Genomic DNA, 57,671 nt, shown 5'->3' with positions numbered 1-57,671 from the left:
AAACTCAGCTGAGCCGTGGTCGTCTGATCAAGCTCTATAAAGAATTACGTGGCAGTCCGCCGCCAAAAGGCATGCTGCCGTTCTCCACGGACTGGTTTATGACGTGGGAGCAGAACATCCATGCTTCTATGTTTTGCAACGCCTGGAAATTTTTACTGAAAACCGGTTTGTGCAGCGGTGTCGATGCCGTAATTAAAGCCTACCGTTTATATCTCGAACAGTGTCCGCAATCGGACGAGGGCCCGCTGTTGGCGCTGACCCGCGCCTGGACCCTGGTCCGATTCGTTGAAAGTGGCATGCTGGAACTGGCGGATTGCAAATGCTGCAACGGCAGCTTTATTAATCATGCGCATCAGCCAGTTGGCAGCTTTACCTGCAGCCTGTGCCAGCCGCCATCACGTGCCGTAAAAAGACGTAAACTTTCTGCAGAACCTGCCGATATGTTTCCACAACTGCTGGATGAACAGGTTAAACACGCCGTTTAAGTTTGTTCGCACTGTGGAAGCCATCCAGCAGCGGTTAATACCGCTGCTTTTTTTTTGCTTGCGGTTCAGGAATAACCTCTGCGGCTCTCTGGCTTAACTTCCACCAACACGTTACGGACGTAAGGATTTTTTTGTGCTGATAATTATAGGTTACCTGATTGTTTTAGGCTCCGTGTTGGGCGGATATGCGCTGGTAGGTGGCCATCTGGGCGCACTTTATCAGCCAGCCGAATTATTAATGATCGGCGGTGCCGGTGCCGGTGCTTTTTTAGTCGGTAACAATGGCAAGTCGATTAAAAAAACGCTGAAAGCGCTGCCTAAGTTATTTCGCGGCTCCAAATACAACAAAGCGGTTTACATGGATTTGATGGCGCTGCTTTATCGCCTGATGGCGAAGTCGCGTCAGCAGGGGATGTTATCGCTGGAACGCGATATTGAAGATCCCAGCCAGAGTGAAATTTTTGCTAATTATCCCCGCATCCTTGCCGATAAACAGTTAGTAGATTTTATTACTGACTATTTGCGTCTGATGGTCAGCGGCAACATGAACGCCTTTGAAATCGAAGCGTTGATGGATGAAGAGATTGAGACCTACGAACACGAGTGTGACGTACCAGCGCAAAGTATTGCTGCGGTGGGTGATGGTCTTCCGGCATTTGGTATCGTGGCCGCGGTAATGGGCGTCGTCCATGCGCTGGCTTCGGCCGATCGTCCGGCCGCTGAACTGGGTGCGCTGGTCGCGCATGCGATGGTGGGAACTTTCCTGGGCATTCTGCTGGCGTACGGGTTTGTCTCTCCGCTGTCGTCAGTACTGCGTCAGAAATGTGCGGAAACCACCAAGATGATGCAGTGCATTAAAGTGACATTGCTCTCGAGCCTCAATGGTTACGCGCCGCAGATTGCGGTGGAGTTTGGTCGTAAGACGCTCTATTCCGCCGAGCGTCCGTCGTTCAGCGAACTGGAAGAGCATGTGCGTAACGCCAAGAACCCGGCTAAACAGACTTCTGACGAGGCTTCATGAAACACGGCAATCGCCCCATTGTGCTGATCAAAAAGCGCAAACATAAAGGCCATGAAGGCAGCCACGGATCGTGGAAGATTGCCTACGCCGACTTTATGACGGCGATGATGGCCTTTTTTATGGTGATGTGGCTGCTGTCGATCGCCAACCCGCAGGAGCTGGTGCAGATTGCAGACTACTTCAAAACGCCGCTGAAAGTTGCAATTACCGGCGGCGCACGCAGCAGTGACAGTGACAGCCCGATCCCAGGTGGCGGCGACGATCCGACCAAAAAGATTGGCGAAGTGAAAAAAGTCGTCGATATGGACGCCCAGAAACGCAAGCTGGATGAGATTCGCCTTAACCGGCTGCGTGAAAAGCTCGACCAGATGATTGAAGCGGATCCGCGTCTGAAAGCGCTGCGGCCGCATCTGATCATCAACATGGTGGAAGAGGGGCTGCGTATTCAGATCATCGACAGCCAGAATCGCCCGATGTTTAAGACCGGTCGGGCCGAGGTGGAGCCGTATATGCGCGATATTCTGCGTGCCATTGCGCCGATCCTTAACGACATTCCGAACCGCATCAGCCTGGCCGGACATACCGATGATTTTCAGTATGCCGGCGGTGACAAGGGATACAGCAACTGGGAACTCTCTACCGACCGCGCTAACGCTTCACGCCGGGAACTGGTGATGGGCGGCCTGGATAGCGGCAAAGTTTTACGGGTGTTAGGTATGGCCGACACCATGCGCCTGAAAAATCGTGGCGGTAACGACGCAGTTAACCGCCGCATCAGCCTGCTGGTGTTGAACCACGACACCGAAGCAGCAATAGAAAAAGAGAACGCAGAAAGTGATGCCGTCCAGATCAGCGATCCGGCGGCCATTGAACAGATTACCGCACCTGCAACACCAGGCAGCGCGGTGAATACAGCAGCCCCCTCACAGCCGAGGTGATTCCCGTGAGTATGGACATCAGCGATTTTTACCAGACGTTTTTTGATGAAGCCGATGAGCTGTTAGCGGATATGGAACAACACCTGTTGGGCCTTGACCCGCAGGAGCCAGATTCGGAACAGCTTAACGCCATCTTCCGTGCCGCTCACTCCATTAAGGGTGGGGCCGGAACCTTTGGTTTTACGGTATTACAGGAAACGACTCATATCCTGGAAAACATTCTGGATGGTGCTCGTCGCGGCGAGATGCAGCTCAGCACCGACATCATCAACCTGTTTTTGGAAACCAAAGATATTATGCAGGAACAGCTCGATGCTTATAAAACCGCGCAGGAGCCTAACGCGGAGAGCTTCAAATATATCTGTGAAGCGCTGCGCCAGCTGGCGCTCGAGGCCAAAGGTCTGCCGGTTGATGTTCCGGCTACGGTAACCACTGCCAGCGCGGAACCGGCCAGCACCAGCGGTCTGCGTGTACAGCTGATCGACCTCAAAGAGAAAGAAGTCGACCTGATGCTGGAAGAGATGAGCAATCTCGGCACCCTGACTAATGTGCAGAAGGGCAGCACCACGCTGGACGTCTGCATTGATGGCGTCGGTAAAGATGACATCGTGGCGGTGCTCTGCTTCGTGATCGACGAAGCTCAGATCCGCTTCCCGGCCGCTGACGAAGCCGTTGCCGCGCCGGTCGCTGCTGCTGTTGCAGCCGCACCAGTGGCGGAAGAGGTTCACACCGCCAGCGTAACCGAACTGCCCGTGGCAGCGGTGAAACGTGAAAGTAAGCGCGTCGCGGCACCGGCCAAGTCGAGCGAATCGACCAGCATCCGTGTTGCGGTCGAGAAGGTCGATCAGCTGATCAACCTGGTCGGTGAACTGGTGATTACCCAGTCGATGCTCGCCCAGCGTTCCGGTGAACTCGACCCGGTGGCGCACGGCGACCTGCTGAACAGCATGGGCCAGCTGGAGCGTAACGCCCGCGACCTGCAGGAATCGGTGATGTCGATTCGTATGATGCCAATGGAATATGTCTTCAGCCGCTTCCCGCGTCTGGTGCGTGACCTGGCAAGCAAACTCGGCAAAGAGGTCGAACTGACCCTGCTGGGCAGCTCAACCGAACTCGATAAGAGCCTGATCGAACGCATTATCGACCCGTTAACGCACCTGGTGCGTAACAGTCTTGACCACGGTATCGAAACGCCAGAGAAACGTCTGGTGGCCGGTAAAGTGGCAACCGGTAACCTGACGCTTTCTGCGGAACACCAGGGCGGCAACATCTGTATCGAAGTGTCAGATGATGGTGCTGGTCTGAACCGTGAACGTATTCTGGCTAAAGCCCTGTCATCGGGTCTGCCGGTTCACGAGAACATGAGCGATGAAGAGGTCGGCATGCTGATCTTCGCACCGGGCTTCTCTACCGCGGAGCAGGTGACGGATGTTTCAGGACGCGGCGTCGGAATGGACGTGGTGAAACGAAATATTCAGGAGATGGGCGGTCACGTTGAAATCGCCTCGAAGCAGGGCAAAGGCACCACCATCCGTATCCTGCTGCCGCTGACGCTGGCCATTCTTGATGGCATGTCCGTTCGCGTGGCTGATGAAGTCTTTATTCTGCCGCTGAATGCGGTAATGGAATCACTGCAACCGCGTGCCGAAGAGCTGAAACCGCTGGCGGGTGGCGAGTGCGTGCTGGAAGTGCGTGGTGAATATCTGCCACTGGTCGAGTTGTGGAACGTCTTTGATGTGCAGGGTGCCAAAACCGAGGCCACGCAGGGCATCGTAGTGATCCTGCAGAGCGCGGGCAAACGTTACGCGCTGCTGGTTGATCAGCTGATTGGTCAGCATCAGGTGGTGGTGAAGAACCTGGAAAGTAACTATCGCAAAGTGCCGGGCATCTCTGCCGCGACCATTCTTGGCGATGGTAGCGTAGCGCTGATTGTTGATGTATCAGCACTGCAGTCACTTAACCGTGAAAAACGTGTGGCCGGCGCTGCCGCCTGACAGATAACGAAAGGGTAAATAACATGAATGGAATGGCAACCGTGACAAAAATCGCTGGCGAAACTGTGGGTCAGGAGTTTCTGGTCTTCACGCTGGGCGACGAAGAGTACGGCATCGATATCCTCAAAGTTCAGGAAATTCGCGGTTACGATCAGGTAACGCGTATTGCGAATACCCCTGAATTCATCCGCGGCGTCACTAACCTGCGCGGCGTAATCGTGCCGATTATCGATCTGCGCGTTAAGTTTGCGCAGCCTGACGTTGAGTATAATGACAACACCGTGGTCATCGTACTGAATCTGGAAAATCGCGTGGTCGGTATCGTGGTCGATGGCGTTTCTGACGTGCTGTCACTGACCCAGGATCAGATCCGCCCTTCACCGGAGTTCGCGGTAACCATGTCTACCGAGTACCTGACCGGTCTGGGTGCGCTGGGCGATCGCATGCTGATTCTGGTCGACATTGAGAAGCTGCTGAGCAGCGACGAGATGGCGCTGGTGGATAACCTGCGTACCGCGTAATAGCCTCTTCACGGGCTGGCTCTGGCTGGCCCGTGATTGTTACATCATGTAATAATTTCCTTCTGATTCATATATTTAAAATCGCTGCTTCCCCTAATTTCCCGCTGTCACCTGCCGATAATCTCACTGTCACTTTTAAATCACCTACATTGTTCAGGGTTACTCATGTTAACGAAAATCCGTGTGGTCACCAGCCTGTTACTGGTGTTGCTGGTGTTCGGGCTGTTACAGGCCTTCTCCGGTTCAGTTTTTTACTCCGCATTAAGCCACGACAAGCAGAGCTTCGCCGTGTCGCAGCTGGCGATGCAAAACACACAGGCGCTTAATGACGCCTATATGAGTCTCAACCAGAGCCGTGTGCTGCTGACCCGCATTCAGCTACGTATCGCCACCAGTAAACTGGAGGGTAAAACGGCCGATATCGCCGGTCTGTTCGGAGAGAGCAAAGGATTTCAGCAGGCAGCAGATGGTTATTATAAAGAATTCAAGGCGATCCCTGACACACCGGGTCAGGACGCGACGCTGAACGATCAGCTTGATCAGCGCTTCAGCGCCTATGACGGGGCCCTTAATCAGTTGCAGACCGCCCTGGAAGCTAATGATCCGATTGCCGCCGCCAAAGCTCCCGTTGCACCGAGCCAGAGTGCGTTTCTGACGCTTTACCGCGAATGGCGCGCCGATCAGAGTCGCCTGACCACACTGGGCGTGGCTGAGAACAGTAGTGCCTATACCCGAATGATGTGGATCCTTTCTGCCATCATGGCTGCCGTGGTCGCGGTGATTGTGCTTTGCTGGTTTGGCCTGCGCAAAATCGTGATAACGCCGCTGAATGGTAGCATTAATCACATTCAGCATATCGCCCAGGGTGATTTAACCCAGCCGATCGCGGTGGAAGGGCGTAACGAGATGACGCAGCTCGCCGCCAGCCTGCACGAAATGCAGCAGTCGCTGGTCCGCACCGTGACCAATGTCCGTGAAGGATCGGATGCGATCTTCACCGGTGCCAGTGAAATCTCTGCGGGAAACAATGACCTGTCCGCCCGTACAGAGCAGCAGGCGGCGTCACTGGAGCAGACGGCGGCCAGTATGGAGCAGCTCACCGCCACCGTGAAACAGAACGCCGAGAACGCCCGCCAGGCGTCACAGCTGGCACTCAGCGCGTCTGAAACCGCAGAAAAAGGCGGCAGCGTCGTAGCTGGCGTGGTGAAAACCATGAGCGAAATCGCCGGCAGTTCGAAGAAGATTGCCGATATCACCAGCGTGATTGATGGCATCGCGTTCCAGACCAATATTCTGGCGCTTAACGCCGCCGTTGAAGCGGCGCGTGCCGGTGAACAGGGTCGCGGTTTTGCAGTGGTCGCGGGCGAAGTACGTAGTCTGGCGCAGCGCAGCGCCCAGGCCGCCAAAGAGATCAAAGGGCTGATTGATGATTCAGTCAACCGCGTCAGCGTGGGTTCGCAGCTGGTCGGCACCGCCGGGGAAACCATGAGCGATATCGTCAGTGCGGTCACGCGCGTCACCGACATCATGGGCGAAATCGCCTCCGCATCGGACGAGCAGAGTCGCGGTATCGACCAGGTCGGGCAGGCCGTCACCGAGATGGATCGCGTCACCCAGCAGAACGCCTCGCTGGTGGAAGAGTCCGCGGCAGCAGCCGCCTCGCTGGAAGATCAGGCCAGCCGGTTAAGCCAGTCAGTTTCGGTCTTTAAAATCAAACGTGAAGCCAGGCCGACGCTGACAAAGCATCTGCCGATTGCTTCTACCGTAACAAAGGCGCTGGCACCGCGCAAAGCCCTGACTGCCCCGGTGAATGATACAAACTGGGAAACCTTCTGATCTGACGCTGCGCATCCTGCGGGATGCGCAGCCCCTTCCACTATCCCGCCTCCTGGCGTCAGACCCCGCACTCTCTTTTGATAAAAATAATTACAAAAGCCCGCTATCGCCTGAAAGCGCCGAAAAGCATTAATTAATCGCCAGAACCCGCCGATATAGCCGCTGCACCTTAATCAACCTGCAGGGGAACGAGATGTTAAAAAAAATAAAAGTGGTCACCAGTTTAATCGCCGTACTGGTTATCTTTGGCGCGCTTCAGCTGATTTCTGGCAGCCTTTTCTGGTCGGCGCTGAATAATGATAAAGAGGCGTTTGCGCTGTCGCAGATTTCTAATCGCAACGTCACGTCGATGACAGATGCCTATATCGCCCTGAACAACAGCCGTACCACGCTGAACCGCGCCATGCTGCGCTTACAGACCAGCATGGCATCGCAGATGAATGGCGGTCAGCTCGACGATCTGATGAACAAAGCCAACGCCCAGCTGGTGGAGGCCGACCGTCACTTTAAAATCTATTACGATCTGCCCGCCACGCCGGGGCTTGAAGTGGCGCTGCGTGACAAACTCGAAGCGGATTACGCGCAATATGAAAAAGGGCTGAAAGGCATGGTCACCAGCCTGCAGGCCCGCGATCTGGAAGGGATGTTTAAACAGAATATTGAACAGAAACAGGTCGCGATGCAGGGCAGCTACGGTGAGTGGCGTGCACGTCAGACCGAGCTTTCCGATCAGGGTATGGCACAGAACCATAAAGCCTTTACTCAGATGATGTGGCTGCTGGGCACCATTGGCGTCGCGGTAATCGTGGTGATCCTGGCCTGCTGGTTTGGCCTGCGTCAGGTTCTGATTCAGCCGCTGCAACAGCTGCTGGCGCAGATTCGCGCTATCGCCTCCGGCGATTTGACCCAGCCGATTATGGTTGAGGGCCGTAATGAGATGAGCCAGCTGGCAGCCGGCATCCAGGAGATGCAGCAATCGCTGGTGATGACGGTCGGTAATGTGCGTGACGGCTCTGACGCCATCTTCACTGGTGCCAGCGAAATTGCCGCCGGTAATAACGACCTGTCAGCCCGCACCGAAGAGCAGGCCGCCTCGCTGGAGCAGACTGCGGCCAGCATGGAACAGCTCACCGCCACGGTGAAACAGAATGCTGACAACGCCCGTCAGGCCTCGCAGCTGGCGCTGACCGCCTCTGAAACCGCGCAGCAGGGCGGCAAAGTGGTGAATGGCGTGGTGACGACCATGAAAGAGATTGCGGGCAGCTCGAAGAAGATTGCAGACATCATCAGCGTGATCGACGGTATCGCCTTCCAGACCAACATCCTGGCGCTGAATGCCGCGGTTGAAGCGGCGCGTGCCGGTGAACAGGGTCGCGGTTTTGCGGTAGTGGCCGGTGAAGTGCGCAGCCTGGCACAGCGCAGTGCTCAGGCCGCCAAAGAGATCAAAGGCCTGATTGAGGACTCGGTGTCGCGCGTCAACAGCGGTTCACTGCAGGTTGAAAGCGCCGGCAGCACCATGAATGAGATTGTGGGTGCCGTGACCCGCGTGACCGACATCATGGGCGAGATCGCCTCTGCATCAGACGAGCAGAGCCGCGGTATTGAGCAGGTCGGTCTGGCCGTCACCGAAATGGATCGCGTGACCCAGCAGAACGCCTCGCTGGTGGAGGAGTCTGCCGCTGCCGCTGCCGCACTGGAGCAGCAGGCCAGCGTCCTCACTCAGGCCGTTTCGGTTTTCAAAATTTCCCGCGCCTGATTTCTGCCTTTCAGCGTGGCGGCGGTTTAAAGCCGTTGCCACGCATAAAGTTCCCCCCGACGCCGCCGATAAATAAACACGAATCGCCAACCAATGAGGTGTTTATGTTTAGTCGAGTACGCGTTGTTTCCGGCCTGCTGTGTGTGCTGGCGCTGTTTGCGCTGCTGCAGCTGTTTTCCGGCGGAATGTTTTTCAAAACTGTCAGTTCAGATAAAGAGAATTTTGCCTACAACCAGCGTCTGAATACGTTGCAACAGGCGATGGGCACCTCATGGGTTTCGCTGGTTCAGGCGCGTAACACCCTTAACCGCGCCGGTATCCGTTTTCTGCAGGATGCGCAGATGTCGGGATCGGGCGCCAGCGTAAAAGAGCTGGTTGCACTGGCGGGCGAGGAGCTGAAACAGGCTGAAATCAACTATCAGATTTTCAACGATAACCTGTCAGAACAGGGTAAAACGGCTGAAAACGTCGTGGCATTGCAGGCGAACTATAAGGCCTATCACGATGCGCTGGCAGAGCTGATGGTGTTCTTCACTACCGGCAACTTCAAAGGGTTTGTGGATCAGCCAACGCAGAGTTTCCAGGACAAGTTTCAGAAAGATTACAGCGCCTGGCTGGAGAACAACAAAGCCCTGTCACAGCAGGGCGTGGAAGCTAACCAGCAGGCTTATAGCCGCTCCATCACTATCGTCATCGCCACGCTGGCCGTGACGTTGCTGATGATTATCCTGGTGTGGAACGTGATGCGTTCAGTGCTGATCCGTCCTCTGCGTCAGAGCATTGAGCATATCCAGCACATCGCGCGTGGCGATCTGACCCAGCCGGTTGAAATTACCGTGCGCAACGAAATTGGTGAGTTACTGACGTCACTGCAGCATATGCAGCAGGAGCTGGCACGCACTGTCCGCACCGTGCGTGACGGCTCAGATGCCATCTATACCGGTGCCAGCGAAATCTCCATCGGTAACAACGATCTCTCCTCGCGTACCGAACAGCAGGCCGCCTCGCTGGAGCAGACCGCTGCCAGCATGGAGCAGCTCACCGCGACCGTGAAGCAGAATGCCGAAAATGCCCGTCAGGCGTCGAAGCTGGCGCTGACCGCCTCGGAAACCGCGCAGCAGGGCGGCAAAGTGGTGGATGGCGTGGTCACCACCATGAAAGAGATTGCGGGCAGCTCCAAGAAGATTGCCGATATTACCAGCGTGATTGACGGCATTGCCTTCCAGACCAACATCCTGGCACTGAACGCGGCGGTTGAAGCCGCTCGCGCCGGTGAGCAGGGGCGCGGCTTTGCCGTCGTGGCGGGTGAAGTACGCAGCCTTGCGCAGCGCAGCGCCCAGGCCGCCAAAGAGATCAAGGGTCTTATTGAGGATTCCGTAAGCCGCGTTAATACCGGCTCGGTGCTGGTAGAGAGCGCCGGTGACACCATGAGCAACATCGTCAGCGCCGTCACACGCGTCACCGACATCATGGGCGAGATCGCCTCTGCGTCAGACGAACAGAGCCGTGGCATTGACCAGGTGGGCCTTGCGGTCACCGAGATGGATCGCGTCACGCAGCAGAACGCCTCACTGGTTGAAGAGTCAGCGGCAGCGGCTGCAGCGCTCGAAGATCAGGCAAGTCACTTAAAACAAGCGGTATCAGTGTTCAATATTGGTAAAGAATTTGTCGCGCAGGCCGTTAACAAGACAACGGCGACAAAAACGCTCCAGTCAGATGCACCGTTAGCCGTTGGTCGTTCGTCTGCGGTACGCAGCGACGACAACTGGGAAACCTTTTAATCGCCCGTGGCCCGGCCGCCATTGAGCCGCCGGGCATCGCAGCAGACAGTTAATGTATTCAGTTCGGGCCAGGTGCAGAGATGAAAAAATCGACGATTTTAGATCAAAATGAGACGACAACGCTGCTGTCGCAGATGGTGCAGCGTTTACCGCTCTCCGATACGCATTTTCGCCGTATCAGCCAGCTGATCTATCAGCGTGCCGGTATCGTACTGGCCGATCACAAGCGTGAGATGGTTTATAACCGTCTGGTTCGTCGCCTGCGCACGCTGAATATCGATGATTTCGGTCGTTACCTGGCGCTGCTGGAGTCCGATCCGAACAGTGCCGAGTGGCAGGCGTTTATCAACGCCCTGACCACCAACCTGACCGCGTTCTTCCGCGAAGCGCATCACTTCCCGATTCTGGCGGAGCATGCACGTAAGCGCCAGGGCAACTTCAGCGTCTGGAGTACCGCGGCGTCAACCGGTGAGGAGCCTTATTCCATCGCCATGACGCTGGCCGAAACGCTGGGTACCGGGCCAGGTAAATTCCAGGTCCATGCCAGCGATATCGACACGCAGGTGCTGGAAAAAGCGGTATCAGGTGTTTATCGCCAGGAGGAGCTGCGCACGCTGTCACCGGCGCAAATGCAGCGTTTCTTCCTGCGCGGCACCGGTCCGCACGCCGGAATGGTGCGGGCGCGTCCCGAGCTGACCAACCTCGTCACCTATGCACAGCTTAACCTGCTGGCCAACGACTGGGCGCTGCCGGGTCAGTTCGACGCTATTTTCTGTCGCAATGTGATGATCTATTTCGATAAAGAGACGCAGGAGAAGATTCTGCGTCGGTTTGTCCCGCTGCTGAAGCCGGGCGGCATCCTGTTCGCCGGACACTCAGAAAACTTCAGTCAGATCAGTAAAGAGTTCTGGCTGCGCGGACAAACCGTCTATGGACTGACGAAGGAAAGATGATGAGCAAAATCACCGTGATGTGCGTAGATGACTCTGCGCTGATGCGGCAGTTGATGACCGAGATCATCAACAGCCATCCGGATATGGAGATGGTCGCTACGGCGCCCGATCCGCTGGTCGCCCGCGATTTGATCAAGCAGTTCAATCCGCAGGTGCTGACGCTGGATGTGGAAATGCCGCGCATGGATGGCCTCGATTTCCTGGAAAAACTGATGCGGTTACGGCCAATGCCTGTGGTGATGGTTTCATCACTGACCGGGAAAGGCTCCGAAATCACCCTGCGGGCGCTGGAACTGGGGGCGGTGGATTTCGTCACCAAACCCCAGCTCGGCATCCGCGAAGGTATGCTGGCCTACAGCCAGATGATTGGCGACAAAATCCGCGCGGCGGCCCGGGCCCGACTGCACAACCGTGCTGCGATGCCGGTGCCGGCGACGCTAAAAGCGGGGCCACTGCTGAGTAGTGAGAAGCTGATTGCGATTGGCTCCTCTACCGGCGGCACCGAGGCGATTCGCCACGTGCTGCAGCCTTTACCGGCGACCAGCCCGGCGTTGCTGATTACCCAGCATATGCCGCCAGGCTTTACCCGCTCTTTTGCCGAGCGTCTGAACAAGCTGTGTCAGATCACGGTGAAAGAGGCCGAAGACGGTGAGCGTATTCTGCCAGGGCACGCCTATATCGCGCCAGGCGCAATGCACATGGAGCTGGCCCGAAGCGGTGCCAACTATGTGGTGAAACTGAATGAAGGACCCCCGGTTAACCGGCACAAACCCTCTGTGGATGTGCTGTTTAAATCGGTGGCGATTAACGCCGGACGAAATGCGGTGGGGGTCATCCTCACAGGCATGGGCAACGACGGTGCCGCTGGGATGCTGGAAATGCATCGGGCAGGTGCCTGGACTATCGCCCAGAACGAAGCCAGCTGTGTGGTATTTGGCATGCCGCGTGAGGCTATTGCCACAGGCGGCGTGAGCGAAGTCGTGGATTTAAGCAACATCAGCCAGCATATGCTGGCGAAAATTAGCGCCGGACAGGCATTGCGTATTTAACAGGCCCGTCCCGCCGGGCGAGACAACTCAGGAGTAGATATGGCTGATAAAAACATGCGCTTTTTGGTAGTAGACGACTTCAATACGATGCGTCGTATTGTGCGTAACCTGCTGAAAGAGCTGGGCTTCAATAACGTAGAAGAAGCGGAAGATGGTGTGGATGCCCTCGGCAAACTGAAAGCGGGTGGCTTCGACTTTGTGATTTCCGACTGGAACATGCCAAACATGGATGGCCTGCAGCTGCTGCAGACTATTCGTGCCGACGCGGCGATGAGTTCGCTGCCGGTGCTGATGGTGACCGCGGAAGCCAAGAAAGAGAACATTATCGCCGCCGCCCAGGCGGGAGCCAGCGGATATGTCGTGAAGCCATTCACTGCGGCAACCCTGGAAGAGAAGCTGGGTAAAATTTTCGAAAAACTGGGCATGTAAGGGGATGTGATGAGCGACTTTCCGAAACCAACTGAGGATGCCGCGGCACACGACATCATTTCACGTATTGGCTCACTGACGCGCATGCTGCGCGACAGTCTGCGCGAGCTGGGGCTGGATAAAGCCATTGCCGATGCAGCTGAAGCCATTCCTGATGCCCGCGATCGTCTTGATTATGTGGTGCAGATGACGGCGCAGGCCGCCGACCGTGCGCTGAACTGTGTTGAAGCAGCACAACCCCATCAGGATAAGATGGAAGCCGGGGCAACCCAGCTGAAAGGGCGTTGGGATGCGTGGTTTGAGAACCCGATTGAACTGGGTGATGCGCGGGAGTTGGTGACGGATACGCGCGAATTCCTCACCGCCGTGCCTGAGCACACCGCCTTTACCAACAAGCAGCTGCTTGAAATCATGATGGCGCAGGATTTCCAGGACCTGACCGGTCAGGTGATCAAGCGCATGATGGATGTGATCCAGGAAATTGAGCGCCAGCTGTTAATGGTGCTGCTGGAGAACATGCCAGAAGTCAGCGCTGAGAAGCGTCAGGAAGGCACCAGCCTGCTGAATGGACCGCAGATCCACGCCGATGCACCGGGCGTGGTGGCGAACCAGGATCAGGTTGATGACCTGCTGGACAGCTTAGGGTTCTAAGCTTCGTCCGCCTGCGGGCGGACAAAACGACTCCCGGCGTCATAAAACAGGGTCACCTTCGGGTGGCCCCGTTCCGCATTGTCAGACCCATCCCCGAAAGAACGCCTGTTTTCCCCATCTTATCTCCGCTTTAACTTAAGCCAGATTTGGCATCCTATGCTCAGAATTCCTGCCAACCGAGGTTTGTCGTGGCTGAAGATAGCGACGAAGACAAAACAGAATCGCCCACGGCCCACCGACTTGAGAAAGCGCGTGAAGAGGGCCAGATTCCGCGTTCGCGCGAACTGACGTCACTGCTGATGCTGCTGGCCGGCATCATGATCCTGTGGATGGGCGGCAACATGATGGCGCACCGGCTGGCGGCCATGGTCGCCACCGGACTCCGTTTTGACCACGGGATGGTCAGGGATGACAAAATTATCGTCAGCCACATCGGCAGCCTGATTACCCAGGCACTGATGGCGCTGCTGCCGCTGATGGGCGGTCTGGTGCTGGTGGCGATTGCCGCACCCATGCTGCTGGGCGGACTTGTTTTCAGCGGTAAATCGATCAAGTTCGACCTGAAGAAGATGAGCCCGATGGCGGGGTTCAAACGGATGTTCGCCGCGCAGGCCTGGACCGAACTGTTTAAAGGCATCCTCAAAACCATTCTGGTGGGCGCAGTGGGCTGGTGGTACATCTGGAGCCACTGGCCGGAGATGCTGCGGCTGATCAGTGAGGCGCCCGTCACCGCGCTGATTCACGGCATGGAGATGATCGCGGTCTGCTGTTCACTGGTGATGCTCGGGCTGATCCCGATGGTGGGATATGACGTCTTCTGGCAGCTCTACAGCCACTTCAAAAAGCTGAAGATGTCGATGCAGGAGATCCGCGACGAGCATAAGCAGCAGGAAGGTGACCCGCACGTTAAAGGGCGTATCCGGCAGCAGATGCGCGCCGCCGCGCGACGCAGAATGATGGCCGATGTGCCAAAAGCCGATGTCATCGTCACCAACCCGACACACTACTCGGTGGCATTGCAGTACAACGAGAAGAAGATGAGCGCGCCGAAGGTTGTGGCCAAAGGCGCGGGCGAGATCGCCCTGAGAATTCGTGAACTGGCTGCCGAACACCGCATCCCGGTTCTGGAAGCACCGCCGCTGGCGCGTGCGCTATACCGGCATACCGAAATTGGTCAGCACATCCCAGGCGCGCTCTATGCTGCCGTGGCCGAAGTACTGGCGTGGGTCTGGCAGTCGCGTCGCTGGAAGCGCGAAGGCGGCCTGATCCCAACCAAACCAAAAAACCTGCCGGTTCCGGCAGAGATGGACTTTGCAGGAGAGAGCAAAAACGATGGCTAATAACCTGGCCGCAAAACTACGTTTACCGGGCAACTTTAAAGATATGCAGTGGCAGGTGCTGGCTGGTCCGGTGCTGATCCTGATGATCCTGTCGATGATGGTTCTGCCATTACCGCCGTTCATCCTTGATCTGCTGTTCACCTTTAACATTGCGCTGTCGATCATGATCCTGCTGGTGTCGATGTTCACCCAGCGGACCCTGGAGTTTGCGGCGTTCCCGACCATTCTGCTGTTCTCTACTTTGCTGCGTCTGGCACTGAACGTGGCTTCAACCCGTATCATCCTGATGGATGGGCACACCGGTGCCGCCGCGGCAGGACAGGTCGTTGAAGCCTTCGGTCACTTCCTGGTGGGCGGTAACTTCGCCATCGGTATCGTGGTGTTTATCATCCTGGTCATCATCAACTTCATGGTTATCACCAAGGGTGCAGGTCGTATCGCCGAAGTGGGCGCGCGCTTTGTACTGGACGGGATGCCCGGTAAGCAGATGGCGATCGATGCCGACCTCAACGCCGGTCTGATCGGTGAAGATGAAGCTAAACGCCGCCGTGCTGAAGTGACCCAGGAAGCGGACTTCTACGGTTCGATGGACGGTGCCAGTAAGTTCGTTCGTGGTGATGCCGTCGCCGGTATCATGATCATGGTGATCAACGTCATCGGCGGCCTGCTGGTGGGTGTGGTGCAGCACGGTATGGATGTCGGGCACGCCGCAGAGACCTATACGCTGCTGACCATCGGTGATGGTCTGGTTGCCCAGATCCCGGCGCTGGTTATCTCTACTGCAGCCGGTGTTATCGTGACGCGCGTCGCCACCGATCAGGATGTCGGCGAGCAGATGGTTACCCAGCTGTTTAAGGATCCCCGCGTGCTGATGCTCAGCGCCGGGGTGATTGGCCTGCTGGGTCTGGTGCCTGGCATGCCTAACTTCGTCTTCCTGCTGTTCACCGCCGCCTTGCTGGGTCTGGCCTGGTGGCTGCGCGGACGCGAAACGCAGCCGAAGAAGAAAGTGGACGTTGCTGGCAGCATCAGCAACAAAGCGGCGGCGGACACGCCAGCCGCCACCGAAGCCTCCTGGACCGATGTACAGCTGGAAGATACGCTGGGCATGGAAGTGGGCTATCGCCTGATTCCGATGGTCGATCATCAGCAAAACGGCGAGCTGCTGGGCCGTATCCGCAGTATTCGTAAGAAAGTTGCGCAGGATGTCGGTTTCCTGCCGCCGGTGGTGCATATCCGTGACAACATGGAGTTGCCACCTGCGCGCTATCGCATCCTGATGAAAGGGGTGGAGATTGGCAGCGGTGATGCCTATCCTGGCCGCTGGATGGCGATTAACCCGGGCACGGCTGCCGGCAGTCTGCCGGGTGAAGCGACTGTCGATCCGGCCTTTGGCCTGGCAGCAGTCTGGATCGACAGCGCGCTGAAAGAGCAGGCGCAGATTCAGGGCTTTACCGTGGTAGAAGCCAGTACTGTGGTGGCAACACACCTCAACCATCTGATTGGCCAGTTCGCCAGCGAACTGTTTGGCCGTCAGGAAGCGCAGCAGCTGCTGGATCGCGTGACGCAGGAGATGCCGAAGCTGACCGAAGATCTGGTGCCGGGGGTGATCTCACTGACCACGCTGCATAAAGTACTGCAGAATCTGCTGGTGGAGCGGGTCTCGATTCGCGATATGCGCACCATCATTGAAACGCTGGCGGAACATGCGCCGGTACAGAGCGATCCGCAGGAGCTGACCAGCGTGGTGCGTGTGGCGCTGGGCCGCGCGATTACGCAGCAGTGGTTCCCGGGCAATGATGAGGTACAGGTTATCGGGCTGGATTCTACGCTGGAGCGTCTGCTGTTACAGGCACTGCAGGGCGGCGGTGGCCTGGAGCCGGGACTGGCCGATCGGCTGTTAAGTCAGGCACAGGCGGCATTGCAGCGTCAGGAGATGCTGGGCGCGCCACCGGTGCTGCTGGTCAATCATCCGCTGCGTGCGCTGCTGGCGCGATTCCTGCGCCGCAATCTGCCTCAGCTGGTGGTGCTCTCGAATCTGGAGCTGAGCGACAATCGCCAGATCCGTATGACTGCTACCATCGGAGGCAAATAATGCGCGGGCTGCTGATGGTGCTTTTCATGCTGCCGACGCTGGCTCAGGCAGCCGGTGGTGCCTGGAGCGCCACGGCCAACGGCCCGCTCCTGGCGAATCGCGGCAGCTGGCAACGGGCGCAGCCGCTGACGCCACCCGCCGATGTCGGCGGGGAGGTCAGCATCATTAACTGGCGTTATGAGCTGAGCAGATCTGCGCCGTCGGGTCTGGAAGTGCGGCTGTGCGGCGAGCAGCGCTGCACCACGCTTGAGGGTGCCAGCGGCACTACGCGCGGGCTGGCACATCTCAACGCCGGCGAAACCCTGCATATGGTGTTTGGTTTTGCCGGCAGCGGGGCGCTGCCACCCGGATTGCGGGTGGTGAGCAGCGAAGTCATGGTCAATTACCAGTAAGCGTCTTGCTGCTGAGTTGACTGAAGGGGAGCCAGAATTGTGTTTCTGGCTCCTTTCCGCAGCATAGTGCGCAAGTGCCTAATATGTCTTCAGGCGTTAACGCCCTTCATTCCCTCCTCAGAGTAGCGGCCGCCTTTGACCTCAATCTGCTGATGAATCGTATTCAGCAACCGCACGTCGTCCTCTTCCAGCCTGATATCCGCGGCCTGCGCATTCTCAGTGAGATAAGCAATCTGTTTAGTGCCCGGTATCGGCACAGTTTTCTCATACTGGGCCAGCAACCACGCCAGCGCAATCTGCCCGGTGGTGGCGTGATATTTTTCCGCCAGCGGCGTTACCGCGTTAAGAAGTTGCAGATTGTGGTCGATATTGTCCTGCTGGAAACGGTCATTATTTTTGCGGAAATCGTCTTCGGCAAAATCACTGTTGTTGCGATATTTACCCGTCAGAAAACCTCTGCCCAGCGGTGAGTAGGGCACCAGTCCGATGCCAAGCTTTTTCACCATCGGCAGAATCTCCGCTTCACTGTCACGCGTCCAGAGTGAATATTCTGTCTGCAGCGCGGCCAGCGGATGGATCGCGTGCGCCCGACTCAGCGTTGTAGCAGAGGCTTCACACAGCCCAATCCGGGCGATCTTCCCCTCCTGCACCAGACGGCTGAGACACTGCATACTCTCCTCAATCGGTGTCGCCGGACTGATGCGATGCAGATAAAAGAGATCGATACGCTCAACGCCCAGCCGTTCCAGGGAGGCATGGCAGCTGCGGGTGATGTAGTCGGGCTGATTATTGATGGTGCGGGCATAGGCCTCGTCCGCCGGACGCTCAATGCCACATTTGGTGGCGACGGTAAATTTCAGCCGTTCAGCTTTGCTCAGCCCGGCAAGAAACTGGCCTATCAACTGCTCGTTGTGGCCGCGCCCGTAAAGGTCGGCGGTATCGATAAAGGTGATATCCAGGTCGCGCAACTGGCTGAGCAGTTGCAGGGAATGACGGTCATCGGTCTGACCATAAAATTCGCTGAGCCCCATTGCGCCATAACCGATAGCGCTGACCTCCAGACCCTGAGTTAACGTTCGCTTTTTCATTATCTCTCCTCGTAAGTGAGAGATGATTGTTTCACCGCACGCCAAAGCACGGAATTGCTCCTTCTGTCATGCAGAAAAGGTATCAGCGAGCTTCAGGCAATATGGGTACGGATAGCACAGCGACTTAGCCGCGCGGATGGGCGGGGGTTTCGGGTTCAGCAGGCTGCGAGAGTGCGATCAGCGCATTCACTACTGCCGCACTGGTTTCATCGGCGCGAATCGCCGCATAAACGTCAATTGCCAGCTGCTTAGCTGCATCTTCAGTCAGTGGCCGGTAACAGAGACCTGTCTGCTTGAAGGTGCATTTTGACTGCGGCATCAGCGCAAACCCTTTGCCTCTGGCGATGTGCGCCAGCATCAGCAGGGAATCTTCAGGCTCTCGCACCCGTTTCAGCGCGATGCTGAGCGTGGCGAAGTAGCGCTCGCATTTATCGTAAAACTGCGGATTGGCGCTGCGCGGAAACCAGAAAAGTGGAAGGTCAGCCAGCGCCTCCAGCACAACGTTTTCAGACAGGCTGGCGGGATGTGCTGACGGCATCGCAACCCACAGTGGCTCACGGTATACCCAGGCGTACCGGACAGCATTTTCCGCTTCCGCTCCTTTTTCCCCGGTCAGGATCAAATCCAGGCTATTTTTCGCCAGGCGCTGCAGCAGCTGAGCCGAAGTGAGGCTGGGCATCTCCATCTCGTCGCTGGCATAAAAACTGGCGAGCTGCTTATTAAGCGGCGCGATGAGTTCGAAATTCAGCGTGCGGGTCAGCCCGATACGCAGCTGTGCTGCAACAGGCTGCGCATCCTCTTTTAGGGCATTCAGTGCCATAAGGATCGCTTCCGCTTTCGTGACCAGCGCCCGGCCAGACTCTGTCAGGGTGACCTCATGCGTCGTACGGCTGAACAGCGGCTGGCCCAGCAGATCTTCCAGACTCTGAATCTGACGGGTGAGCGGAGGCTGCGTCATGCTAAGGCGTTCTGCAGCCCGGCGAAAATTAAGCTCGTGCGCGACCGCCAGAAAGCACTGCAACTGTTTAATGGTGGGAAGGTGGCTGCTGATGAGATGCGCGGCTAAAGACATGGCGCCATCCTGCTGCTGAAAGAGTGAGGGAGTGTAGGGGAAACGTGTGAAGTCAGCAACGGAGAGGGAATTCCCTCTCCGTTCCGGCGATTACATGCGCTCGACGGTGTCGATACCCAGCGTATCCAGACCCTGCTTCAGCGTCTTCGCGGTCAGCGCGGCCAACTGCAGTCGGCTCAGACGCGTCGCGTCTGATTCTGCGCTGAGAATCGGGCAGTGCTCGTAGAAGCCAGAGAACAGGCCTGCCAGATCGTAGAGATAAGCACACATCACGTGTGGCGTACCGTCGCGCGCCACCTGCGTGATAACTTCTTCGAACTGAAGCAGACGGGTTGCCAGCTGTGCTTCGCGCTCTTCGCTAATCACGATCTCTGCATCCAGCGAATCGGCATCAATGCCTGCCTTGCGGAATACGGAGAGCACGCGGGTGTAGGCGTACTGCATGTAAGGCGCCGTGTTGCCTTCAAACGCCAGCATGTTGTCCCAGTCAAAGATGTAGTCGGTGGTGCGGCTTTTTGACAGGTCAGCGTATTTTACCGCGCTGATGCCCATCACTTCCGCCAGCGCTTTGACTTCCGCTTCGCTCATTTCCGGGTTCTTCTCACGCACCAGCGTGTAGGCACGCTGCCAGGCTTCATCCAGCAGATCGGAGAGCTTGATAGTGCCGCCGCTGCGGGTTTTAAACGGACGGCCATCTTTGCCCAGCATCATGCCAAACGCATGGTGCTCCAGCGGCACAGACTCCGGCACATAACCCGCTTTACGCACGATAGTCCACGCCTGAACCAGATGCTGATGCTGACGGGAGTCGATGTAATAGAGCACACGATCGGCTTTCAGCGTTTCGTAACGGTATTTCGCACAGGCGATGTCAGTCGTGGTATAGAGGTAGCCGCCATCCTTTTTCTGGATGATTACGCCCATCGGCTCACCTTCTTTGTTCTGGAATTCATCCAGGTACACCACGGTTGCGCCTTCGCTTTCAACAGCCAGACCTTTCTGTTTCAGATCGGCAACAATGCCAGGCAGCATATCGTTATAAAGGCTTTCACCCATCACGTCATTGCGCGTCAGCGTAACGTTCATACGGTCATAGATTTTCTGGTTCTGACTCATGGTGATGTCGACCAGCTTCTTCCACATCTGGCGGCAGTACTCATCGCCGCCCTGTAATTTCACCACGTAACCGCGCGCGCGCTCGGCAAACTCAGGATCTTCATCGTAGGTGCGCTTGGCTTCACGGTAGAAGCCTTCGAGATCGGCCAGCGCCATCTCAGCGTGATTTTCATTCTGCTGTTTTTCCAGAAACGCAATCAGCATGCCGAACTGCGTACCCCAGTCGCCAACGTGGTTCGCCCGGATCACCTTGTGGCCCAGAAACTCCAGCGTTCGCACCGCCGCATCACCAATGATGGTGGAGCGGATGTGACCTACGTGCATCTCTTTCGCAACGTTGGGCGCAGAGTAGTCGACCACAATGGTCTGGGGTTCGGCCAGTTGCACACCAAGACGCGGCAGACTCAGTGCTTCGCGGGCATGCTTTGCCAGCCAGTTGTGGTCGAGGAAGATATTGATGAAACCCGGTCCGGCAATTTCAACTTTGCTGGCGATGCCGGTCAGGTCGAGGTGCTGAATCACCGCTTCCGCTAATTGTCGCGGTGCCTGTCCCAGCTTTTTCGCCACGGCCATAATGCCGTTGGCCTGATAGTCTCCAAACTGAACCCGGGCAGACTGGCGAACCTGCGGTTCGCAATCGGTGGGTGCGCCGGCTAAAACCATTGCCTGACTGACTTTTGCGGAAAGAAGTGCCTGAATATTCACCGAGTTACCTTCATGTGCTGAACAACGCCCGCACCAAAAAGCCGGGCTGTCATCATCTTGCCTGTGCGCATCGCGTAACGAATTGGCAGAAACGGATGGGGCAGACAAAACGGAAAAAAATGAGGGGAAAAGTATACGTGAAATGTGGGTGGGCGTCAGCAGTTGGATGAAGCGGGGAAACAGAGCTGAAGAAGATGTTTCCCGGAGGCGTTAACGACGTCGCAGATGACGGCGTGGGTTCTTTACGCTTTTATCTTCGCGCACCTTCCAATGGCGGGAAATTGCAAACCCCATCAGTGCGATCAGGACAGCGACAACGATGAGCATAGACATAGAGCCATTCCTTTTGGTTGTGTTAGGTCAAATTTATAGGAAGGCGGGGGAGGCTGCAATTGTTTGTACTTCAAATAAGAGTTATCTTATTGTATTAAAGAAGTTGATTTAAATCAATAAATTAGACTACTTTCATCAAGGAACTCATGGTCCTAAACAGGAGATAAATCCGAAATGAAAGATGTTATTATACGGTTTTGCGGTAAATTCCGGTCCAAATAAGATGAATCTTACCATTTTGTGACGCCGGACACGCGGCGCACAATAAACCCGACTAATTACAAATGCTAAACAAACAGAGAGGAATCCCGGTGGCTGAGCGATCTTTTCCGTCAGAATTGGATGATTTAAAGACAGATTTGGGACGTTTTGAAGAATCGTTGCAAATTTTTGCGCAGAGACTGGGTTTGCGCCTTAACGATCTGGTTGTGGACCATATTGCGGTGCGTTGTCATCAGGACACGACGGCGATGCGCTGGCAGCAAGGCCTGCAGCAGATTGGCACGCAGTTTTCGGCAGCGATGATCAACGGACGACAGATTTGCCTGTTTAAACTACATGATCCGTTGCTGGTAGCGGGCAGGCAGGTTGATGTGGTTGAGCTGCCATGGCCGGGTGAAAAGCGTTACCGCCATGAAGGCTGGGAGCATATTGAGGTGGTGTTGCGCGGCGATCATCAGACGCTGGGCATGCGTGCGATGGCATTGCTCTCCGATGACGCGCTGACGCAGCCGGGTATTTCATTTAAAACCAGCTCACCAAAGGGCGAGAATGAGCGTCTGCCCAATCCGACCCTGGCGGTAACGGACGGGCAGACGACAATCAAGTTTCATCCATGGCGACTGGAAGAGATTGTCGCCAGCGAGCAGAACTAGATACGGGCGGCTACTGCGCGCTTCAGGCGCGCAACGGCCTCATCCAGCAGCGCACGAGTGCAGCCGAAATTGAGCCGGACAAACTGGTCATTGCCAAACTCACGACCGGCCGATAAACCCAGTCCGTGCTTCTCAAAATAGAGTGCAGGGCTGGCCACACCCAGCGCACTGGCGTCGATCCAGGCCAGGTAGGTCGCTTCCGGCACGGCGACGGACAGGCCGGTCATTTTATTGACCTGTGATACCAGCCAGTCACGGTTACTGCGCAGGTAGGTATTCTGCGCCTGCAGCCAGGGTTCACCTTCGCGCCATGCCGCTGCTGCCGCAGTGAGCGCCAGAATATCCACATCCGGCACAATCCCGCGTCGCATCCGGTTAAAGCGCGAACGCAGTTCGGCATTAGGAATAATGGCAATGGACGCACCCAGACCGGCAATATTAAAGCTCTTGGAGGGTGACATCAGCGTGACGCTGCGCTGGGCGGCATCTTCACTCAGCGACGCAAACGGAATGTGTTCAGCGCCCGGTTCCAGCAGCAGATCGCTGTGGATCTCGTCGGAACAGACAATCAGATCGTGCTTCTGCGCAAATTCCAGCTGTGCCTGCAGTTCGTCGCGGCGATAAACGGTGCCGCCCGGATTCTGCGGATTGCACAGCATTAACAGTCGTTCTTTGCCGGTGAGCTGATCTTCAGCCGCATCCATATCCACTACCCAGCGCCCCTGTTGCAGCATCAGCGGCAGACTGAGCTGACCCCGTTCTGCCAGTTTTGCCGAACCGCGAAACGGCGGATAGATTGGCGTGGGGGCAATCGTCAGCTCGTCCGGTGCGGTAAACGCACGCACGGCGAGATTCAGTCCGCAAACCACGCCCGGCAAAACTACAATCCACTCCGGATTAACGTGCCACTGATAGCGTGAGGCGAGCCACGCTATCGCACTGTCAATAAACTCAACCGGCGTATCGCCATAACCAAAAATCCCATGCGCGGCGCGGGTCTTAATTGCCTCGATGATGCAGTCAGGCGATCGGAAATCCGTATCTGCCACCCACAACGGCAGAATGTCCTGGTCCGCATATTTGTTCCATTTAAGGCTATCGCTGTGACGACGGTCTATCCGTTGGTCGAAATTGAATGCCATAGTTAACTTTCCCGGTAAACTCATTCCAGCAGCCAGACTAACTGATGAATCTGCCTTGAACCAGAGTCATGTAAAGGAGAAGAGAATGACCACACTGGAAATTTGCTGCTATGGCGTGGATTGCGCCGTGACCGCACAACAGGCGGGCGCTGATCGGGTTGAACTTTGTGCCGCACCGCGTGAAGGCGGCCTGACGCCGTCGGCGGGGATGCTGAATGCCGCCCGGCGCGAGGTTTCGATTCCGGTTCATCCTATTGTCCGGCCACGGGGTGGCGATTTTTGTTATACCGCACGTGAATTCGAGGCGATGAAATCGGATGTGGCGTTAATCCGTGAACTCGGTTTTCCCGGTCTTGTGATTGGGATGCTGGATGAGGACGCCCATATTCATCAGGGCCAGATGCGACAGATTATGGCGCTGTGTGACGGTCTGGCAGTGACCTTCCATCGTGCCTTCGATCTCTGTCACAGCCCTAAGCGCGCACTGGAAGCGTTAACGGATTTGGGGGTGGCGCGCATTCTGACATCCGGTCAGCAGCAGAGCGCTGAAAACGGAATTGCATTACTTCGGGAACTAAATGAGACCAGTACCGGTCCTATCATTATGGCGGGTGCGGGCGTGCGTCTCAGCAACCTGCAAAAGTTTCTCGACATGGGGATTGATGAAGTCCACAGCTCGGCCAGCCGCCTGATGGCGTCACCGATGCGCTACCGCAAAGCGGGTGTCTCCATGTGTTCAGAAGCCGAAACCGACGAGTTCAGCCGTTACTGTGTAGACGGCGATGTGGTTGAGGCGATGAAAAGCGTGATGCAGATGAGCACCGTTCGGGTTGCCTGAACCACAACAGATTTTGCCGCGCAGCACGCCGATCATTGACGTGGTGTTTGCAAGTACCAAACCCCAGTATGCTTGCTGGGGTTCTTTTTGTGTAAAACCTGCTGCTTCCCGATTCCCTTTCTCCGCCACCTCTCCCGAGGTTACCAATCTCTTTCATGACATAAACGCGGCTTCTGCTGGCAGCGCGGCCTGTCGCCGGGCGTGAATCTCCGACAGTGGAGTCTGGATCCTAAATGTGATTAGATGCCTGCATCTGCCAGCCGATGAAGTGCCGCCATGAATCCCAGGGAAAATATTGTCAGCCAGTTCAGTGCGTTGTCGCCTGAGTTACAACGCGCTGCCGAGTTCTCACTCCAGAATACGAATCAGCTTGTGGTGCAATCCATGCGTGCTTTTGCCACAGAAGCAGGCGTGAAGCCTGCCACGCTACTGCGCCTGGCACAGCGCCTGGGCTATGAGGGCTGGGGTGAACTTAAAGACGCTTTTATCGATGATATGGGTCTGCGCGATGATACCTACGTATCCAAAGCTGAAAAGCTGATCGCAAAACCGACACAACCTCAGCTTTATGAAGAGGTCTTTCAGGCGCATCAGGCTAACCTTGCGGCGACGCAACATGAGAATCATCAGAAGATGGATCAGGCGGTTACCCTGCTGGATGCGGCGGAAAACGTCTATATCTGTGGATTTCGTGCCAGCTTTCCCATCGCCTGGTCGCTGTTTTATATCTATCGATTATTTAACCGCCAGGTTTCATTGATTGATGGCCTGGCGAGTAATATCGAAGTCTTTACCCGCGAACTGACGGCGCAGGACGCGATTCTGCTGACCAGTTTTGCCCCTTATTCACGCGAATCGCTGGCGGTGTTACAGGCTGCCCGGCAGGCAGGCGCGAAAATCGTCGCCATTACGGATTCGCCGGTTTCCCCTCTGGCGCAGGCCGCCGACTGTACGCTGCTCTTCTCGGTAGAGAGTCCCTCGTTCTTTCCTTCTGTGGTTTCCGGTATGGGGCTGGCGGAGTGTCTGCTGGCGATGCTGGTGGCACGCCATGGCCGCGAGGCGGTCAGCAAAATCGAAAATGCCGAACGCTACCTGATTGATTCAGGTGCCTATGTGGTGCCTGGCAAACCCTGAGAGAAGATTCATTTGTATCCGTCATAAGAAAATAGAATACATATGTATCATTATTGCGTTGACGTGATCCAAATGGATCCGGCAAGATGCGCTGAGTTATCGCAGCGTATTCAGGAGCAGGACCCAGCATGAGCCATATCATTCACCGCAGTCTGCGCAGCACGCCCGCCGTGGCAAACGGCGCACAAGGCGCGTACATCTTTGATGCACAGGGAAAACAGTATCTGGATGCCTGCGGAGGCGCTGCGGTTTCCTGTTTAGGCCACGCGCATCCTGACGTATTGGCTGCGATGCATCGTCAGATCGACCAGCTCGCCTATGCACATACCGGTTTTTTTACCAGCGACACGGTTGAACAACTCGCGGAACATCTGACCCGCCATGCGCCTGGCGATCTCAATTATGCCTATTTCGTTTCGGGTGGTTCCGAAGCCGTAGAAACGGCGCTGAAGCTGGCCCGGCAATATTTCGTTGAAATCGGTCAGCCGTCCCGCACGCGGTTCATTGCCCGCCAGCAGAGTTACCACGGTAATACGCTGGGTGCGCTGGCGGTGGGGGGCAACGAATGGCGTCGTCGCCAGTTTGCCCCGCTTTTAATCGACGTGATCCGGGTTTCTGCCTGTAATGAATATCGCGACCGCCGTGCTGATGAAACTCAGCAGCAATACACGCAGCGCCTGCTGGATGAGCTGGAGCAGGCGATTATTGATGCTGGCCCGGAGACGATCATCGGTTTTTGCGCAGAGACAGTCGTGGGCGCGACCACCGGCGCAACACCGCCTACACCGGGTTACTTCAAAGGCGTGCGCGCCCTGTGTGATAAGTACGGCCTGCTCTATATCGCGGATGAAGTGATGTGTGGCATGGGACGTACCGGAACGCTTTACGCGTTTGAGCAGGATGAGGTGGTGCCAGACCTGGTGACCATCGCCAAAGGGCTGGGGGGTGGCTACCAGCCAATCGGTGCGGTACTGGCGAGCGAAAAAATTGTCTCCGCTCTGCAGGCGGGCAGCGGACTGTTCCAGCATGGTCATACCTATATCTGCCACGCCACGGCGGCATCGGCCGCTCTGGCAGTGCAGCAGGTCATTGAGCGCGACAATTTATTAGCGGTCGTGAAACAACAGGGGGATTACCTGCAACGTGCGCTGCGCGATCGGCTGGGCGAGTTGCCACAGGTCGGTGACACCCGCGGGCGCGGTCTGTTCGCCGGGGTTGAACTGGTTCGTGATAAAGCCAGCAAAACGCCGTTCGATCCGGCGCTGAAACTGCACGCCAGAATTAAAGCTAATTGTATGGCGCGTGGTCTGATGGTCTATCCCATGGGCGGAACGATTGACGGGCAATATGGCGATCACATTCTGATTGCGCCACCCTTTATCATCACGACAGCGCAGCTTGATTTTGTGGTGGAAACGCTGGAGCAGGTGATTCGTGAAGAGACGGCCAGCTTATGATTAACCGTCTGCCGCCGCTGGCGCATCACGAATGGGACGATCAGCAGCGTCCGCTCGCAGAAGAGATCATTAACGGGCCACGCGGCGCGCTGCTGCCACCCTTTGAGCCATTGTTACGCAGCCCTGAGCTGATGGCGCACGCTCAGCGCATGGGGGAATATCTCCGGTATCGCAGTGCGCTGGGACAGCGTTTATCAGAGCTGGCCATTCTGATGACCGCCCGTCACTGGTCCCAGCCGGTAGAATGGGCAATCCATGCGCCGATAGCGCGCGAGAAGGGCATTTCTGCGGCCGCCGTGCAGGCGATAAATGAAAAGCGCCCGCCGGAAGACCTGGAACCCGATGAGTGGGTGATTTACCACTTCTGCCAGCAGCTGCACCAGCAGCAGAAAGTCAGCGACGCTACCTGGCAGCAGGCTATCGATTTGTGGGGCGAGAAGGGCGTGGTGGATCTGATTGGCATTAACGGCTATTACAGTTTTCTCTCAATGATCATGAACGGCGCACAGACGCCGGTACCCGATACGCAGGATCATATTATTCCTGAATAAGTCATCGTTTAATCCGGGCGCAGCCTGACACGCCCTGCATTTCAAATAAATTCTGTTCAGTCATTCCGGCGATAACCTCGCCGGATGATATTCACTGTACGCTATTTCACCGACGCCGGGGGTTAGATATGTCTGGATTATTCTCTAAATTAAAAGTCTCATTGGTATTAGTTGCCTGCTCAGCCAGTTTTATTGCTACTGCTCAGGATAAACTGATGGTAGGTGTGGATACCGCATTTGTGCCCTTTGAATTTAAACAGGGCGATAAGTATGTGGGCTTCGATATTGACTTATGGAATGCTATCGCTAAAAAGATGAACGTCAGCTATGAATTACGCCCGATGGATTTTGGTGGCTTAATTCCAGGGCTGCAGTCCCGTAATCTGGATGTTGCGATGGCCGGCATTACGATTACCGATGCGCGGAAACAGGTCGTTGATTTCAGTGACGGCTATTACAATGCGGATTTACTGATGGCGGTAAAAAGCAGTGATACCGCGATCAAAAAATTCAGCGATTTAGCCGGTAAGAAAGTGGGCCTGAAACAGGGCACCGCGGCGGCCAGCTTTATGAAGAGCAAATATAAAGCCGACTATGTTGAATTTCCTAATATCGATAACGCTTATCTCGATTTGCAGGCGGGTAATCTTGACGCGGTGGTGCATGATTCGCCGAACGTACTCTATTACGTGAAAACGGCGGGTAATGGCAAAGTGAAATCCACGGGTGAGACAGACAGCATTCTGCCGCAGCAGTACGGGTTCGCGATGCAAAAGAACAGCAGCCTGACGCCGAAAGTTAACGCTGCATTGCAGGCACTGCGTGCGGATGGCACCTACGACAAAATCTATGTGAAGTGGTTTGCGAAACAGCCGAAATAATTCAGCCAGGTCGGCACAGTCCGACCTCATTTCGCCTTAATGGATCGAACTATGAATTTTGACAGTAAATATATCTGGGAATCCCTGCCGTTATTATTGCAGGGTTTGCAACTGACGCTGATTATTTCATTATCGGGTTTGCTGGGCGGTTTCGTGATCGGTCTGCTGGCCGGAACCTGTCGCGCATTAGGTGGGCGAATAACTAAAACGCTGTCGCTGATTTTCGTTGAGTTAATTCGCGGCACGCCAATTATGGTACAGGTCATGTTTATCTACTTTGCCCTGCCGATGGTTATTCCGATTCGCATTGATCCCATTACGGCGGCGATTGTGACCATTGTGATTAATTCCGGCGCCTATATCGCCGAGATTACGCGCGGTGCAATCCTCTCTATCAATAAAGGATTTAAAGAGGCGAGTCTTGCCATGGGATTATCGCAGCGCAGCACCCTGTGGCATGTGATTATGCCGCTGGCACTGCGGCGTATGATCCCCGCACTGGGCAACCAGTGGATCATCAGTATTAAAGATACATCGCTATTTATTGTTATCGGTGTCGCGGAGCTAACCCGTCAGGGACAGGAAATCATTGCCGGTAATTTCCGTGCACTGGAGGTCTGGACCGCCGTCGCGATGATTTATCTGCTGGTGACGCTCTGCCTGAGTTTCCTGCTGAAGCAACTGGAAAAAAGGATCCACATTCTATGAGCATGGTTGAATTTAGCGCGGTGTCGAAAAATTTTGGCGCGACGCAGGTCCTGCACGATATCAATCTGAAGATAGAGGCGGGCGAAGTGGTAGTGATCATCGGGCCGTCGGGGTCGGGAAAATCAACGCTGCTGCGCTGTATTAACAAGCTGGAAGACATCTCTTCCGGAACGCTGCTGGTGGCGGGCAAGCACATCACCGATCCGCATGCGAATGAATGCGATATCCGCCGCGAGGCGGGTATGGTGTTCCAGCAGTTTCACCTGTTTCCTCACCTGACCGCGCTGGAAAATGTGATGTTCGGCCCTTTTCGCGTGCGCAGGCAGAGCAAAGCCTCGGCCCGCGAACAGGCGCTGGCCTTGCTGGACAGGGTCGGCCTGCGTGAACGTGCCAGTCATTACCCCGCAGAACTCTCGGGTGGACAGCAGCAGCGTGTGGCGATTGCGCGCGCGCTGGCGGTAAAACCCAAAATGATGCTGTTTGATGAACCCACCTCTGCGCTGGATCCCGAACTGCGCCACGAGGTGCTGAAAGTGATGCGCTCGCTCGCCGAAGAGGGCATGACGATGGTGATTGTGACTCACGAGATTGGTTTTGCCCGGGATGTGGCCTCAAGACTCATCTTTATTGATGGCGGGACCATTGCTGAAGATGGCTCACCTGATAAGCTGCTTAACGACAGCACGAATCCGCGCCTTAAAGAATTCCTGCAACACGTCTCCTGAAAGAAGTGAATGACAGCACAATGAAAAAAATTGCAATCAGTGGTTCGGCGTTTGAAATCGGTCAGCAGCTCGGCGAGTTTGGTCGTGAAGCGTGGCATCAGAAACTGACGCACATCGCGCTGTGGCAAACGGTCACGGCCATGAAACACACCGAACAGACTCAGCGCATGCGCGCGCAGGTTCAGGCTGACTTCCCGGAAATCTGGCTTGAGCTGGAAGGGCTGGCCAGCGGTTTGCAGGCACCCATCGATGACGTATTTGCATGGAACTGCCGGGGCGATCTGGTGCGTTCTACATCAGATGGCTGCACCACGGTGGCCGGGCAACGCCGCGATGGGGCGTTGGTCATTGCGCACAATGAAGATGGTTTTCCGCAGCTGCGGGGTGACTGCGCAGTGGTTCGTGTGCTGCCGGATCAGGGCATTGGGTTCACCAGCTTTGCCTATCCGGGTTCGATTTGCGGCCATACGTTTGCCGTCAATGACCGTGGGGTGGTGAACACGGTGAATAACATTCGTGCCGTGCATCGCCCGGCTGGGCTGCCGCGCCAGATTCTGGCGCGTGCAGCGCTGAATGCAGACACGCTCGATGAGGCGATTGCGCTACTGACGACCTCGCTGCGCGCAGGCGCTTTTCATCATACGCTGGGGCAGCGGGGCGATAGCCGACTGTTCAGCGTTGAAGCTACCGGTACAGGTTGTTCTGTCACGCAACTGTCCGGCCTCTTTGCGCATGCTAACCATCTTATCCATCCGCAACTTACTGCAACAGAGCAGGTGATCACCGACAGCTCTGCTTCACGTCAGCAGCGTCTGGATGTGTGGCTGAAAGAAGAGCCAGCATTTGATGGTGATGCTGCAAAAGCCATTCTGTCTGATCAGCATGATGCGATATTGCCCATCTACCGGCTCTCTCCGCAGGATCCCGACGAAGAGAATACGCTGGCAACGGCCATTTTCACCCTGAATGCCAGTCAGGTGGAATGGCAGGTATTCACGCAGGATCGCGGACAGGCCGTTTTGCAGGATGTAGTGAGTGAATAAATAACCCGGATCTGGCGAGAGGATCGCCGTAGGAAAACGTTATAAACCCGCTCAGGCGGGTTTTTTATCGCCAGCGGATGAACGGCTATGCGCCGCGTCTGCTTCCTGTTGCCGGCTGTCTGCCTTCACGTACAGGCGTTTTTAATTGTCATCCAGGACTTTTATCAAAAGCCGCAACACAATCTGCACGTTATCCGTTACGCTGCCAGAGCCGATGTCTGTCATGAGAGGTTGAGTTAAATCGTCCCGGATTTCCGCTGTTCATCCCCGCAGCGTTTACACTGAAAGCAACGTCGCCTGGAATTTACCCTATGAAACGCAATCAGATTCTCACTTTAAGCCTGATACTGACCGTGCTGTGCAGCGGCAACGCTGCGGCCAGCGCATGCCGCGCTGACAACGCCGCCGTGGTCAACAGCAACACCCTGATTTTGCTGGGCGGCAATGCGAAAGGCGCAGTGAAGCAGGTGATTGCAGGTGAGTTTGGCAAAGATGTAAATTCGCAAAAGCGGGTGCTGGGTCAGTTTGACGCCTGTGGCAATCTCACTGTAGCTGACGTCAGCTACGACAAAAGTGAACGCAACGTGATCCTCAGCATGGAGCAACACATTGCCAGGGTACAGGGCGGCTGGGTGGCGGAATATGCATATCTGGTCAAAGTGCTGAAAGAGGGCAAAGAAGTCGTTGTTGATAACCGGCAGGGAACGATTAACTGGCAGAAAGGCCAGCATGGCAATATTACCAGCGCCTCCGACAGGTTTACCAGCATGGGTAAAACCGGCTTTACCGACACCACCTATCGCTACGATCGGAAGCGCCAGCTTGAGAAGAGTGTGGCACGTGGCAGCGATCCGCTGACTAACGGCGAGTTCCACTACCACTGGAATCCAAAGGGTCTGGTGACGCGCACCACTTCCGCCCGGGGAACTGACGAATACACCTACGACCCCCAATGGCGCGAAGTGCGGCTCAACGGCACGGCGACCACACCGCTGAGCACCATCCGCTCGGTTGATGAGTGCCAGTCCTGGGATGAGGTCGGCAACTGTACCCTGAGCTATCTGCATGAAACCGAAATCTTCACGCGTGGCACCATCGAGCGCCATCTCAGCTCCGCCTACAAATATGAGTACTGGGACCAGCCTGCGGCAGAAGAGTAACAGGCGATCGAATGATCGCCTGTTGGCGGCTTATTTCACCGTCTGACTAAAGGCATCCAGCCCCAGCAGGGCGTTGGCAATATCCTCAGGTGACAGATGAGGATTAAGGTTTTTCAGCGTATCACCCTCACTGTTCGCCAGTGCCCCGACTTTCACCAGATTTTCCCAGCTTTCATTTTCCAGATGCATTTCACGCAGCGTGGTCGGCATATTGATGCTGCGATAGAAACGGATATAGCGCGCAATTTCCTCATCCGGCCGCTGCTCCAGCACCATCTGCGTCAGTGTGCCATAGGCGACTTTCTCGCCGTGGGTCAGATGGTGGATATCGCCATCGATGGCGGTAAAACCATTATGAATAGCGTGGGCGGCTGCCAGCCCGCCATTTTCAAAGCCCAGCCCCGAAAGCAGCGTGTTCGCCTCAACCACGGCTTCCACGGCGGGCGTGACCCGTTTTTCGGTAACGGCGATATAGGCGCTGTACCCCCACTTAAGCAATGTTTCTTCACAGGCGCGGGCAATCGCCAGTCCGGCAAGAGTCGGATCGCCGCTGACCATGGATTTAGCATGGGACCGGGCCACTGCCTGCGCTTCAACCCAGGTGGCCAGGCCATCGGCAATGCCGGAGGCAAAGAGCCGTGCAGGCGCACTGGCGCAGACTGCGGTATCCACCAGCACCAGATCGGGATTTTTGCTGTAGAAACGATAGCTCTCAAATACGCCGCTGTCAGAGTAGATCACCGACAGCGCGCTACAGGGAGCATCGGTGGAGGCAATGGTCGGCACAATAGCTACCGGCTGTTTAAGTTCGTCCGCCACCGCCTTAACCGTGTCCAGCGTTTTGCCGCCGCCCAGCCCGACCACCACATTACAGCCCTGACTCTTCGCCAGCGCACTGAGGCGGGTGATCTCATTACTGGAGGCCTCGCCGTTAAACTGCTGCCAGCTGAATTTCACCCCGGCGGACTGCAGCGTCTGTTGGGTGCGTTCGCCAATCAGTTTCCAGACGACCTCATCTGCCACCAGAAAAGCCTGATCGCCCAGCTCAGTCAGGTACGTGCCCAGCTCATCCAGCACACCGGCGCCCTGCACATATTTACGGGGTGATGAAAAAATAAATTTACTCATAATCACATCTCCTTAATATGAATGGTTCGACCCGATCCAGCCTGGCACAATCCGCTCAGCGTGGCAGGCGATCCCGCACATGACCGCGTCATGGGCTGTTAAGCTGCCTGAACACCCCCTGCTGAGGGATAACGGAGAATCATCATGAGCGCCACGCTCTTTTCATTTCTGTTTGCGATAACCATTCTGACACTCACACCTGGATTTGATACCGCGCTGGTGCTGCGAACCGCCATTGCGCAGGGCTGGCAGCGCGCCTGGGCGACAGCCCTTGGCGTGACGCTGGGTTGTCTGCTCTGGGGTATCGCAGTTGGGCTGGGACTGGGCGCGCTGCTGATGGCCTCTGAGATCGCCTATAACCTGCTGAAGTGGATCGGTGCCGGCTGGCTGCTCTATCTGGGCATAAAGCTGCTGCTTAAGCCGCGTCAGCAATCCGTAGAGACAGCTGAACAGCCTGCACATCAGCAGGGCTATCTGGCCTGCTTCAGTCGGGGATTAATGGGAAATCTGCTGAATCCGAAAATTGGCGTGTTTTACGTCACTTTTCTGCCACAGTTCATTCCGGCGGGGGCGTCGGTGGCGCTCTGGTGCACGCTAATGGCGCTGGCACACATGCTGCTGGGGCTGATCTGGAATGCGGTCCTGATTGGCGGCAGCCACTATTTCTCCGGACATCTGCGAAAACCGAAGGTGCTGAAGGGGATGGATCGCCTGACCGGCTGCGTGTTTATTGGATTTGCGGCGAAACTGGCGTTGTCTCGCCGCTAGGGCATTAGGGTTTAGTGGCGACCAGCACGGCACGCAGGGGAGCCGGATAGCCTTCAACCGTTTTGCTGGGATCGTCGGGGTCGAGGAACTCAGCGAGGGATTCGCTGGTCATCCAGTCGGTGCGGCGCTGCTCTTCAATGGTGGTCAGCGCAAAATCGACAATCCGCACATCCACAAAGCCGCTTTTTTCCAGCCAGCTTTTCAGCGCTTCCGCTGACGGGATAAAGAAGACATTGCGCATCTGCGCATAACGCTCACCGGGCACCAGCACCTGATTAACATCGCCCTCAATCACCAGCGTTTCCAGCACCAGTTCGCCTCCGCTCACCAGCTGATTTTTCAGCTGTAACAGGTGATCCAGCGGGGAACGACGGTGATAGAGCACACCCATCGAAAATACGGTATCAAACGCCTGTAACGCGGGCAGCTGCTCAATGCCCAGCGGCAGCATATGCGCCCGGCGATCGTCATTCAGCAACTTACGCACTGCTTCGAACTGCACCAGGAACAGCTGCATTGGATCGATGCCGACAACCAGATGTGCGCCCGCGCCAATCATCCGCCACATGTGGTAACCGCTGCCACAGCCCACATCCAGCACCGTCCGGCCCGCCAGCGGGGAGATGTGCGGCAGCACGCGTTCCCACTTCCAGTCAGATCGCCATTCAGTGTTGATGTGGGTGCCGTAGAGGAAGTAGGGCCCTTTGCGCCACGGCATCAGGTTACGCAGTAGTTTCTCAATCCCCTGACGATGGCGGTCGCTGATGTCATCGCGGTCGGCGGTGACGCTGTGCAGCAGGTCGAGCTTTTGCGGCTCCAGCAGCGGCAGATACTCCAGCGACTTGTACCAGTCACGAAAGTGACCGTGCAGGTTTTCGCGCTGCCACTCACTGATTTGCGCCGGTAATACTTCCAGCCACTTCGCCAGCGGGCCCACTGCAATTTGCTGATAAAAACGGCCAAAGTCGATCATTTCAACGCCACCAGAGATCCAAAGTTAAAGCACTGGAACCAGAGTTCGGCGTGCGAGAAACCGGCCTGTTTCAGGCGGGCTTTATGCGCTTCGACGCTGTCAGTCAGCATCACATTTTCCAGCATGCTGCGTTTCTGGCTGATTTCCAGTTCGCTATAGCCGTTGGCGCGTTTGAAGTCGTGATGCATGTTGAATAACAGCTCACCGACCTCGGCGTCTTCAAAGCTGAACTTCTCCGACAGCACCAGCGCGCCGCCCGGTTTAAGTCCCTGCCAGATCTTTTCCAGCAGCGCCAGGCGTGCAGGCGGCTCCAGAAACTGCAGCGTGAAGTTGAGCACCACCAGCGAGGCGTCTTCAATCTCAATGTCGCGGATATCCGCTTCCAGCACCGTGACCGGCGTGTCAGCGCGAAACGCATCAAGATGTCGGCGGCAGCGCTCCACCATCGCCGGGGAGTTATCCACCGCGATGATCTGGCAACCTGGCACATGAATATTGCGGCGCACCGAGAGGGTGGCCGCGCCCAGCGAGCAGCCCAGGTCATAGACCCTGCTGTCCGGGGTAACAAAACGTTCTGCCAGCATGCCAATCATCGAAATGATGTTGGAGTAGCCCGGCACCGAGCGCTGAATCATGTCAGGAAAGACTTCAGCTACACGCTCGTCAAAAGTCCAGTCGCCCAGTTTTGCAATGGGCGCTGAGAAGAGTTGATCGCGGTCAGACATATCGAAAATCCGAAGAGACGACGGAAAGGGCGCTATTCTCGCAGAAAGTGGGGCGGGCTGCACCCCTTAACCCAGGCTGGCTTAATGGAGCGTCAGGACCAGTTCCCACGGCATGTAGATCAGGTTGAAAATCACCATGCCGCACAGGGAAAACAGCGTCAGGAGCATGCCATATTTACGGCCTGCCATGGCGCTGCTGCGCAATCCCCATGCATGCAGCAGGCGGCTGATAAAGAACAGCAGGCCGGTGAGATGCACCATCCAGATATCGGCGCCGTTCATCTCCATCATCACCAGCAGAAACAGCGCCAGCGGAATGGTTTCAATGGCATTGCCATGAATGCGGATCGCCATTTTCAGGTCGTGATAGCCGCCATCGCCATACGCCACCCGGTAGAACCGGCGGTAACGCACCACGTCCAGCGTGAATTTCATTACCAGCAATGCCCCTATCACCACATATAACGCGCTAACCATAGCCACTCCAGCGACTGTCCATAATGGTTCTATTCTAACGGGCGTGCAGCCCGCTGTCCTGTAACGCAATCAAAACAGTGACGTCTGTTGCGGCCAGTCCGGTCCATTGCCAATAGCCGGATCGATCTCCTGCAACTGCGGCCACAGTGCCTGCACCAGCGGAAAAACCTGGCCCATATCGGGGGTGTGCAGAAACAGCATGGCGTCGCCCTGTTGCTGCCATTCCACGAGCTTGGGACGCCAGATCTGAAACAGCGGCACGCTCTCGTCCACGCTGTCGCTGCCGATAAAGCGCACCATCGGCTGGGAGCCGGTTCGCAGGGCATGCGGCGGCACTTTCGGCTTCTGCGAACGCGCGACCAGCGCTGCCGGGCTTTGCGAGGTGGAGGCGTGAACCGGACGGCTGTCGAGCATTACACGATTGATGCCGCGCTCAAGCAGGCCCCGATTGAGTGACCGTTCCGCCTCGCCCTTGGCGAAGAAAGCCGGATGACGCACTTCGACGCCGTAGTGAAAGCGGCGCGGCAGACTGTCCAGAAAACGCCACAGGTCGTTGAGCTGTGCCGGGGAGAAGCTGGCGGGCAGCTGCAGCCAGTACTGACCGATGCGGTCGGCCAGCGGTTCCATCAGGCGCAGAAAATCGGTCAGCAGGTCGTCGCTGTGCTGCAACGCCGCCTGATGGCTGATGGTATTGGGAAATTTAAAGCAGAAGCGAAATGCATCGTGGGTCATGTCGCGCCAGCGCATCACCGTTTCCGCATTCGGCAGCGCGTAGAGGGTGGTATTTCCCTCTACGCAGTGGAAGTAGCGGGCATAGTCCGCCAGGCTTTCGATACCCCAGCGTTTCCAGTGTGAATGCTGCCATTGGGGCAGGCCAATACGAAGTGTCACGCGCGCTCCTGGCTGCAGGTTAAGAGATTGCATTATCCGCTATGGTCGGGCTGAGGGGCAAATGCACACAGGAAATCGGCGCTTTGGCGCTGATCTGCTTATCCTGTCTGGCTTTTTCCATTATAATGGCCGCCATTTTTGCGACAGCATCGCATCAGGTAACGCGGCCGGATGCTGTCAGCTGCAGCGGCGAAGTTAAAAGGATAGTGTTATGCGTACAGAATATTGCGGACAGCTCAATCTGTCTCATGTGGGTCAGCAAGTCACGCTTTGCGGCTGGGTAAACCGCCGTCGCGATCTGGGCAGTTTGATTTTTATCGACATGCGCGACCGTGAAGGCATCGTGCAGGTGTTTTTTGATCCCGATCGTCAGGACGCATTTAAGCTGGCTTCTGAACTGCGTAACGAATTCTGCATCCAGATCACCGGTACCGTGCGCGCACGCGATGAGAAGAACAAAAACAGCGACATGGCGACTGGCGAAGTTGAGGTGTTTGCCCAGGCGCTGACCATTATCAACCGCTCTGAGCCCCTGCCGCTGGACTCGAATCAGACCAACAGCGAAGAAGCGCGCCTGAAATACCGCTATCTGGATCTGCGTCGCCCTGAGATGGTGACGCGTCTGAAAACCCGCGCAAAAATCACCAGCTTTGTCCGTCGCTTTATGGATGACGAAGGTTTCCTGGATATCGAAACCCCGATGCTGACCAAGGCGACGCCAGAAGGCGCGCGCGACTATCTGGTGCCAAGCCGGGTTCACAAAGGCAAATTCTATGCGCTGCCGCAGTCACCACAGCTGTTCAAACAGCTGCTGATGATGTCCGGCTTTGACCGCTACTATCAGATCGTAAAATGCTTCCGCGATGAAGATTTACGTGCCGATCGCCAGCCAGAATTTACCCAGATCGACGTCGAAACCTCCTTTATGACCGCGCCACAGGTGCGGGAAATCATGGAGCGTCTAATCCGCAATCTGTGGCAGGACGTGCAGGGCGTGGACCTCGGCGAGTTCCCGCAGATGACCTTCGCGGAAGCGATGCATCGTTACGGTTCCGATAAGCCGGATCTGCGTAACCCGATGGAGCTGGTGGACGTTGGCGACCTGCTGAAAAACGTGGAGTTCCAGGTCTTCTCTGGCCCGGCTAACGATGAAAAAGGCCGTGTTGCCGCGCTGCGCGTGCCGACCGGTGCGCAGCTGAGCCGTAAGCAGATTGATGAATATGGCAAGTTCGTGGAGATTTACGGCGCGAAAGGGCTGGCGTGGATGAAGGTTAACGTCCGTGCCGACGGTCTGGAAGGCGTGCAGAGCCCGGTTGCCAAGTTCCTGAATGCAGAAATCGTTGAAGGCATTCTGAGCCGCACCGGCGCGCAGGATGGCGATATCATCTTCTTTGGTGCCGACCGCGCCAAAGTGGTCGCTGATGCTCTGGGTGCACTGCGCCTGAAAGTGGGCCGCGAGCTGAACATCACCGATGAGAAAGCCTGGGCCCCGCTGTGGGTGATCGACTTCCCGATGTTCGAAGAGGACGAGGAAGGCGGTCTGGCCGCCATGCACCATCCGTTCACTGCGCCGAAAGAGATGAGCGCAGACGAGCTGGCTGCGGATCCAACCCGTGCCGTGGCGAACGCCTACGACATGGTGATCAACGGTTATGAAGTGGGTGGCGGTTCAGTGCGTATCCACAACGGCAAAATGCAGCAGACCGTGTTCAGCATTCTGGGTATTGAAGAGCACGAGCAGCGCGAGAAGTTTGGCTTCCTGCTGGATGCGCTGAAGTTCGGTACACCACCGCATGCGGGCCTGGCTTTTGGTCTGGATCGCCTGACCATGCTGCTGACCGGCACCGACAACATTCGTGACGTTATCGCGTTTCCGAAAACCACGGCGGCAGCCTGCATGATGACCGAAGCGCCAAGCGAAGCGAACCCGGCTTCTCTGCTGGAGCTTGGCATCCAGGTCGTTAAAAAAGAAAAGCCTGAGAATAAATAATGGGCTATAAACACCCGGTTTCAGTGCTGGTCGTCATTTCGGCGCGCGATACTGGCCGGGTGCTGATGCTGCAGCGGCGTGACGATCCCGCATTCTGGCAGTCGGTGACCGGCAGCCTGGAAGCGGGAGAGTCACCGCTGGCAACCGCGTGTCGTGAGGTGAATGAAGAGGTCGGCATTGACGTGCTGGCTGAGCGGCTGGAAATAGAGGATTGTCAGCGTCAGATTGACTTTGAAATCTTTCCCCATTTTCGCCATCGCTATGCACCGGATGTCACCCATAATCACGAACACTGGTTTCGCCTGCAACTGCCGGAAGAGCGGGATATCACGCTGACCGAGCATCTGGCGTTTCGCTGGCTGACACCCGCTGATGCTGCAGCATTAACCCGATCATGGAGTAACCGCCAGGCAATTGAAGAATTTATCTGAATGCTCGCCATCGCCCGGTATTCCGGCGGCGGATAGATTAAATTTTATGAATCTGGTGAGTTTTAACAGGACTACACCAACCTATTGAACAGTCAGGCGTCATCCTCGCCACGAAATTGTTCACCGTCAGCGCGACGTCGCCTGCGTACACCGCTACGTGAGGACGATACGCAACGCTCGCCTCTCAGGGCAGTCCGGTTGTGACTCGCCTGGCTGAGCACCGACGGTAAATAAGCTCGCAGCCAGGAGAGCCTGCACCCTGTAAAAGATCGGAGAAAAGTTAACATGGCAGGACACAGTAAGTGGGCAAACACCAAACACCGTAAGGCGGCGCAGGATGCCAAGCGCGGCAAAATCTTCACCAAAATCATTCGTGAACTGGTGACAGCGGCCAAGCTGGGCGGCGGCGATCCGGGTTCTAACCCGCGTCTGCGTGCAGCGATGGATAAAGCGCTGGCGAACAACATGACCCGTGACACCATGGATCGCGCTATCGCGCGCGGTGTGGGCGGCGATGACAACGCCAACATGGAAACCATCATCTATGAAGGTTACGGTCCAGGCGGCTCAGCCATCATGATTGAATGCCTGAGTGATAACCGTAACCGTACCGTGGGCGAAGTGCGTCACGCCTTCACCAAGACCGGCGGCAACCTTGGCACCGACGGCTCCGTGGCTTATCTGTTCAACAAAAAAGGCGTCATCTCCTTCGCGCCAGGTCAGGATGAAGACGCAGTGATGGAAGCCGCACTGGAAGCGGGCGGCGAAGACATCGTCACCTATGATGACGGCGCGATTGATGTCTTTACTGCATGGGAAGAGATGGGCACCGTGCGTGATGCACTGGAAGCCGCTGGCCTGAAAGCGGATACCGCAGAAGTGGCAATGATCCCGACCACCAAAGCGGAAATGGATGCGGAAACCGCACCAAAACTGCTGCGTCTGATCGACATGCTGGAAGATTGCGATGATGTGCAGGAGGTCTATCACAACGGTGAGATCTCCGACGAGGTGGCGGAAACGCTGTAATGGCGTTTACCGTCACAGCGTTAACCGGAGAGGCGTAATGTCGATTATCCTGGGTATCGATCCCGGCTCACGCATCACCGGTTATGGTGTTATTCGTCAGACCGGCCGCCAGCTCACCTATCTGGGCAGCGGCTGTATCCGCACCAATACCACTGAATTGCCCGCCCGCCTGAAGCTGATTTATGCGGGCGTGTGCGAAATCATCACGCAGTTTTCACCTGATTTCTTCGCTATCGAGCAGGTGTTTATGGCGAAGAATGCTGACTCCGCGCTGAAGCTCGGCCAGGCGCGGGGTGCTGCGATCGTTGCTGCGGTAAACCACGATCTGCCGGTGTTTGAGTATGCCGCCCGTCAGGTGAAACAGACGGTGGTGGGCATCGGCAGCGCCGAGAAAAGTCAGGTGCAGCATATGGTGCGAACTCTGCTGAAACTGCCGGCAAACCCGCAGGCGGACGCCGCCGATGCGCTGGCGATAGCCATTACTCACTGTCACGTGGCGCAGAACGCCGCGCGCATGAGTGACAGCAAGCTGGTGCTGACGCGCGGACGGTTGCGCTCAGGTTAGGGCATCGCACAGAACAGACGCTCAGGCTGGATATTCATCCAGCCTTTTTTATGTTATAAAATCCGCCACATTCGTTAGTTAAGGAAGCATTCAGGTGATAGGTCGTTTACGGGGCAACATTCTGGAAAAGCAGCCGCCACTGGTGCTGCTTGAGGCACACGGCGTCGGCTATGAAATTTACATGCCCATGACCTGTTTTTATGAATTGCCTGAACTTCAGCACGAAGCGGTGATTTTTACCCACTTTGTCGTGCGTGAAGACGCTCAGCTGCTGTTTGGTTTTAACAGCAAGCAGGAGCGCGCGCTGTTTCGCGAACTGATTAAAGTGAATGGCGTCGGCCCCAAGCTGGCACTGGCGATCCTCTCCGGCATGTCGGCGCAGCAGTTTGTGACTGCGGTAGAAAAAGAAGAGATCGCGTCACTGGTAAAACTGCCTGGCGTGGGTAAAAAGACCGCTGAGCGTCTGGTTGTTGAGATGAAGGACCGCTTCAAAGGGATGCATGGCGACCTGTTTGGCGGCGATTCGGCCTTTACGCTGACCACACCGAGCGCCGAGCCGGAAACCAACGATGCGGAATCCGAAGCGGTTGCAGCGCTGGTATCACTGGGTTATAAACCGCAGGAAGCGAGCCGTATGATCAGTAAAGTCGGCCGACCGGATGCGGATTGTGAAACCCTGATCCGCGAAGCGCTCCGCGCCGCCATTTGAGGTAAGTCATGATAGAAGCCGACCGCCTGGTCTCCGCTGCCAGCATTAACGAAGAAGAGATAATCGACCGCGCCATTCGCCCGAAGATGCTCACCGAGTATGTCGGCCAGCCACAGGTGCGTGAGCAGATGGAGATTTTCATCAAAGCCGCACAGCTGCGTGGTGATGCGCTGGATCATCTGCTGATCTTCGGTCCGCCAGGTCTGGGGAAAACCACGCTGGCGAACATCGTGGCCAACGAGATGGGCGTGAACCTGCGTACCACCTCGGGTCCGGTGCTGGAGAAGGCAGGCGATCTGGCGGCGATGCTGACTAACCTTGAACCGCATGACGTGCTGTTTATCGATGAGATCCATCGCCTGTCACCGGTGGTGGAAGAGGTGCTCTATCCGGCAATGGAAGACTATCAGCTGGATATCATGATCGGTGAAGGCCCGGCGGCGCGTTCGATTAAGCTCGATCTGCCGCCGTTTACCCTGATTGGTGCCACCACCCGTGCAGGCTCGCTGACCTCGCCGTTGCGCGATCGCTTTGGCATTGTGCAGCGTCTGGAGTTCTATCAGGTTAAAGATCTGCAGCACATCGTAGGACGCAGTGCCGCCTGTCTGGGCCTGGCGCTGAGTGACGAAGGGGCGTTAGAGATTGCCCGTCGCGCACGCGGCACACCGCGTATCGCCAACCGCCTGCTGCGCCGCGTGCGTGACTTCGCAGAGGTGCGGGCTAATGGTGATATGAGCGGAGAAGTCTCCTGCAGCGCGCTGGATATGCTTAACGTCGACAGTGAAGGGTTCGATTATATGGACCGTAAACTGCTTCTGGCGATTATCGACAAGTTTATGGGTGGGCCGGTGGGGCTGGATAACCTGGCTGCTGCGATTGGTGAAGAGCGTGAGACCATCGAAGATGTGATTGAACCCTTCCTGATTCAGCAGGGTTTTATTCAGCGCACACCGCGTGGCCGTCTGGCCACGCAGCATGCTTATCGTCACTTCGGCATTACGCGCGAAGAGTGACTACATGGCCGGTTTGCGCACCATGCTGAAGATAAACAGGATGGCGGCGCAGAGCACCACGGACGGACCGGCAGGCGTGTCGTAAAACGCAGAGAAGGTGAGACCGCCGGTGACGGCAACCACGCCGATGACCACCGCGACGGCCGCCATGCCTTCCGGCGAACGCACAAAACGACGTGCGGTGGCAGCCGGAATAATCAGCAGTGAAGTGATAATCAGCGCACCCACAAACTTCATCGCCACGCCAATCGTCAGCGCCGTAACCAGCATCAGAATCAGCCGGGTTCGCTGGATATTCACGCCATCCACCTGCGCCAGTTCCGGGCTGATGGTCATCGACAGCAGCGAACGCCACTGCCACGCCATCACCAGCAGCACAATTATCACGCCGCCACCCATCATCCAGAGGTCATCAGGCGTTACGGCCAGCAGGTCGCCAAACAGATACGCCATTAAATCAACGCGCACGTTCTTCATCAGGCTGACGACGACCAGGCCCAGCGACAGCGCGCTGTGCGCCATAATGCCCAGCAGGGTATCGATAGCCAGATGCGGACGTCGCTCCAGCCAGACCAGCCCCAGTGCCAGGCAGACCGTCACCAGAATCACCGCGTAGTAGGGGTTCACGTTCAGCAGCAGGCCAAAGGCTACGCCGAGCAGAGACGCGTGCGCCAGGGTATCGCCAAAGTAGGACATCTTGCGCCAGACGACGAACGAACCCAGCGGACCGGCAGCCAGCGCTAACATCACACCGCCTATCCAGCCCGGTAATAACAACTCAATCATGATGAACCCTGTCCTTTGCGTAAAACGATACGTCCCTGAAGGTCGTGACGATGATTATGATGATGACGGTAGATCGCCAGCTCCTGCGCGCCACGCGGGCCAAACATCGCGATAAATTCGGGATGCTGCGAGACGGCTTCCGGCGTGCCGGAACAGCAGATATGGTGATTGAGGCACAACACTTCGTCGGTTTTCGCCATCACCAGATGCAGATCGTGGGAAACCATCAGTACGCCGCAGTTCAGTTCCACGCGTAACTGATTGATCAGGTCATACAGCGCAACCTGACCGTTCACATCCACTCCCTGCGTTGGTTCATCCAGCACCAGCAACTGAGGCTGATTCAGCAGGGCGCGTGCCAGCAACACACGTTGAGTTTCACCGCCGGAGAGCTTTTGCAGCGGGGAGTTGAGCAGATGGCCCGCCTGCACACGTTTCAGTGCTGGCATAATCTCCGCGTGTTTGCTGCCACGGGTCAGACGCATAAAGCGCTCAACCGTGACCGGCAGGGTGGGATCGATGTGCAGCTTCTGCGGCACGTAGCCGATACGCAGAGCAGGATCACGCTGAACTGAACCGGTTGTAGGGGCGAGCAGGCCGAGCACCACACGCACCAGCGTTGATTTTCCGGCACCGTTGGGACCCAGCAGGGTGAGGATGCGACCAGGCTGCAACGCCAGGCTGACGCCTGATAACACATTGCGCTGGTTAAACTTTATCGAAACGTTATCGAGTGTGACAAGTGAGGTCATAGTATTTACAGGTTGCACAGAATTTCGAATGTTATAATATCACATTCCACCTCATGGTCACGATGGAATGACGTAATATGTTACATAATAAAAAGGGCACAATTTTCGCCCTGACTGCTTTATCTGTTTCAGCTTTGTTAACCCTTCCTGCCCAGGCGAATGTCGTGGCTTCACTCAAACCGGTAGGTTTTATTGCTGCTGCCATTGCCGATGGCGTTACACCGGTTGAGGTGCTGCTGCCGGACGGCGCGTCCGAACATGATTACGCCCTGCGGCCATCTGATGCAAAACGCTTAAAAAACGCGGACTTAGTTGTCTGGGTCGGGCCAGAAATGGAAGCCTTTATGGCGAAGTCTGCGGCTGAACTTCCGGCTCAAAAAAACCTCGCGATGGTGAACATCGACGGGGTAAAACCGTTATTGATTAGCGGTGGTGAAGATGAAGATGAACACGCAGTGGAAAAATCCGAAGATCAGGATGCTGAAGCGCATCATCACCATCACGGCGAGTTTAATATGCACCTGTGGTTGTCGCCAGAGATTGCGCGCAAAACCGCGGTTGCAATCCATGGAAAATTATTGGAACTTATGCCGCAAGATAAGGCCAAACTTGACGCCAACCTCCAGCAGTTTGAGGTAGCTTTGGCGGACACGGACAAACGCGTCAGCGCACAACTTGCTCCGGTCAGAAATAAAGGATATTTCGTTTTTCACGACGCTTACACGTACTTTGAAAAGCACTACGGTCTCTCGCCCGCCGGGCATTTTACCGTCAATCCTGAAATTCAACCGGGCGCTCAGCGTTTACACCAGATACGAACACAGTTGGTTGAGCAAAAGGCGGTCTGCGTCTTTGCTGAGCCACAATTCAGGCCAGCAGTCATCGATGCTGTCTCCCGCGGAACACAGGTGCGTAAAGGCACGCTTGATCCCCTGGGCACGGACATCAGCTTAGCCAAAGACAGCTATGTGAAATTCCTCTCACAACTGTCGAGCCAGTATGAAAGCTGCCTGAATGGAGCATGAGGAATAGGTAAAAGTGCAGCAGATAGCCCGCTCTGTCGCCCTCGCATTTAATAATTTGCCGCGCCCCCACCGCGTAATGCTGGGATCGTTAACTGTAGTCACTCTGGCCGTCGCTGTCTGGCGGCCTTACGTTTATCATCCGACGGATGATGTGACCCCCATCGTTAAAAACATTGAACTGGATAAGAACACGCTCCGCACGCTGTTGCCGGAAGCCAGTGAGCCGATCGATCAGAGCACACCGGAACCGGACGAAGAGCTGCCTGCGGATGATGTCGACACCGACGTGCCCGAAAGGGCAGGGGTGCATGACTACACTGTTTCATCCGGCGATACCCTGAGCAGTGCCCTGAATCAGTATGGCATCGACATCAGTGATATCAATGCGCTGGTGGTGAGCGATCGCGATCTGCGTAATCTGCAGGTCGGTCAGCAGCTGAGCTGGACGCTGGATGATGATGGTGGCCTGAAAACCCTGAGCTGGGAAATTTCCCGTCGTGAAACCCGCACCTATGAGCGCACCCCAGCCGGTGGCTTTAAGATGGATGCGGAGATGCAGAAGGGCGAATGGCGCAACAGCGTGATGCAGGGCGAAGTGCGCGGCAGTTTCGCCGCCAGCGCCATGCGGGCGGGGTTGAGCGGGGCTGAAGCCAGCGCCGTGATTAAAGCGATGCAGTGGCAGATGGACTTCCGTAAGCTGCGTGCTGGCGACCAGTTCAGCGTGCTGATGTCACGTGAAATGCTGGATGGCAAGAGTGCACAGAGTCAGTTGCTGGGCGTGCGCCTGCGCAGCGGCGGTAAAGATTATTACGCATTCCGCGCGGAAGATGGCAAGTTCTACGATCGCAGCGGCTCCGGTCTGGCACGCGGCTTTATGCGCTTCCCGACGGTTAAGCAGTATCGTGTCTCTTCCAACTTTAATCCGCGTCGTCTTAACCCGGTAACGGGCCGCATTGCGCCGCACAAAGGCGTCGACTTTGCGCTGCCAATCGGTACGCCGGTGCTCGCAGTGGGTGATGGTGAGATCGTGGTAGCGAAAAACGGCGGTGCCGCCGGTAACTACGTCGCTATCCGTCATGGCCGTCAGTATATGACACGCTATATGCACATGAAGAAAGTGCTGGTGAAGCCAGGTCAGAAAGTGAAACGTGGCGACCGTATTGGACTGTCCGGCAACACCGGGCGCTCCACCGGACCGCATCTGCATTTCGAAATCTGGATCAATAACCAGGCGGTTAACCCATTAACGGCGAAGCTGCCGCGCATGGAAGGTCTGACCGGCAAAGATCGCAGCGACTACATGGCACAGGTTAAATCCTGGCTGCCTCAGCTGGGTCTGAAGTAAGCGAATTTCGTCAAATCGCGCAAAAACCGACGGCTTCTCCGTCGGTTTTTTGCTATCTGGCGCAGGATGATTGCAAATTTTCAGGTCGTCACTATCATAAGCCGGTCATTGCTTGAGGCGAGTGCATGGAAACCCGTAAAAAAAATAACATTGAATTTATTCCCGTTTTTGAACGTTCTTTTCTCAAACCTAAGTACTGGGGCAGCTGGCTGGCAATAGGTGCGCTGGCGGGGCTGGCGTATTTACCGCCGAAAGTGCGCGATCCGCTGCTGGGCCGGTTAGGCCGGTTTGCCGGTAAGCTGGCAAAGGGCGCACGTCGCCGCGCGCTGATTAATCTCTATTATTGCCTGCCGGAATTCAGTGAAGAGCAGCGTGCCACGCTGGTCGATGAGATGTTTGCGACAGCGCCGCAGGCGATGACAATGATGACCGAGCTGGTGCTGCGCGATCCTGCTCGCATCCGGCAGCGCGTTGAGTGGCATGGTCGTGAAATCATCGACCAGATGAAAGCAGAGCAGCAGAACGTGATTTTCCTGGTGCCACACGGCTGGGCGGTGGATATTCCCGCCATGCTGCTGGCGTCAGAAGGTCAGAAGATGGCGGCCATGTTCCACAATCAGAGCGACCCGCTGCTGGACTACGCCTGGAACACGGCCCGTCGTCGCTATGGCGGCCGGATGCATGCCCGCAACGATGGGATTAAGCCGTTTATCAGTTCAGTACGTCAGGGTTACTGGGGCTACTATCTGCCCGATCAGGATCACGGTGCCGAGCACAGCGAATTTGTCGATTTCTTCGCTACCTATAAGGCGACATTGCCTGCGGTAGGCCGGCTGATGAAGGTGTGTCGTGCCCGCGTGGTGCCGCTGTTCCCGGTTTATAACAGTGAAACGCATAAGCTTGAGATTTATGTGCGTCCGCCGATGGACGATCTGCTGGAGGCCGACGATCACCAGCTGGCTCGCCGGATGAATGAAGAGGTGGAAATATTTGTCCGCCCGCATCCCGAGCAGTACACGTGGATCCTCAAGCTGCTGAAGACCCGCAAAGAGGGTGACATCGAACCCTATTCGCGCAAAGAGCTTTATCCGCGCAAATAGCAGAAAGGCCGCGAAAGCGGCCTTTTTGGTACGTCGGGTTTGGTTAGCGGTAAGTTCGAAAATGCTTAGGGAACACGGTCAGATCGGAAAGGCGCTTAAGCCATCCCTGGCCGCTCGGCCCGCGCCATCCGTGGCGCGGGACGCTTTCCTCCTCTGCCCGTGTTCCCTGCGCTTTAAGTTTATTTGCCGCTTTCAGATTCACCCAGATCCAGCGATTAAGTGATAATAAAAAGGCCGCTTTCGCAGCCTTTTATGAGTGAATAAAAGAGCTGGCTCAGGAAGCATACCCCCTGCGCAAAGACGCAATCGCCATCCGTGGCATGCTCAGCCCAGACGATTACGCAGCTCTGTTATAACGCCTCCAGCCTGCTGCGACGTTTACGTTCGCGCATAAACAGGGTCACGAGACCAAACCACAGCACGCCGCTGATAAAGTTAATCAGACAGAACCACAACGTGCCGCCGCTGAAGTAGCCACTTTTCGCCAGCTCAATCCCCACCGCCAGCGTCAGAATACTGATCATCCCCAGCATGGCCGCCACGCTGCCTTTGCCTTCATCGCTGGCGTAGAGCGTCAGGCGATAGAGTCCGGCATTCACCATCCCTGCGCCAAAGGCGTAGAAGCTCAGGCCAGCCGTGATGAGCAGATAACCGTGGCTGTTCAGCAGGCTTGCCACCAGCGCCAGACTCAGGCCAATCAGAATCGGCCAGGCGGCGAACTTCACCGGCTGTTCAATCGGCACCCGTCCGGCCAGCTTACTCAGCGTCAGGTTACCGGCGATCATCGCCAGAAACACCGGCAGCTGCAGCAGGGCATACTGCATGCGAGACAGACCTTCGTCATGCATCAGGATCACCGGTGACAGGGCAACCCAGGTGAGGATCGGGATAAACACCAGTCCGATAGCAAAAGACCCGAACATCACCAGCCGGTCTTTCATCAGTCGGGCATAGTTGCGCGCCAGATTCGGCAGGGCGATGGAGTGGCTGCGGTCGCCTGCGGTTTCGGGCATCACACGCCACAGCACCACAAACGCAACGAGGCTGCAGGCGGCAAACAGCCAGAACATACTGCGCCAGCTACCCACAGTGAGCCAGGCTGCACCGGCAAGCGGACCTGCCAGCGGAGCCAGCAGCGCCACGTTGGCCATCAGCGCCATCATGCGCACCGCCAGCGCCTCATCAAAGGCTTCCTGAATGGCGGCATAGCCAACCGCACCAATAAAGCAGAGGCTGATACCCTGAATAAAACGCAGGCCAACAAACTCTTCAATCGAACTGACCCAGTTGGTCAGTATGCAGGCGACGGCAAAAAACAGGATGCCGGAGAGCATCACCGGTCGCCGGCCAAACTTATCAGAGAGTGGACCCAGCAGCCATTGCAGCACCACGCCACCAATCAGGTAAGCGGTCAGCGACGTAGAAACCCATTCCGGGCCAACGGAGAACTCGCTGGTGACGATCAGCATGCCGGGCTGGATCATGTCGTGGGCGATATAGGTAGCAAACTCGAATAGCACTAACGCCAGAGGAAAAAGTAAAATTCGGCCGGTAAGCTGGCTGATGGGCTGGAAACGGGGCATCTTGCCTCCTTGTCAGAAAAGAAAAACGCGACTGCCAGGCAGTCGCGTCGTTGATTCTACACCGACAATGTAAACGCGGGCGCAATTAATCCACGCGCAGCACGCGGGTCGTGTTAGTGGTGCCGGTGGCGCCCATCACATCACCCTGGGTCACGATAACCAGATCGCCTGAAACCAGGAAACCTTTATCGCGCAGCAGGTTAACCGCGTCGTGTGCGGCCGCGACACCATCGTTGTTGCTGTCGAAGAACACTGGCGTCACACCGCGATAGAGTGCAGTGAGATTCAGCGTGCGTTCATGGCGGGACATCGCAAAGATCGGCAGGCCCGACGTGATACGTGAGGTCATCAGCGGAGTACGGCCCGACTCGGTCATGGTGATGATCGCAGTAACGCCCTGCAAATGGTTTGCGGCGTACATGGACGACATGGCGATCGCTTCTTCAACGTTGTCGAACTGCACATCCAGACGGTGCTTGGAGACGTTGACACTTGGGATCTTCTCTGCGCCCAGGCAGACCTTCGCCATCGCTGAGACGGTTTCTGCCGGATACTGACCCGCTGCGGTTTCTGCAGAGAGCATCACGGCATCGGTGCCATCCAGCACGGCGTTAGCCACGTCCATGACTTCTGCGCGGGTTGGCATCGGGTTAGTAATCATCGACTCCATCATCTGCGTCGCGGTAATGATGGTGCGGTTTAGCTGACGGGCACGACGAATTAATGCTTTCTGAATGCCGACCAGTTCCGGATCGCCAATCTCAACGCCCAGGTCGCCACGCGCAACCATCACCACGTCTGATGCCAGAATGATGTCATCCATCGCTTCCTGGCTGGCAACCGCTTCGGCACGTTCCACTTTAGCGACCAGCTTAGCGTCACAACCCGCTTCACGCGCCAGACGACGCGCCAGGTTCATATCTTCGCCACAGCGTGGGAAGGAGACGGCCAGATAATCGACGCGGATTTTAGCGGCGGTGATAATGTCTGCCTTGTCTTTTTCGGTCAGCGCTTCAGCTGACAGGCCGCCGCCCAGCTTGTTAATACCTTTGTTGTTCGACAGCGGGCCGCCCACGGTGACTTCGGTGAAGACTTTCGTGTCCTGAACTTCCAGCACCTTCAGCTGCACGCGGCCATCATCCAGCAGCAGGATATCGCCCGGCACCACATCTTCAGGCAGACCTTTGTAGTCAATACCCACACGCTCTTTATCGCCTTCGCCTTTACCCAGGCTGGCATCCAGCAGAAAACGGTCGCCGATATTCAGGAAAACTTTACCTTCTTTGAAGGTCGAAACACGGATTTTTGGACCCTGAAGGTCACCGAGAATAGCCACGTGGCGGCCCAGTTTTGCGGCAATTTCACGCACTTTGTCGGCACGTAGCTGATGGTCTTCTGGCGTGCCGTGAGAGAAGTTGAGTCGTACAACGTTCGCACCGGCAGCGATGATTTTTTCGAGGTTATTATCACGATCGGTGGCCGGGCCGAGGGTTGTTACGATTTTGGTTCTTCTGAGACGTCTTGACATCGGGGACTCCGTAAACATTTAAGCGTGTCCGGGTCTGTGGACACAGCATGGTTATCTATTCTATATGATCGACGGGTTGTGATACGACTCACATTGTAAATGTGATGTTAATTTTTTTGCTGATCACTCTCTTCCCGAAGGGTGTTCTTTTCATAACGCGACGCTTTCAACGCCTCTTTCACGCGTTTCAGGTTTTCCCGGAAGGGGGCACCCCGTTCCAGGGTAAAACCGGTCGCCAGCACATCGATCACGGTTAACTGCGCCAGGCGCGACACCATCGGCAAATAGACATCCGTATCTTCCGGTACATCAAGCACTAAAGCTATCGCTGCTTCATGGGCAAGGGGTGAATCGGGAGAGGTGATGGCAATAACGGTGGAACCGTTTACACGGGCCAGGCGAGCCAGTTCTACCATATTTTTTGTGCGCCCAGTATGTGAAATGAGAACAATAACGTCACCGGCTCGACTATTTATGCAACTCATGCGCTGGATCACAATATCGTCCGACCAGATGACCGGCAGATTAAAGCGCAGAAATTTGGTAAAGGCGTCATGCGCCACGACCGCGGATGCCCCCAGCCCGAAAAAGGCGAGTTTATCGGCCTGCGCAAGCAGGGTGACGGCCTGTTGCAGCTGCGTGCTGTTCAACTGGTCGCGCACCCGCTGCAGTCCAGCCAGCGCCGAGTCGAAGATCTTGTGGCTGTAGTCCTCCACACTGTCGTTATCCTCCACACCCCGGCTGACCCAGCTGCTGCTTTTCACCAGGCTCTGCGCCAGCTGCAGTTTAAAGTCGGGAAAGCCGCGTGCGCCCAGGCGATGGCAGAAGCGGTTTACGGTGGGTTCACTCACGCCGGCAACGCCTGCCAGCGTCGCAATGCTGGAGTGCATCGCCGCCTGGGGGGCAGCCAGAATCTGCCGGGCGACTTTCTGTTCCGCTTTGCTCAGCGCAGCGAACTGCGCCTCAATTTTTTCCAGCATATTCATAAGCCGATGACCATTATCGCTTTTATCAATTTCAATTATCACTGTCGTCAGCGCCGATTAACAGAGACTATATCGCGTCAGCGGCCGACAGGCGCAACGGCGGACAAGCCGATGGCGCTTTTTTTTGGGATACTTTGACCGGTGCCAGATTTCCTGACACCAGCAGACACAGAAAAAACCGGCAATCCGCACGTGTCATCACACGCGTGCAGCGCATCCGGTACAGAGTTAATGCGGTTGACCCGGCGAGTCGGTTTACCTGGCGCGGGGAAAAAAGTACATTGTGCTGAAAGAAAATAATAACCTGGACCCGGTGGCAGAGGATGCATCACCACCGGACTATCCTGCAACGAGGAGAGGAAAATGGCGGTAACACAAACAGCCCAGGCATGCGATCTGGTGATTTTCGGTGCCAAAGGCGATCTTGCACGCCGTAAACTGTTGCCTTCACTGTACCAGTTAGAGAAAGCGGGGCAGATCCACGAGGAAACCCGCATTATTGGTGTCGGCCGTGCCGAGTGGGACAAAGCGGAATACACCAAAGTGGTACGTGAAGCGCTGGAAACCTTCATGAAGGAGAAGATTGACGAAGCGCTGTGGGACAAACTCAGCAATCGTCTCGACTTCTGCAACCTCGATGTTAATGACACCACGCACTTCCCGAAACTGGGCAAGATGCTGGACCAGAAAAACCGCACCACCATTAACTACTTTGCGATGCCGCCGAGCACCTTTGGCGCCATCTGTCAGGGACTGGGCACCGCGAAGCTTAATGCGAAACCGGCGCGCGTGGTGATGGAGAAGCCGCTCGGTACCTCACTGGAAACCTCACAGGAGATCAACGACAGCGTTGGTGAATACTTCGATGAGAGCCAGGTGTTCCGTATCGACCACTATCTCGGCAAAGAGACCGTGCTTAACCTGCTGGCGCTGCGCTTTGCGAACTCTATCTTCGTGAATAACTGGGATAACCGCACTATCGACCACGTGCAGATCACGGTGGCCGAAGAGGTGGGTATCGAAGGCCGCTGGGGTTACTTCGATAAAGCGGGTCAGATGCGTGACATGATTCAGAACCACCTGTTGCAGATTCTGACCATGATCGCCATGTCGCCGCCGTCCGATCTCAGTGCCGACAGCATCCGTGACGAAAAAGTTAAAGTGCTGCGCTCGCTGCGCCGCATCGACCAGACCAACGTGCGTGAGAAAACCGTACGCGGTCAGTACACTGCGGGCTTTGTACAGGGTAAAAAAGTGCCAGGCTACCTGGAAGAAGAGGGGGCCAATAAAACGAGCGCTACGGAGACTTTCGTCGCGATTCGTGTCGATATCGACAACTGGCGCTGGGCAGGCGTGCCGTTCTACCTGCGTACCGGTAAGCGTTTACCGACCAAATGTTCCGAAGTGGTGGTCTATTTTAAAAACCCCGAGATGAACCTGTTCAAAGATTCCTACTCAGAGCTGCCGCAGAACAAGCTGACCATTCGTCTGCAGCCGGACGAGGGCGTGGATATCGAGATCCTGAATAAAGTGCCAGGCCTCGATCACAAGCACAAGCTGCAGACCACCAAACTGGATCTGAGCTACTCCGAGACGTTCAACCAGTCGCACCTTGCCGATGCTTATGAGCGTCTGCTGCTGGAGAGCATGCGCGGTATCCAGGCGCTGTTTGTGCGTCGCGATGAAGTTGAAGCCGCATGGACCTATGTTGATTCGATTATCAACGCATGGGCGGCAGATGGTGACTCTTCCAAGCCGTATCAGGCTGGCACCTGGGGCCCGGTGGCCTCGGTGGCGATGATCACCCGCGATGGTCGCTCGTGGAACGAGTTTGAATAACTGAAGTGATGATGAAGCCCGCCACGCGGGCTTTTTTTTCGCCTTTAAACCGGGCCAGCGGATACGAATAAAACTGAACTGCCGTTTCAAAATGGGCGCAGGAGGATAGACGCTCAGGAAGCGAATCATGTATGGTAGTGACGCAATTTACAGGGCAGGAGCCGATGCTCCATGACCGGGCAACAATCCCGGTGTTATCAAGCAAGGGGAACTGATGAAAAACTGGAAAACGAGTGCTGAACAGATTCTGACCACCGGACCTGTCGTGCCGGTCATCGTAGTGAATAAACTGGAACATGCTGTGCCGATGGCGAAAGCGCTGGTGGCAGGCGGTGTCAGAGTGCTGGAAGTCACGCTGCGCACGCCCGTAGCGATGGATGCACTGCGTGCGATGATCAAAGAAGTGCCGGATGCGATTGTCGGTGCGGGCACAGTGATTAATCCGCAGCAGTTACAGGAAGTGACCGATGCCGGTGCACAGTTTGTTATCAGCCCTGGCGTCACGGAATCGCTGCTGAAAGCGGCGGTTGAAGGGCCGGTTCCGTTGATTCCGGGAATCAGCACGGTTTCTGAGTTGATGACCGGTATGGACTATGGTCTGCGCGAATTTAAATTTTTCCCGGCAGAAGCAAATGGCGGCGTGAAAGCGCTGCAGGCGATTGGCGGACCTTTCCCGCAGGTGCGTTTCTGTCCGACCGGCGGCATCTCTCCGGCCAACTACCGTGACTATCTGGCGCTGAAAAGCGTGCTGTGCATCGGCGGCTCCTGGCTGGTGACTAACGATGCGCTGGAAGCGGGCGACTGGGATCGCATCACCCGCCTGGCTCGCGAAGCTGTCGAAGGCGCGAAGTAAGTAATGGCGGTGAGCGTCTGCTCACCGCACACCTTTACCCCTGAACCGTAACCGCCGCTGCGCTGGCAACTGCACGCGCAATCGCCTGCGTGGTGCTGTCACCGCTGGCCAGCGCGACGCCCAGACGACGCTGCCCGCTGATCTCCGGCTTGCCGAACAGCCGAAGTTGCAGACCGGCCCCCAGTGCGGCTTCGACATTCACAAACTGCACATTCTGGCTGGTCAGTTGCGGCAGGATAACGGCAGATGCCGATGGACCATACTGACGAATCCCGCCAATCGGCAGACCCAGGAACGCCCGCACGTGCAGCGCAAACTCTGACAGATCCTGTGAAATCAGCGTCACCATCCCGGTGTCGTGGGGACGTGGCGACACTTCACTGAATACCACCTCATCACCGCAGACAAACAGCTCAACGCCAAACAGGCCATAACCGCCCAGCGCGTTCACCACCTGCGCGGCAACATCCTGCGCCCGCTGCAGCGCCAGGTCACTCATCTGCTGCGGCTGCCAGGATTCACGATAGTCGCCATCCTCCTGTCGGTGACCAATCGGCGCACAGAAGTGAATGCCATCGACGGCGCTGATGGTCAGCAGGGTGATCTCAAAATCGAAGTTAACAACGCCTTCGACGATGACGCGACCGGCACCGGCGCGGCCACCCTGTTGGGCATAATCCCAGGCTTTCTCCAGCTGGCTGGCGTCGCGGATAAAGCTCTGGCCTTTGCCGGATGAACTCATCACCGGCTTTACAATGCACGGGAAGCCGATTTCGGTCGCGGCTTCATCGAAACGCGCTTTGCTGTCGGCAAAGCGATAGCGTGAAGTGGGCAGTGACAACTCTTCAGCCGCCAGGCGGCGAATGCCTTCGCGGTTCATGGTCAGCTTTGCGGCACGGGCGGTCGGAACCACGCGCTGGCCCTGCTGCTCCAGCTCAACCAGCGTATCCGTGGCGATGGCTTCAATTTCCGGCACCACAAAGTCAGGCTTCTCTTCGGCAATCAGCGCAGCCAGCGCTGCTCCATCCAGCATATTGATCACATGGCTGCGATGGGCGACATGCATCGCCGGGGCATCGGCGTAACGATCCACCGCAATCACTTCCACACCCAGACGCTGACACTCCAGCGCCACCTCTTTACCCAGTTCACCTGAACCCAATAGCATCACACGCGTCGCCGCCGGACGCAGCGCTGTTCCGAGAGTCGTCATACATTCACCTAAGCAGTCAAAATTCGCGCGCGAGTATAAACGAAAACGTTTGCGTTCTCATCTTTCGTCCATCTGACACTGCTTTTTGCCGTACTTTTCCCGCTCTGACGTTTCCTGACAAGCTTTTGGTCAGGATAGCGGGCTGACATCCTGAAAGGAGTGAATGATGAATAACTGGTTGCAACAGATTCAGTCGGTATTGGCAAAGAAGGGCGGTGAAGGCAAATCGGGCGGCGGCTTAAGTGACATGCTGGCACCGGGTGCGCTGGGCGGTCTGGCCGCCATGCTGGTCTCCAGTAAGTCTTCACGCAAACTGCTGACCAGATATGGCGGCAAAGCGCTGATTATTGGTGGTGGCGCGGCCGCTGGTGCGGTGCTGTGGAACAAATATAAGCAGCGGGTCAGCGAAGCGCACCAGAATGAACCTGACTTTGGCGTGGCTCAGACGCCCATAGACCAGCGCGCTGAACGTCTGGTCACGGCGCTGGTGTTTGCCGCTAAAAGTGACGGGCACATCGACGATCAGGAGCGGGCAGCCATTGAGCAGAATATTTATCAGTCCGGTTACGGCGAGGAAGCAGAACAGCTGATTCAGAAAGCGATGAACCGTCCGCTGGACCCGCAGTGGCTGGCCGCCGATGTGAAAAATGAGGAAGAGGCGCTGGAGCTTTACTTCCTGAGCTGTACTGCTATCGACGTCGATCACTTTATGGAACGCAGCTATCTCTCCGCGCTGGGCGACGCGCTGAAAATTCCTCAGGATGTCCGTGACGGCATCCAGCAGGATCTTGAGGCTGAAAAATCCCGTCTGCCTGCCGGTTAATCCTGGCTGAAGTCCGCTGGCTGGTCACACGAAGTGATTGGCCAGCGGCAGCTTCTCTCGTCATACCTGGCTTCCGGCTGCCGAAGTGTTACGCTTACAGATCATTACGTTGATGGAGACGGATGGATGAAAGCACCCATCGCAAAAAAAATTCCCTATGAGATGACGCTGCACGGCGAGACGCGCGTTGACGATTATTACTGGCTGCGCGACGACAAACGTGAAAACAGCGAAGTCCTTGATTACCTGCGTGCCGAAAACAATTACGGCAAAAAAATCATGTCATCGCAGCAGCCGCTGCAGGACCGGGTATTAAAAGAGATTATCGATCGGCTGCCGCCGGAAGATCACTCTGTGCCCTATGTGAAAAACGGTTACCGCTATCAGAGCCGCTATCAGAGCGGTAACGAATATCCGGCCTATTACCGGCAACCGGCAGCAAGCGAGGAGTCTGGCGAGTGGAGTCTGCTGCTGGATGCCAACCAGCGCGCCTCGCACAGCGATTTTTACACGATGGGCGCGCTGCACATCAGCCCCGATAACCGGGTCATGGCGCTGGCCGAAGATTTCCTGTCGCGACGCCAGTACGGCATCCGGTTCCGCAACCTGGAGAGTGGCAGCTGGTATCCTGAAGTGCTGAGTAACGCCTCATCGAGCTTCGCCTGGGGCAACGACTCCCGTACGATCTACTATGTGCAGAAACATCCGCAGACGCTGCTCTCGTATCAGGTGTGGCGACATGAACTGGGTATGCCGCAGTCGGAAGACAAGCTCGTCTACGAAGAGCAGGATGACACCTATCATCTCAGCGTGCACAAGAGCACCTCCAAGCAGTTCATCATGATTGCGCTCTACAGCACCAACACCAGCGAAATTCAGCTGATCGATGCGAACTTCCCCGATGCACAGCCACATGTCTTTCTGCCGCGCCGTCGCGATCATGAATACAGCATCGACCATTACGATCATCAGTTCTTCATTCGCTCCAATCGCGAAGGCAAAAACTTCGGGCTGTATCGCAGTCGCTATCTGGATGAGACTCGCTGGGAAACGCTGATCCCGGCACGGGAACA

General features: G+C 56.3%; 55 protein-coding genes (2 of these 55 only partly in view). 39 read left to right on the top strand and 16 right to left on the bottom strand.

Annotated features, from left to right (window positions below):
• From flhC to IBT54_RS07555, 15 genes are all read left to right on the top strand, one after another.
• Positions 1-485 carry the 3' portion of a flagellar transcriptional regulator FlhC gene (gene flhC / locus IBT54_RS07625; RefSeq protein WP_013358233.1) on the top strand. The gene continues 94 nt to the left of window position 1, outside the view, so the window shows 485 of its 579 coding nt (coding positions 95-579); its start codon lies beyond the left edge, outside the window; its stop codon occupies positions 483-485.
• A 133-nt stretch (positions 486-618) separates the two neighbouring features.
• A complete protein-coding gene (gene motA, locus IBT54_RS07620; protein WP_003849139.1) occupies positions 619-1,506 on the top strand; it encodes a flagellar motor stator protein MotA in 888 nt (295 codons plus the stop codon).
• On the top strand, positions 1,503-2,444 hold the full coding sequence (motB, locus tag IBT54_RS07615) for a flagellar motor protein MotB (RefSeq protein WP_095707022.1): 942 nt from the start codon (positions 1,503-1,505) through the stop codon (positions 2,442-2,444). Before motA ends, motB begins: the two co-directional genes overlap by 4 nt.
• 11 nt (positions 2,445-2,455) lie before the next feature.
• On the top strand, positions 2,456-4,438 hold the full coding sequence (gene cheA / locus IBT54_RS07610) for a chemotaxis protein CheA (protein ID WP_187266220.1): 1,983 nt from the start codon (positions 2,456-2,458) through the stop codon (positions 4,436-4,438).
• A 23-nt stretch (positions 4,439-4,461) separates the two neighbouring features.
• Entirely contained in the window at positions 4,462-4,959 is a 498-nt protein-coding gene (gene cheW, locus IBT54_RS07605) for a chemotaxis protein CheW (RefSeq protein ID WP_013358230.1), read from the top strand.
• A 165-nt stretch (positions 4,960-5,124) separates the two neighbouring features.
• Complete coding sequence (locus tag IBT54_RS07600) at positions 5,125-6,795, top strand: methyl-accepting chemotaxis protein (RefSeq protein WP_013358229.1); 1,671 nt, start codon at positions 5,125-5,127, stop codon at positions 6,793-6,795.
• A gap of 193 nt (positions 6,796-6,988) precedes the next feature.
• Positions 6,989-8,551: a methyl-accepting chemotaxis protein gene (locus IBT54_RS07595; RefSeq protein WP_201251938.1), complete on the top strand. Its 1,563-nt coding sequence runs from the start codon at positions 6,989-6,991 to the stop codon at positions 8,549-8,551.
• 104 nt (positions 8,552-8,655) lie between these two features.
• The gene (locus IBT54_RS07590; protein ID WP_013358227.1) at positions 8,656-10,332 is read left to right on the top strand and encodes a methyl-accepting chemotaxis protein; all 1,677 of its coding nucleotides are present in this window, start codon (positions 8,656-8,658) and stop codon (positions 10,330-10,332) included.
• 80 nt (positions 10,333-10,412) lie between these two features.
• A complete protein-coding gene (gene cheR / locus IBT54_RS07585; protein WP_013358226.1) occupies positions 10,413-11,285 on the top strand; it encodes a protein-glutamate O-methyltransferase CheR in 873 nt (290 codons plus the stop codon).
• Entirely contained in the window at positions 11,285-12,334 is a 1,050-nt protein-coding gene (locus IBT54_RS07580; protein WP_013358225.1) for a chemotaxis response regulator protein-glutamate methylesterase, read from the top strand. The genes cheR and IBT54_RS07580 overlap by 1 nt, the downstream gene beginning before the upstream one ends.
• 39 nt (positions 12,335-12,373) lie before the next feature.
• The gene (gene cheY, locus IBT54_RS07575; RefSeq protein ID WP_010258559.1) at positions 12,374-12,763 is read left to right on the top strand and encodes a chemotaxis response regulator CheY; all 390 of its coding nucleotides are present in this window, start codon (positions 12,374-12,376) and stop codon (positions 12,761-12,763) included.
• Positions 12,764-12,772: 9 nt separating this feature from the next.
• Positions 12,773-13,414 carry a protein phosphatase CheZ gene (gene cheZ / locus IBT54_RS07570; RefSeq protein WP_013358224.1) on the top strand — a complete coding sequence of 214 codons (642 nt, stop codon included), beginning with the start codon at positions 12,773-12,775 and terminating at the stop codon, positions 13,412-13,414.
• Between the two features lie 188 nt (positions 13,415-13,602).
• On the top strand, positions 13,603-14,754 hold the full coding sequence (gene flhB, locus IBT54_RS07565; RefSeq protein WP_013358223.1) for a flagellar biosynthesis protein FlhB: 1,152 nt from the start codon (positions 13,603-13,605) through the stop codon (positions 14,752-14,754).
• Positions 14,747-16,846 (top strand): flagellar biosynthesis protein FlhA, encoded by a 2,100-nt coding sequence (flhA, locus tag IBT54_RS07560; RefSeq protein WP_013358222.1) that lies wholly within the window; start codon positions 14,747-14,749, stop codon positions 16,844-16,846. Before flhB ends, flhA begins: the two co-directional genes overlap by 8 nt.
• Positions 16,846-17,238, top strand: a complete 393-nt coding sequence (locus IBT54_RS07555; protein ID WP_033783336.1) for a flagellar protein FlhE — start codon at positions 16,846-16,848, stop codon at positions 17,236-17,238. Before flhA ends, IBT54_RS07555 begins: the two co-directional genes overlap by 1 nt.
• Before the next feature lie 89 nt (positions 17,239-17,327).
• On the opposite strand, the gene IBT54_RS07550 is transcribed toward IBT54_RS07555, so the two are convergent.
• The 4 genes from IBT54_RS07550 to IBT54_RS25355 all read right to left on the bottom strand — a co-directional run bounded on the left by IBT54_RS07550 (position 17,328) and on the right by IBT54_RS25355 (position 21,552).
• The gene (locus IBT54_RS07550) at positions 17,328-18,326 is read right to left on the bottom strand and encodes an aldo/keto reductase (protein WP_201251937.1); all 999 of its coding nucleotides are present in this window, start codon (positions 18,324-18,326) and stop codon (positions 17,328-17,330) included.
• A 124-nt stretch (positions 18,327-18,450) separates the two neighbouring features.
• Positions 18,451-19,398, bottom strand: coding sequence for a LysR family transcriptional regulator (locus tag IBT54_RS07545; RefSeq protein ID WP_201251936.1), 948 nt, complete (start codon positions 19,396-19,398; stop codon positions 18,451-18,453).
• A gap of 90 nt (positions 19,399-19,488) precedes the next feature.
• Complete coding sequence (argS, locus tag IBT54_RS07540; RefSeq protein ID WP_013358217.1) at positions 19,489-21,219, bottom strand: arginine--tRNA ligase; 1,731 nt, start codon at positions 21,217-21,219, stop codon at positions 19,489-19,491.
• A 210-nt stretch (positions 21,220-21,429) separates the two neighbouring features.
• Positions 21,430-21,552: a hypothetical protein gene (locus tag IBT54_RS25355; RefSeq protein WP_009089698.1), complete on the bottom strand. Its 123-nt coding sequence runs from the start codon at positions 21,550-21,552 to the stop codon at positions 21,430-21,432.
• A gap of 284 nt (positions 21,553-21,836) precedes the next feature.
• Between IBT54_RS25355 and IBT54_RS07535 the strand changes: the two genes are divergently transcribed.
• Positions 21,837-22,427, top strand: coding sequence for a VOC family protein (locus IBT54_RS07535; protein WP_201251935.1), 591 nt, complete (start codon positions 21,837-21,839; stop codon positions 22,425-22,427).
• On the opposite strand, the gene IBT54_RS07530 is transcribed toward IBT54_RS07535, so the two are convergent.
• On the bottom strand, positions 22,424-23,569 hold the full coding sequence (locus tag IBT54_RS07530) for a MalY/PatB family protein (protein ID WP_147789044.1): 1,146 nt from the start codon (positions 23,567-23,569) through the stop codon (positions 22,424-22,426). The genes IBT54_RS07535 and IBT54_RS07530 overlap by 4 nt on opposite strands.
• An 85-nt stretch (positions 23,570-23,654) precedes the next feature.
• Here IBT54_RS07530 and cutC point away from each other — a divergent pair, with 85 nt between their 5' ends.
• The 9 genes from cutC (at position 23,655) to IBT54_RS07485 (ending at position 32,066) form a co-directional block, all read left to right on the top strand.
• Entirely contained in the window at positions 23,655-24,407 is a 753-nt protein-coding gene (gene cutC / locus IBT54_RS07525) for a copper homeostasis protein CutC (protein WP_033732938.1), read from the top strand.
• A gap of 276 nt (positions 24,408-24,683) precedes the next feature.
• Positions 24,684-25,541: a MurR/RpiR family transcriptional regulator gene (locus IBT54_RS07520; RefSeq protein WP_013358191.1), complete on the top strand. Its 858-nt coding sequence runs from the start codon at positions 24,684-24,686 to the stop codon at positions 25,539-25,541.
• Positions 25,542-25,669: 128 nt separating this feature from the next.
• On the top strand, positions 25,670-26,998 hold the full coding sequence (locus tag IBT54_RS07515; RefSeq protein WP_201251934.1) for an aspartate aminotransferase family protein: 1,329 nt from the start codon (positions 25,670-25,672) through the stop codon (positions 26,996-26,998).
• On the top strand, positions 26,995-27,549 hold the full coding sequence (locus tag IBT54_RS07510) for a carboxymuconolactone decarboxylase family protein (protein WP_187668478.1): 555 nt from the start codon (positions 26,995-26,997) through the stop codon (positions 27,547-27,549). Before IBT54_RS07515 ends, IBT54_RS07510 begins: the two co-directional genes overlap by 4 nt.
• A 128-nt stretch (positions 27,550-27,677) precedes the next feature.
• Positions 27,678-28,430, top strand: a complete 753-nt coding sequence (glnH, locus tag IBT54_RS07505; RefSeq protein WP_013358188.1) for a glutamine ABC transporter substrate-binding protein GlnH — start codon at positions 27,678-27,680, stop codon at positions 28,428-28,430.
• A 51-nt stretch (positions 28,431-28,481) separates the two neighbouring features.
• Positions 28,482-29,138, top strand: a complete 657-nt coding sequence (gene glnP / locus IBT54_RS07500; protein WP_033732934.1) for a glutamine ABC transporter permease GlnP — start codon at positions 28,482-28,484, stop codon at positions 29,136-29,138.
• A gap of 2 nt (positions 29,139-29,140) precedes the next feature.
• On the top strand, positions 29,141-29,863 hold the full coding sequence (gene glnQ, locus IBT54_RS07495; protein WP_201251954.1) for a glutamine ABC transporter ATP-binding protein GlnQ: 723 nt from the start codon (positions 29,141-29,143) through the stop codon (positions 29,861-29,863).
• Positions 29,864-29,883: 20 nt separating this feature from the next.
• Positions 29,884-30,906: a C45 family peptidase gene (locus IBT54_RS07490; RefSeq protein ID WP_201251933.1), complete on the top strand. Its 1,023-nt coding sequence runs from the start codon at positions 29,884-29,886 to the stop codon at positions 30,904-30,906.
• A gap of 311 nt (positions 30,907-31,217) precedes the next feature.
• Positions 31,218-32,066, top strand: a complete 849-nt coding sequence (locus tag IBT54_RS07485; protein ID WP_201251932.1) for a hypothetical protein — start codon at positions 31,218-31,220, stop codon at positions 32,064-32,066.
• Positions 32,067-32,096: 30 nt separating this feature from the next.
• Here IBT54_RS07485 and IBT54_RS07480 read toward each other — a convergent pair whose 3' ends face one another.
• Positions 32,097-33,194 (bottom strand): glycerol dehydrogenase, encoded by a 1,098-nt coding sequence (locus tag IBT54_RS07480; protein WP_201251931.1) that lies wholly within the window; start codon positions 33,192-33,194, stop codon positions 32,097-32,099.
• Positions 33,195-33,338: 144 nt separating this feature from the next.
• On the opposite strand from IBT54_RS07480, the gene IBT54_RS07475 reads away from it, so the two are divergent.
• Complete coding sequence (locus IBT54_RS07475) at positions 33,339-33,962, top strand: LysE family translocator (RefSeq protein ID WP_013358182.1); 624 nt, start codon at positions 33,339-33,341, stop codon at positions 33,960-33,962.
• Positions 33,963-33,966: 4 nt separating this feature from the next.
• Here the strand turns inward: IBT54_RS07475 and cmoB are convergent, their stop codons facing one another.
• From cmoB to IBT54_RS07455, 4 genes are all read right to left on the bottom strand, one after another.
• A complete protein-coding gene (cmoB, locus tag IBT54_RS07470) occupies positions 33,967-34,935 on the bottom strand; it encodes a tRNA 5-methoxyuridine(34)/uridine 5-oxyacetic acid(34) synthase CmoB (RefSeq protein ID WP_195857970.1) in 969 nt (322 codons plus the stop codon).
• Positions 34,932-35,660, bottom strand: coding sequence for a carboxy-S-adenosyl-L-methionine synthase CmoA (gene cmoA / locus IBT54_RS07465; RefSeq protein WP_033732927.1), 729 nt, complete (start codon positions 35,658-35,660; stop codon positions 34,932-34,934). Before cmoA ends, cmoB begins: the two co-directional genes overlap by 4 nt.
• An 81-nt stretch (positions 35,661-35,741) precedes the next feature.
• The gene (locus tag IBT54_RS07460; RefSeq protein ID WP_013358179.1) at positions 35,742-36,137 is read right to left on the bottom strand and encodes an MAPEG family protein; all 396 of its coding nucleotides are present in this window, start codon (positions 36,135-36,137) and stop codon (positions 35,742-35,744) included.
• A gap of 69 nt (positions 36,138-36,206) precedes the next feature.
• Entirely contained in the window at positions 36,207-37,028 is an 822-nt protein-coding gene (locus tag IBT54_RS07455; protein WP_013358178.1) for a DUF72 domain-containing protein, read from the bottom strand.
• Positions 37,029-37,239: 211 nt separating this feature from the next.
• Here IBT54_RS07455 and aspS point away from each other — a divergent pair, with 211 nt between their 5' ends.
• The 6 genes from aspS (at position 37,240) to ruvB (ending at position 42,765) form a co-directional block, all read left to right on the top strand.
• Positions 37,240-39,018, top strand: a complete 1,779-nt coding sequence (gene aspS, locus IBT54_RS07450; protein ID WP_201251930.1) for an aspartate--tRNA ligase — start codon at positions 37,240-37,242, stop codon at positions 39,016-39,018.
• Positions 39,018-39,449: a dihydroneopterin triphosphate diphosphatase gene (gene nudB, locus IBT54_RS07445; RefSeq protein ID WP_013358175.1), complete on the top strand. Its 432-nt coding sequence runs from the start codon at positions 39,018-39,020 to the stop codon at positions 39,447-39,449. The genes aspS and nudB overlap by 1 nt, the downstream gene beginning before the upstream one ends.
• Positions 39,450-39,734: 285 nt before the next feature.
• The gene (locus tag IBT54_RS07440) at positions 39,735-40,478 is read left to right on the top strand and encodes a YebC/PmpR family DNA-binding transcriptional regulator (protein WP_033732924.1); all 744 of its coding nucleotides are present in this window, start codon (positions 39,735-39,737) and stop codon (positions 40,476-40,478) included.
• 37 nt (positions 40,479-40,515) lie between these two features.
• Entirely contained in the window at positions 40,516-41,043 is a 528-nt protein-coding gene (gene ruvC, locus IBT54_RS07435; protein WP_003849205.1) for a crossover junction endodeoxyribonuclease RuvC, read from the top strand.
• A 94-nt stretch (positions 41,044-41,137) separates the two neighbouring features.
• Positions 41,138-41,752 carry a Holliday junction branch migration protein RuvA gene (gene ruvA / locus IBT54_RS07430; RefSeq protein WP_003849207.1) on the top strand — a complete coding sequence of 205 codons (615 nt, stop codon included), beginning with the start codon at positions 41,138-41,140 and terminating at the stop codon, positions 41,750-41,752.
• An 8-nt stretch (positions 41,753-41,760) separates the two neighbouring features.
• The gene (gene ruvB / locus IBT54_RS07425) at positions 41,761-42,765 is read left to right on the top strand and encodes a Holliday junction branch migration DNA helicase RuvB (RefSeq protein ID WP_013358170.1); all 1,005 of its coding nucleotides are present in this window, start codon (positions 41,761-41,763) and stop codon (positions 42,763-42,765) included.
• Here the strand turns inward: ruvB and znuB are convergent, their stop codons facing one another.
• Both znuB and znuC read right to left on the bottom strand, forming a co-directional pair.
• Entirely contained in the window at positions 42,766-43,551 is a 786-nt protein-coding gene (gene znuB / locus IBT54_RS07420; protein WP_201251929.1) for a zinc ABC transporter permease subunit ZnuB, read from the bottom strand. It lies immediately after the preceding gene.
• A complete protein-coding gene (gene znuC, locus IBT54_RS07415) occupies positions 43,548-44,303 on the bottom strand; it encodes a zinc ABC transporter ATP-binding protein ZnuC (protein ID WP_013358168.1) in 756 nt (251 codons plus the stop codon). The genes znuB and znuC overlap by 4 nt, the downstream gene beginning before the upstream one ends.
• Positions 44,304-44,380: 77 nt before the next feature.
• On the opposite strand from znuC, the gene znuA reads away from it, so the two are divergent.
• From znuA to lpxM, 3 genes are all read left to right on the top strand, one after another.
• On the top strand, positions 44,381-45,328 hold the full coding sequence (gene znuA / locus IBT54_RS07410; RefSeq protein ID WP_201251928.1) for a zinc ABC transporter substrate-binding protein ZnuA: 948 nt from the start codon (positions 44,381-44,383) through the stop codon (positions 45,326-45,328).
• Between the two features lie 13 nt (positions 45,329-45,341).
• Positions 45,342-46,673: a murein DD-endopeptidase MepM gene (mepM, locus tag IBT54_RS07405; RefSeq protein ID WP_201251927.1), complete on the top strand. Its 1,332-nt coding sequence runs from the start codon at positions 45,342-45,344 to the stop codon at positions 46,671-46,673.
• Between the two features lie 125 nt (positions 46,674-46,798).
• Entirely contained in the window at positions 46,799-47,773 is a 975-nt protein-coding gene (gene lpxM / locus IBT54_RS07400; RefSeq protein WP_201251926.1) for a lauroyl-Kdo(2)-lipid IV(A) myristoyltransferase, read from the top strand.
• 350 nt (positions 47,774-48,123) lie between these two features.
• Here the strand turns inward: lpxM and IBT54_RS07395 are convergent, their stop codons facing one another.
• The 3 genes from IBT54_RS07395 to IBT54_RS07385 form a co-directional block, all read right to left on the bottom strand.
• Positions 48,124-49,356 (bottom strand): MFS transporter, encoded by a 1,233-nt coding sequence (locus IBT54_RS07395; protein WP_201251925.1) that lies wholly within the window; start codon positions 49,354-49,356, stop codon positions 48,124-48,126.
• Between the two features lie 85 nt (positions 49,357-49,441).
• Positions 49,442-50,884, bottom strand: coding sequence for a pyruvate kinase (pyk, locus tag IBT54_RS07390; RefSeq protein WP_013358162.1), 1,443 nt, complete (start codon positions 50,882-50,884; stop codon positions 49,442-49,444).
• A gap of 107 nt (positions 50,885-50,991) precedes the next feature.
• Entirely contained in the window at positions 50,992-51,870 is an 879-nt protein-coding gene (locus tag IBT54_RS07385) for a MurR/RpiR family transcriptional regulator (protein WP_201251924.1), read from the bottom strand.
• Positions 51,871-52,233: 363 nt separating this feature from the next.
• On the opposite strand from IBT54_RS07385, the gene zwf reads away from it, so the two are divergent.
• Positions 52,234-53,709 carry a glucose-6-phosphate dehydrogenase gene (gene zwf / locus IBT54_RS07380; protein WP_013358160.1) on the top strand — a complete coding sequence of 492 codons (1,476 nt, stop codon included), beginning with the start codon at positions 52,234-52,236 and terminating at the stop codon, positions 53,707-53,709.
• A 214-nt stretch (positions 53,710-53,923) separates the two neighbouring features.
• The gene (locus IBT54_RS07375; protein ID WP_201251923.1) at positions 53,924-54,562 is read left to right on the top strand and encodes a bifunctional 4-hydroxy-2-oxoglutarate aldolase/2-dehydro-3-deoxy-phosphogluconate aldolase; all 639 of its coding nucleotides are present in this window, start codon (positions 53,924-53,926) and stop codon (positions 54,560-54,562) included.
• 34 nt (positions 54,563-54,596) lie between these two features.
• On the opposite strand, the gene purT is transcribed toward IBT54_RS07375, so the two are convergent.
• Positions 54,597-55,775 carry a formate-dependent phosphoribosylglycinamide formyltransferase gene (gene purT / locus IBT54_RS07370; protein ID WP_201251922.1) on the bottom strand — a complete coding sequence of 393 codons (1,179 nt, stop codon included), beginning with the start codon at positions 55,773-55,775 and terminating at the stop codon, positions 54,597-54,599.
• Between the two features lie 166 nt (positions 55,776-55,941).
• On the opposite strand from purT, the gene IBT54_RS07365 reads away from it, so the two are divergent.
• Both IBT54_RS07365 and IBT54_RS07360 read left to right on the top strand, forming a co-directional pair.
• Entirely contained in the window at positions 55,942-56,598 is a 657-nt protein-coding gene (locus tag IBT54_RS07365; protein WP_013358158.1) for a tellurite resistance TerB family protein, read from the top strand.
• 126 nt (positions 56,599-56,724) lie between these two features.
• Positions 56,725-57,671: the 5' portion of a prolyl oligopeptidase family serine peptidase gene (locus IBT54_RS07360; RefSeq protein ID WP_147789058.1), read on the top strand. The gene runs 1,117 nt beyond the window's last position; the window shows 947 of its 2,064 coding nt (coding positions 1-947); its start codon is at positions 56,725-56,727; the stop codon falls past the right edge of the window.

Origin of the sequence: Pantoea sp. S62 (assembly GCF_016658625.1) — a bacterium.
GTDB lineage: Bacteria > Pseudomonadota > Gammaproteobacteria > Enterobacterales > Enterobacteriaceae > Pantoea > Pantoea vagans.
This window is presented reverse-complemented; position numbering and strand designations above follow the sequence as displayed.

Bases quoted from the DNA above. Each gene is read 5' to 3' on its own strand.
- IBT54_RS07510 (WP_187668478.1), top strand. From the start codon at position 26,995: ATGATTAACCGTCTGCCGCCGCTGGCGCATCACGAATGGGACGATCAG.
- znuC (WP_013358168.1), bottom strand. From the start codon at position 44,303: ATGACCTCACTTGTCACACTCGATAACGTTTCGATAAAGTTTAACCAG.
- cmoA (WP_033732927.1), bottom strand. From the start codon at position 35,660: ATGTCTGACCGCGATCAACTCTTCTCAGCGCCCATTGCAAAACTGGGC.
- motB (WP_095707022.1), top strand. From the start codon at position 1,503: ATGAAACACGGCAATCGCCCCATTGTGCTGATCAAAAAGCGCAAACAT.
- IBT54_RS07515 (WP_201251934.1), top strand. From the start codon at position 25,670: ATGAGCCATATCATTCACCGCAGTCTGCGCAGCACGCCCGCCGTGGCA.
- IBT54_RS07490 (WP_201251933.1), top strand. From the start codon at position 29,884: ATGAAAAAAATTGCAATCAGTGGTTCGGCGTTTGAAATCGGTCAGCAG.
- aspS (WP_201251930.1), top strand. From the start codon at position 37,240: ATGCGTACAGAATATTGCGGACAGCTCAATCTGTCTCATGTGGGTCAG.
- IBT54_RS07395 (WP_201251925.1), bottom strand. From the start codon at position 49,356: ATGCCCCGTTTCCAGCCCATCAGCCAGCTTACCGGCCGAATTTTACTT.
- lpxM (WP_201251926.1), top strand. From the start codon at position 46,799: ATGGAAACCCGTAAAAAAAATAACATTGAATTTATTCCCGTTTTTGAA.
- IBT54_RS25355 (WP_009089698.1), bottom strand. From the start codon at position 21,552: ATGTCTATGCTCATCGTTGTCGCTGTCCTGATCGCACTGATGGGGTTT.
- cheZ (WP_013358224.1), top strand. From the start codon at position 12,773: ATGAGCGACTTTCCGAAACCAACTGAGGATGCCGCGGCACACGACATC.
- IBT54_RS07590 (WP_013358227.1), top strand. From the start codon at position 8,656: ATGTTTAGTCGAGTACGCGTTGTTTCCGGCCTGCTGTGTGTGCTGGCG.
- pyk (WP_013358162.1), bottom strand. From the start codon at position 50,884: ATGTCAAGACGTCTCAGAAGAACCAAAATCGTAACAACCCTCGGCCCG.
- zwf (WP_013358160.1), top strand. From the start codon at position 52,234: ATGGCGGTAACACAAACAGCCCAGGCATGCGATCTGGTGATTTTCGGT.
- glnH (WP_013358188.1), top strand. From the start codon at position 27,678: ATGTCTGGATTATTCTCTAAATTAAAAGTCTCATTGGTATTAGTTGCC.
- cutC (WP_033732938.1), top strand. From the start codon at position 23,655: ATGACCACACTGGAAATTTGCTGCTATGGCGTGGATTGCGCCGTGACC.
- IBT54_RS07375 (WP_201251923.1), top strand. From the start codon at position 53,924: ATGAAAAACTGGAAAACGAGTGCTGAACAGATTCTGACCACCGGACCT.
- IBT54_RS07545 (WP_201251936.1), bottom strand. From the start codon at position 19,398: ATGTCTTTAGCCGCGCATCTCATCAGCAGCCACCTTCCCACCATTAAA.
- nudB (WP_013358175.1), top strand. From the start codon at position 39,018: ATGGGCTATAAACACCCGGTTTCAGTGCTGGTCGTCATTTCGGCGCGC.
- cheA (WP_187266220.1), top strand. From the start codon at position 2,456: ATGGACATCAGCGATTTTTACCAGACGTTTTTTGATGAAGCCGATGAG.
- glnP (WP_033732934.1), top strand. From the start codon at position 28,482: ATGAATTTTGACAGTAAATATATCTGGGAATCCCTGCCGTTATTATTG.
- IBT54_RS07535 (WP_201251935.1), top strand. From the start codon at position 21,837: ATGCTAAACAAACAGAGAGGAATCCCGGTGGCTGAGCGATCTTTTCCG.
- IBT54_RS07600 (WP_013358229.1), top strand. From the start codon at position 5,125: ATGTTAACGAAAATCCGTGTGGTCACCAGCCTGTTACTGGTGTTGCTG.
- flhA (WP_013358222.1), top strand. From the start codon at position 14,747: ATGGCTAATAACCTGGCCGCAAAACTACGTTTACCGGGCAACTTTAAA.
- cheR (WP_013358226.1), top strand. From the start codon at position 10,413: ATGAAAAAATCGACGATTTTAGATCAAAATGAGACGACAACGCTGCTG.
- IBT54_RS07480 (WP_201251931.1), bottom strand. From the start codon at position 33,194: ATGAGTAAATTTATTTTTTCATCACCCCGTAAATATGTGCAGGGCGCC.
- IBT54_RS07555 (WP_033783336.1), top strand. From the start codon at position 16,846: ATGCGCGGGCTGCTGATGGTGCTTTTCATGCTGCCGACGCTGGCTCAG.
- IBT54_RS07440 (WP_033732924.1), top strand. From the start codon at position 39,735: ATGGCAGGACACAGTAAGTGGGCAAACACCAAACACCGTAAGGCGGCG.
- IBT54_RS07475 (WP_013358182.1), top strand. From the start codon at position 33,339: ATGAGCGCCACGCTCTTTTCATTTCTGTTTGCGATAACCATTCTGACA.
- glnQ (WP_201251954.1), top strand. From the start codon at position 29,141: ATGGTTGAATTTAGCGCGGTGTCGAAAAATTTTGGCGCGACGCAGGTC.
- IBT54_RS07385 (WP_201251924.1), bottom strand. From the start codon at position 51,870: ATGAATATGCTGGAAAAAATTGAGGCGCAGTTCGCTGCGCTGAGCAAA.
- purT (WP_201251922.1), bottom strand. From the start codon at position 55,775: ATGACGACTCTCGGAACAGCGCTGCGTCCGGCGGCGACGCGTGTGATG.
- IBT54_RS07550 (WP_201251937.1), bottom strand. From the start codon at position 18,326: ATGAAAAAGCGAACGTTAACTCAGGGTCTGGAGGTCAGCGCTATCGGT.
- znuA (WP_201251928.1), top strand. From the start codon at position 44,381: ATGTTACATAATAAAAAGGGCACAATTTTCGCCCTGACTGCTTTATCT.
- znuB (WP_201251929.1), bottom strand. From the start codon at position 43,551: ATGATTGAGTTGTTATTACCGGGCTGGATAGGCGGTGTGATGTTAGCG.
- IBT54_RS07580 (WP_013358225.1), top strand. From the start codon at position 11,285: ATGAGCAAAATCACCGTGATGTGCGTAGATGACTCTGCGCTGATGCGG.
- IBT54_RS07485 (WP_201251932.1), top strand. From the start codon at position 31,218: ATGAAACGCAATCAGATTCTCACTTTAAGCCTGATACTGACCGTGCTG.
- IBT54_RS07595 (WP_201251938.1), top strand. From the start codon at position 6,989: ATGTTAAAAAAAATAAAAGTGGTCACCAGTTTAATCGCCGTACTGGTT.
- ruvC (WP_003849205.1), top strand. From the start codon at position 40,516: ATGTCGATTATCCTGGGTATCGATCCCGGCTCACGCATCACCGGTTAT.
- cheW (WP_013358230.1), top strand. From the start codon at position 4,462: ATGAATGGAATGGCAACCGTGACAAAAATCGCTGGCGAAACTGTGGGT.
- IBT54_RS07530 (WP_147789044.1), bottom strand. From the start codon at position 23,569: ATGGCATTCAATTTCGACCAACGGATAGACCGTCGTCACAGCGATAGC.
- IBT54_RS07460 (WP_013358179.1), bottom strand. From the start codon at position 36,137: ATGGTTAGCGCGTTATATGTGGTGATAGGGGCATTGCTGGTAATGAAA.
- cmoB (WP_195857970.1), bottom strand. From the start codon at position 34,935: ATGATCGACTTTGGCCGTTTTTATCAGCAAATTGCAGTGGGCCCGCTG.
- IBT54_RS07365 (WP_013358158.1), top strand. From the start codon at position 55,942: ATGAATAACTGGTTGCAACAGATTCAGTCGGTATTGGCAAAGAAGGGC.
- IBT54_RS07520 (WP_013358191.1), top strand. From the start codon at position 24,684: ATGAATCCCAGGGAAAATATTGTCAGCCAGTTCAGTGCGTTGTCGCCT.
- cheY (WP_010258559.1), top strand. From the start codon at position 12,374: ATGGCTGATAAAAACATGCGCTTTTTGGTAGTAGACGACTTCAATACG.
- ruvB (WP_013358170.1), top strand. From the start codon at position 41,761: ATGATAGAAGCCGACCGCCTGGTCTCCGCTGCCAGCATTAACGAAGAA.